General features: G+C 65.2%; 49 protein-coding genes, 1 pseudogene and 1 riboswitch (1 of these 51 cut by a window edge). Of the genes and pseudogenes, 21 read left to right on the forward strand and 29 right to left on the reverse strand.

The features are described from left to right. The 3 genes and pseudogenes from F1735_RS36380 to F1735_RS06590 form a co-directional block, all read left to right on the forward strand. Nucleotides 1-149, forward strand: a pseudogene (locus tag F1735_RS36380) (reverse transcriptase domain-containing protein); the annotation flags it as partial. Nucleotides 150-547: 398 nt separating this feature from the next. Then, the gene (locus F1735_RS06585) at nucleotides 548-847 is read left to right on the forward strand and encodes a type II toxin-antitoxin system Phd/YefM family antitoxin (protein WP_167236190.1); all 300 of its coding nucleotides are present in this window, start codon (nucleotides 548-550) and stop codon (nucleotides 845-847) included. After that, nucleotides 822-1079: a Txe/YoeB family addiction module toxin gene (locus F1735_RS06590; RefSeq protein ID WP_167236191.1), complete on the forward strand. Its 258-nt coding sequence runs from the start codon at nucleotides 822-824 to the stop codon at nucleotides 1077-1079. The genes F1735_RS06585 and F1735_RS06590 overlap by 26 nt, the downstream gene beginning before the upstream one ends. 45 nt (nucleotides 1080-1124) lie before the next feature. On the opposite strand, the gene F1735_RS06595 is transcribed toward F1735_RS06590, so the two are convergent. Together F1735_RS06595 and F1735_RS06600 are read right to left on the reverse strand one after the other, a co-directional pair. Continuing rightward, nucleotides 1125-2885, reverse strand: coding sequence for a M14 family metallopeptidase (locus tag F1735_RS06595; RefSeq protein ID WP_167236192.1), 1761 nt, complete (start codon nucleotides 2883-2885; stop codon nucleotides 1125-1127). Between the two features lie 22 nt (nucleotides 2886-2907). After that, nucleotides 2908-6852 carry a M48 family metallopeptidase gene (locus tag F1735_RS06600; protein ID WP_167236193.1) on the reverse strand — a complete coding sequence of 1315 codons (3945 nt, stop codon included), beginning with the start codon at nucleotides 6850-6852 and terminating at the stop codon, nucleotides 2908-2910. Nucleotides 6853-6998: 146 nt separating this feature from the next. On the opposite strand from F1735_RS06600, the gene F1735_RS06605 reads away from it, so the two are divergent. Continuing rightward, a complete protein-coding gene (locus F1735_RS06605; RefSeq protein WP_167236194.1) occupies nucleotides 6999-7394 on the forward strand; it encodes an MAPEG family protein in 396 nt (131 codons plus the stop codon). Nucleotides 7395-7536: 142 nt separating this feature from the next. Here F1735_RS06605 and F1735_RS06610 read toward each other — a convergent pair whose 3' ends face one another. The 3 genes from F1735_RS06610 to hppD form a co-directional block, all read right to left on the reverse strand. Beyond that, nucleotides 7537-7938 carry a DUF3224 domain-containing protein gene (locus F1735_RS06610; RefSeq protein ID WP_167236195.1) on the reverse strand — a complete coding sequence of 134 codons (402 nt, stop codon included), beginning with the start codon at nucleotides 7936-7938 and terminating at the stop codon, nucleotides 7537-7539. A gap of 110 nt (nucleotides 7939-8048) precedes the next feature. Then, entirely contained in the window at nucleotides 8049-11621 is a 3573-nt protein-coding gene (locus tag F1735_RS06615; RefSeq protein ID WP_167236196.1) for an indolepyruvate ferredoxin oxidoreductase family protein, read from the reverse strand. Nucleotides 11622-11689: 68 nt separating this feature from the next. Continuing rightward, a complete protein-coding gene (gene hppD, locus F1735_RS06620; RefSeq protein ID WP_167236197.1) occupies nucleotides 11690-12811 on the reverse strand; it encodes a 4-hydroxyphenylpyruvate dioxygenase in 1122 nt (373 codons plus the stop codon). Between the two features lie 125 nt (nucleotides 12812-12936). Between hppD and F1735_RS06625 the strand changes: the two genes are divergently transcribed. Next, a complete protein-coding gene (locus tag F1735_RS06625) occupies nucleotides 12937-13446 on the forward strand; it encodes an Lrp/AsnC family transcriptional regulator (protein WP_099873715.1) in 510 nt (169 codons plus the stop codon). Nucleotides 13447-13464: 18 nt separating this feature from the next. Here the strand turns inward: F1735_RS06625 and F1735_RS06630 are convergent, their stop codons facing one another. Further along, nucleotides 13465-14127, reverse strand: coding sequence for a GNAT family N-acetyltransferase (locus F1735_RS06630; RefSeq protein ID WP_167236198.1), 663 nt, complete (start codon nucleotides 14125-14127; stop codon nucleotides 13465-13467). Between the two features lie 247 nt (nucleotides 14128-14374). Here F1735_RS06630 and F1735_RS06635 point away from each other — a divergent pair, with 247 nt between their 5' ends. After that, nucleotides 14375-14875 (forward strand): hypothetical protein, encoded by a 501-nt coding sequence (locus tag F1735_RS06635; protein ID WP_167236199.1) that lies wholly within the window; start codon nucleotides 14375-14377, stop codon nucleotides 14873-14875. A gap of 27 nt (nucleotides 14876-14902) precedes the next feature. On the opposite strand, the gene F1735_RS06640 is transcribed toward F1735_RS06635, so the two are convergent. Genes F1735_RS06640 through F1735_RS06665 form a run of 6 tightly spaced genes read right to left on the reverse strand, consistent with a single transcriptional unit; the run spans nucleotide 14903 to nucleotide 22469 of the window. After that, a complete protein-coding gene (locus F1735_RS06640) occupies nucleotides 14903-16432 on the reverse strand; it encodes a DAHL domain-containing protein (protein ID WP_167236272.1) in 1530 nt (509 codons plus the stop codon). Between the two features lie 5 nt (nucleotides 16433-16437). Continuing rightward, nucleotides 16438-17409, reverse strand: coding sequence for a cytochrome-c peroxidase (locus F1735_RS06645; RefSeq protein ID WP_167236200.1), 972 nt, complete (start codon nucleotides 17407-17409; stop codon nucleotides 16438-16440). A 31-nt stretch (nucleotides 17410-17440) separates the two neighbouring features. Next, entirely contained in the window at nucleotides 17441-18724 is a 1284-nt protein-coding gene (locus F1735_RS06650; protein WP_167236201.1) for a multifunctional CCA addition/repair protein, read from the reverse strand. Between the two features lie 28 nt (nucleotides 18725-18752). Beyond that, entirely contained in the window at nucleotides 18753-19475 is a 723-nt protein-coding gene (locus tag F1735_RS06655; protein ID WP_167236202.1) for a glutathione S-transferase family protein, read from the reverse strand. A 52-nt stretch (nucleotides 19476-19527) separates the two neighbouring features. Further along, entirely contained in the window at nucleotides 19528-20490 is a 963-nt protein-coding gene (locus F1735_RS06660; protein ID WP_167236203.1) for a complex I NDUFA9 subunit family protein, read from the reverse strand. Between the two features lie 32 nt (nucleotides 20491-20522). Beyond that, the gene (locus F1735_RS06665) at nucleotides 20523-22469 is read right to left on the reverse strand and encodes a lytic transglycosylase domain-containing protein (RefSeq protein WP_167236204.1); all 1947 of its coding nucleotides are present in this window, start codon (nucleotides 22467-22469) and stop codon (nucleotides 20523-20525) included. A gap of 132 nt (nucleotides 22470-22601) precedes the next feature. Here F1735_RS06665 and F1735_RS06670 point away from each other — a divergent pair, with 132 nt between their 5' ends. Beyond that, nucleotides 22602-23159: a 5-formyltetrahydrofolate cyclo-ligase gene (locus F1735_RS06670; protein WP_229505658.1), complete on the forward strand. Its 558-nt coding sequence runs from the start codon at nucleotides 22602-22604 to the stop codon at nucleotides 23157-23159. Between the two features lie 86 nt (nucleotides 23160-23245). Here the strand turns inward: F1735_RS06670 and metF are convergent, their stop codons facing one another. From metF to metK, 4 genes are all read right to left on the reverse strand, one after another. After that, nucleotides 23246-24079 carry a methylenetetrahydrofolate reductase [NAD(P)H] gene (gene metF, locus F1735_RS06675; RefSeq protein ID WP_167236206.1) on the reverse strand — a complete coding sequence of 278 codons (834 nt, stop codon included), beginning with the start codon at nucleotides 24077-24079 and terminating at the stop codon, nucleotides 23246-23248. Then, a complete protein-coding gene (locus F1735_RS06680) occupies nucleotides 24066-24419 on the reverse strand; it encodes a phage holin family protein (protein WP_166891962.1) in 354 nt (117 codons plus the stop codon). Before F1735_RS06680 ends, metF begins: the two co-directional genes overlap by 14 nt. 91 nt (nucleotides 24420-24510) lie before the next feature. After that, entirely contained in the window at nucleotides 24511-25935 is a 1425-nt protein-coding gene (ahcY, locus tag F1735_RS06685) for an adenosylhomocysteinase (RefSeq protein WP_167236207.1), read from the reverse strand. A 26-nt stretch (nucleotides 25936-25961) separates the two neighbouring features. Then, a riboswitch (S-adenosyl-L-homocysteine riboswitch) is annotated at nucleotides 25962-26037 on the reverse strand. A 322-nt stretch (nucleotides 26038-26359) separates the two neighbouring features. Continuing rightward, the gene (metK, locus tag F1735_RS06690) at nucleotides 26360-27526 is read right to left on the reverse strand and encodes a methionine adenosyltransferase (protein WP_167236208.1); all 1167 of its coding nucleotides are present in this window, start codon (nucleotides 27524-27526) and stop codon (nucleotides 26360-26362) included. Nucleotides 27527-27714: 188 nt separating this feature from the next. Here metK and F1735_RS06695 point away from each other — a divergent pair, with 188 nt between their 5' ends. Genes F1735_RS06695 through dapF form a run of 3 tightly spaced genes read left to right on the forward strand, consistent with a single transcriptional unit; the run spans nucleotide 27715 to nucleotide 30332 of the window. Beyond that, complete coding sequence (locus tag F1735_RS06695) at nucleotides 27715-28566, forward strand: lysophospholipid acyltransferase family protein (RefSeq protein WP_167236209.1); 852 nt, start codon at nucleotides 27715-27717, stop codon at nucleotides 28564-28566. Beyond that, on the forward strand, nucleotides 28563-29435 hold the full coding sequence (locus tag F1735_RS06700) for an LpxL/LpxP family acyltransferase (protein ID WP_167236210.1): 873 nt from the start codon (nucleotides 28563-28565) through the stop codon (nucleotides 29433-29435). Before F1735_RS06695 ends, F1735_RS06700 begins: the two co-directional genes overlap by 4 nt. 24 nt (nucleotides 29436-29459) lie before the next feature. Further along, nucleotides 29460-30332 carry a diaminopimelate epimerase gene (gene dapF / locus F1735_RS06705; RefSeq protein WP_167236211.1) on the forward strand — a complete coding sequence of 291 codons (873 nt, stop codon included), beginning with the start codon at nucleotides 29460-29462 and terminating at the stop codon, nucleotides 30330-30332. A gap of 63 nt (nucleotides 30333-30395) precedes the next feature. On the opposite strand, the gene F1735_RS06710 is transcribed toward dapF, so the two are convergent. Next, nucleotides 30396-32009, reverse strand: a complete 1614-nt coding sequence (locus tag F1735_RS06710; RefSeq protein ID WP_167236212.1) for a tetratricopeptide repeat protein — start codon at nucleotides 32007-32009, stop codon at nucleotides 30396-30398. 462 nt (nucleotides 32010-32471) lie between these two features. Here F1735_RS06710 and F1735_RS06715 point away from each other — a divergent pair, with 462 nt between their 5' ends. The 10 genes from F1735_RS06715 to F1735_RS06760 all read left to right on the forward strand — a co-directional run bounded on the left by F1735_RS06715 (nucleotide 32472) and on the right by F1735_RS06760 (nucleotide 42774). Then, nucleotides 32472-33533, forward strand: a complete 1062-nt coding sequence (locus tag F1735_RS06715; RefSeq protein ID WP_167236213.1) for a porin — start codon at nucleotides 32472-32474, stop codon at nucleotides 33531-33533. 272 nt (nucleotides 33534-33805) lie between these two features. Next, the gene (locus F1735_RS06720) at nucleotides 33806-35089 is read left to right on the forward strand and encodes a porin (protein ID WP_167236214.1); all 1284 of its coding nucleotides are present in this window, start codon (nucleotides 33806-33808) and stop codon (nucleotides 35087-35089) included. A 146-nt stretch (nucleotides 35090-35235) separates the two neighbouring features. Next, nucleotides 35236-35898 (forward strand): DUF484 family protein, encoded by a 663-nt coding sequence (locus tag F1735_RS06725; RefSeq protein WP_167236215.1) that lies wholly within the window; start codon nucleotides 35236-35238, stop codon nucleotides 35896-35898. Between the two features lies 1 nt (nucleotide 35899). Then, nucleotides 35900-36859: a tyrosine recombinase XerC gene (locus F1735_RS06730; protein WP_167236216.1), complete on the forward strand. Its 960-nt coding sequence runs from the start codon at nucleotides 35900-35902 to the stop codon at nucleotides 36857-36859. A 139-nt stretch (nucleotides 36860-36998) separates the two neighbouring features. Then, nucleotides 36999-38069, forward strand: coding sequence for a CobW family GTP-binding protein (locus F1735_RS06735; RefSeq protein WP_167236217.1), 1071 nt, complete (start codon nucleotides 36999-37001; stop codon nucleotides 38067-38069). A 198-nt stretch (nucleotides 38070-38267) separates the two neighbouring features. Continuing rightward, the gene (dksA, locus tag F1735_RS06740; RefSeq protein ID WP_167236218.1) at nucleotides 38268-38720 is read left to right on the forward strand and encodes an RNA polymerase-binding protein DksA; all 453 of its coding nucleotides are present in this window, start codon (nucleotides 38268-38270) and stop codon (nucleotides 38718-38720) included. 299 nt (nucleotides 38721-39019) lie between these two features. Further along, on the forward strand, nucleotides 39020-40351 hold the full coding sequence (locus tag F1735_RS06745) for an STAS domain-containing protein (protein ID WP_167236219.1): 1332 nt from the start codon (nucleotides 39020-39022) through the stop codon (nucleotides 40349-40351). Between the two features lie 310 nt (nucleotides 40352-40661). Beyond that, nucleotides 40662-41198, forward strand: coding sequence for an ATP-dependent protease subunit HslV (gene hslV / locus F1735_RS06750; protein WP_099873691.1), 537 nt, complete (start codon nucleotides 40662-40664; stop codon nucleotides 41196-41198). Nucleotides 41199-41221: 23 nt separating this feature from the next. After that, nucleotides 41222-42562, forward strand: coding sequence for an ATP-dependent protease ATPase subunit HslU (gene hslU, locus F1735_RS06755; protein ID WP_187364175.1), 1341 nt, complete (start codon nucleotides 41222-41224; stop codon nucleotides 42560-42562). A gap of 11 nt (nucleotides 42563-42573) precedes the next feature. After that, entirely contained in the window at nucleotides 42574-42774 is a 201-nt protein-coding gene (locus F1735_RS06760) for a hypothetical protein (protein WP_167236220.1), read from the forward strand. A 206-nt stretch (nucleotides 42775-42980) separates the two neighbouring features. Here the strand turns inward: F1735_RS06760 and F1735_RS06765 are convergent, their stop codons facing one another. Further along, nucleotides 42981-43556 (reverse strand): outer membrane beta-barrel protein, encoded by a 576-nt coding sequence (locus F1735_RS06765; RefSeq protein WP_167236221.1) that lies wholly within the window; start codon nucleotides 43554-43556, stop codon nucleotides 42981-42983. Nucleotides 43557-43699: 143 nt separating this feature from the next. Between F1735_RS06765 and F1735_RS06770 the strand changes: the two genes are divergently transcribed. After that, nucleotides 43700-44434 carry a helix-turn-helix domain-containing protein gene (locus tag F1735_RS06770; RefSeq protein WP_167236222.1) on the forward strand — a complete coding sequence of 245 codons (735 nt, stop codon included), beginning with the start codon at nucleotides 43700-43702 and terminating at the stop codon, nucleotides 44432-44434. Between the two features lie 12 nt (nucleotides 44435-44446). On the opposite strand, the gene F1735_RS06775 is transcribed toward F1735_RS06770, so the two are convergent. The 11 genes in view from F1735_RS06775 to gspI are tightly spaced (at most 34 nt apart) and all read right to left on the reverse strand, a layout consistent with a single transcriptional unit that may run on beyond the window. Then, nucleotides 44447-46693, reverse strand: a complete 2247-nt coding sequence (locus tag F1735_RS06775) for a patatin-like phospholipase family protein (RefSeq protein WP_167236223.1) — start codon at nucleotides 46691-46693, stop codon at nucleotides 44447-44449. Nucleotides 46694-46700: 7 nt separating this feature from the next. Beyond that, nucleotides 46701-47294 carry a type II secretion system protein N gene (locus tag F1735_RS36385; RefSeq protein ID WP_167236224.1) on the reverse strand — a complete coding sequence of 198 codons (594 nt, stop codon included), beginning with the start codon at nucleotides 47292-47294 and terminating at the stop codon, nucleotides 46701-46703. An 11-nt stretch (nucleotides 47295-47305) separates the two neighbouring features. Continuing rightward, a complete protein-coding gene (gene gspF / locus F1735_RS06785; protein WP_166892023.1) occupies nucleotides 47306-48526 on the reverse strand; it encodes a type II secretion system inner membrane protein GspF in 1221 nt (406 codons plus the stop codon). A 10-nt stretch (nucleotides 48527-48536) separates the two neighbouring features. Then, nucleotides 48537-49982 (reverse strand): type II secretion system ATPase GspE, encoded by a 1446-nt coding sequence (gspE, locus tag F1735_RS06790; RefSeq protein WP_167236225.1) that lies wholly within the window; start codon nucleotides 49980-49982, stop codon nucleotides 48537-48539. A 34-nt stretch (nucleotides 49983-50016) separates the two neighbouring features. Then, nucleotides 50017-52263 (reverse strand): type II secretion system secretin GspD, encoded by a 2247-nt coding sequence (gene gspD, locus F1735_RS06795; protein WP_167236226.1) that lies wholly within the window; start codon nucleotides 52261-52263, stop codon nucleotides 50017-50019. Further along, nucleotides 52263-53042 carry a type II secretion system protein N gene (gspN, locus tag F1735_RS06800; RefSeq protein ID WP_167236227.1) on the reverse strand — a complete coding sequence of 260 codons (780 nt, stop codon included), beginning with the start codon at nucleotides 53040-53042 and terminating at the stop codon, nucleotides 52263-52265. Before gspN ends, gspD begins: the two co-directional genes overlap by 1 nt. After that, nucleotides 53039-53572, reverse strand: a complete 534-nt coding sequence (gspM, locus tag F1735_RS06805) for a type II secretion system protein GspM (RefSeq protein ID WP_167236228.1) — start codon at nucleotides 53570-53572, stop codon at nucleotides 53039-53041. The genes gspN and gspM overlap by 4 nt, the downstream gene beginning before the upstream one ends. Beyond that, nucleotides 53569-54786, reverse strand: a complete 1218-nt coding sequence (gene gspL / locus F1735_RS06810) for a type II secretion system protein GspL (protein ID WP_167236229.1) — start codon at nucleotides 54784-54786, stop codon at nucleotides 53569-53571. The genes gspM and gspL overlap by 4 nt, the downstream gene beginning before the upstream one ends. Before the next feature lie 18 nt (nucleotides 54787-54804). After that, nucleotides 54805-55806, reverse strand: coding sequence for a type II secretion system minor pseudopilin GspK (gene gspK, locus F1735_RS06815; protein WP_167236230.1), 1002 nt, complete (start codon nucleotides 55804-55806; stop codon nucleotides 54805-54807). Continuing rightward, nucleotides 55803-56480 carry a PulJ/GspJ family protein gene (locus F1735_RS06820; protein ID WP_167236231.1) on the reverse strand — a complete coding sequence of 226 codons (678 nt, stop codon included), beginning with the start codon at nucleotides 56478-56480 and terminating at the stop codon, nucleotides 55803-55805. The genes gspK and F1735_RS06820 overlap by 4 nt, the downstream gene beginning before the upstream one ends. Continuing rightward, nucleotides 56477-56860, reverse strand: partial view of a type II secretion system minor pseudopilin GspI gene (gene gspI, locus F1735_RS06825; RefSeq protein WP_167236232.1) — the 3' portion only. The gene runs 6 nt beyond the window's last position; only the last 384 of its 390 coding nucleotides appear in the window; its start codon lies off the right edge, out of view — the gene reads right to left on this strand; its stop codon occupies nucleotides 56477-56479. The genes F1735_RS06820 and gspI overlap by 4 nt, the downstream gene beginning before the upstream one ends.

A 56860-nucleotide genomic window follows, 5' to 3' on the forward strand; every position in this document is an offset into this window, starting at 1 on the left:
GTGAACTGCTGAAACTTGGGGCGCCCGCGAAAGTGGCGCGATTGGTAGCGGCGAACAGCCACCGTTGGTGGCATAACAGCGCCTTGGCGTTGAATAGCGTGTTGACAATCGCCTACTTTGATCGCCTCGGCATGCCTCGCCTCACATAACCTCAACTACTCGAACCGCCCGGTGCGGACCCGCATGCCGGGTGGTGTGGCAGGGGAGCAGCTATATTTAGCTGCCCCCTATGCCGATGCCGGCAGTTGACATGCGTGGTTCAGGCAAAAAGTGTTTCTATAAACCGAATTCACAAGCGTGCTTTTCGAAACCATGAACTGGAGCAATCGATGTTACGCCTGTTTTTGCCAGCATTTAGGCGCTGAGGAAAGTTTGACATGCCTCACATCGTGAACTGCTTGCGTTTATCGCTGATTGGGCTACAATACGACATGTACGACTTATTGTACATGTAATCCACTGGAAATATCGTCCAAGTCATACAAAGAATCACCATCAGATCAATCCAAAGGACACATCATCGCAAACGGGACGAGGAGTACAAAAGATGAGAATCATTAATTTTTCCGATGCACGCAACAGCCTGAGGACTGTGATCGATCAGGTTGTAGAGGATGCGGATGTCACGGTAATTTCACGCAGGGATGCGCCGGATGCCGTAGTCATGTCTTTCGACCACTACAGTAGCTTGATGGAGACTGTTTACCTGCTTAGTTCGCCGGCTAACGCTGCGCACCTGGCGAAATCCATCGAGCAAGCACGTGCTGGTAAAGCGACGCATCGGGAGCTAATCGAAGTATCCGACGCTGGGGAAATTTCACATGCGAGACCTGCAATTCACGGATGAATGCTGGAATGACTACGTCTATTGGCAGACTCAGGACAAAAAAACGTTAAAGCGCATCAATTTGTTAATCAAGGAAGCTCAGCGCAGTCCGTTTGAAGGACTGGGCAAACCGGAACCTCTCAAAGGGAACTTGTCGGGTTACTGGGCCAGACGGATCGACGATACGCATCGTCTGGTGTATGAAGCCAACGATGCACTTCTTACCCTTATTTCTTGCCGCTATCACTACTAAGCAAACAGGGCCTCCTTCGAGGCACTGTTTCCGTCTCCAAATTCCTTACGGCGCCACCGCCGTGCGCATCACCGGATACAGATTCAGGCGCTCGTCATACGAGGTATGCCGCCTGGCGAAAAACGCCAGCCGCGCTTCCGCATCCTTGGCAAAGGCCGGATCGCTGTCCACCTTCGCCTTGAACGCCGCCGCCAGCGCCGGATCGGCCGCCATCATCTCGCGCGCGACATCTTCGGCCACGTAATCCTCCATGTATTCCTTGCGCTCGAACGCGGTGTTGAACATCCCCCACTGCAGCAGCGAATCCGGGCCGGCCGGTTCGAACAGGGCGATCACCAAACGCGCCTTGGCCTGCGCCACCGGCACGAACAGGGCGCCCTTCCCGATCGCGCGCGGCTCCGCCTTCCACACCCCCTGCAAGCTCACGCGCTGGTGCGATTCGAGCGAGCCGGGTGCGTACGTCACCTTCTCGGCGCGGAAGGTCTCGACCTCGGCCCTGGCCTGCTCCGCGCCCAAGGTGCGGTAGCTGATGCCGTGCTGGCCCAGTTTGCGCGCCACCATGGCCGCATGCGCGGCCGGCACGATGTAGCCGGCCTTGGGGGCGCTCACCATCACGTCCGGCAGCACTTCGTCACGCAGCGGCACGGTCCAGATCTCTGGCTTGGTTTCGTCGTAACGCGTCATCAGGGCGCCCGACACATCCGACAGCGTGCGCGTGTAGGCGTAGCCGCGGAAGTCGATCATGCGCTTTTTGTCGGTCGGCTTGTAGGTCAGCGGCAGCTCGGTGCCGCCCAGGCGCGCCGCCCGCGCATCGGCTTCACGCGCGGCCGTTTGCCATGCCTTGCCGTGCTGCGCCACCTGGTCGAGCACCGACACCACCGAGTTGCGCGTGATGCGCACACGGGTCGGATAGTCCTTCCACGCATGGGTCTCGACCAGCACGCCAATGCGGTTGCGCAAGGCGAAATAGCCGGTCGAGAAACGCGGGTCCGACACGCCATCGGCAAAGCCCGACGCCGGATTGTCTTCTTCGGCAAACGACATGTAGAACGGCTGCGGCAGCGAACCGAGCCTGGTGATATCGGCCAGCACGCCGCTGCGCAGCGCCAGCCCGGCCTGGCGGAACGCCACATCGGCCGAATGCACCGGTTCGACCTGGATCGAGATATCGTGTTCGAACTTGGCGCCGTTGGTCACGTGCAGGTCGACGTAGACCAGCGGGTCCCACGCGTTCACCAGCGCCAGCATCGATTGCATCTCGATCGAGTCGGCCTTGGCGTAGTCGCGGTTCAGGTTGAAGTTCTGGGCGGTGGTGCGCCAGCCCATTTCGGCCGGGCCGCGCTGGTTCGGCCGGTTCCACGCCTTGAAGCGCTCATGCCCGTCGACGTTGAAGACCGGGACGAACAGCAGCACCTGCTTGTCGAGCGCACCGGGAGCGGCGCGTCCTTCGAGCACGTCGCGCAGCGCCAGGAAGCCGGCGTCCTTGCCGTCGATCTCGCCGGCGTGGATGCCGCCCTGGACCAGCACCACCGGCAGCGCGCGCGCCGCCGCCGCCTGCGGGCTCATGGCACCGGTGCGCGTGACCACCAGCGCCTGCATCGGCCGCCCTTCCGGCGTGCGTCCGAATTCGATGCACTTGACCTGCTTCGGGTACGCTTTCTGGAACGCGGCGCACAGGGCGATGACTTCGTCGTAGCGGCCGGTTTTCTGGAACTGCGAGCGCTCGGCGACGGTGGTCAGGTCGGGAGCGGCATGGGCGAAGGGAATGGCGGACAGCAGGGCAAGCAGCAGCGCAGAACGGATCATCGGTAAAGCTCCGGCAAAGTTGTCAATACAGGGCGCACGGTGTACGCGAACCGGAAATTATAGTCGGCTTTGCGCACCCCGGTATCTGCGATCTTGCTGTGCTTACGTCTCCTCGAAATACGGCCGCTCGGAGGCAAACAGCATGCGCGTGACCGCCTTGCGCCACTCGGCCGGCGCCTTCTGGCCCAGCAGCACCAGCGCGGCGCTCCAGGCGTGCAGGCGCATCTCGGGGTCGGCCGCGTCGAGCAGGCGGTCGGCCGCGAGCGGATCCTTGCCTGCGGCGATGCGGTCGAAGAAGGCCAGCATGCGCTCCTGGTCCGCGCCGGAGGCTACGCGCGTCGCGCCGCGCCAGGGCGCCGCGTCGTAGCCATGCCGGGTCGCCAGCGCCAGCCCGGTCCAGATGGTGGCGCTGTCCTGGCCTTGCGCGAACGGCAGCGTCATGGCGCGCTTGATCATGGCGGCATTGGCGCCGTCCGAGGCCCCCGCAAGCCGCAGCACGTGCGCGGCGCGCCCCGGTTCCGCTCCCGCCTCGCGGGTGGCGTCGTCGAGGTCCCCAATCGCCAGCGACCGGTAGATGCTCATCCGCCGTTGCGGCGTCGGGGCCTCCGCGATCGCCAGCAGGCGCTTCAAGCGGCGCGACTTCGCCGCCAGCGCGCCGAGCTCCTCGAGAGACGAATCCGGCGCCAGCATGCGCCGCACCCGCGCCAGGCTCATGCCGGCATCGTCGGCCATGGCGGGCGTGCCGCGCACCAGCTGCTCGAGCGCCGGCACCGCGGCGGCGTAATCGCCGGCCTGCATCTTGTCGTAGGCGATCCAGCGCGCCAGCCACAGCTTGTCCGGCCAGCGCGCGCGCCTCGGCCATCCGGGTCGCGACGCCGGCGTCGTCGCCACGGCAGCGCAACGCGAGGTAGGCCAGGTCGCCGTCCTCGGGCCGCGCCGCCGCCTGGGCGGCGAGTTCCCCGCACAGCGCCGGCTTGCGCGCGGCGCTGGCGCGATCCATCTCGACGCGGCGCAGCATCACGTCGCGCGGCGCGGCGCGCAGCCGCTCCTCGAGCACGGCGGCGAACTGCGGGAGCTGTCCGGCCATGCCAAGCCAGGTTTCGGCGTCCGCCGTGGCGGTGCTGTCCCAGCGCGCATGCACCAGGGCCAGGCTCATGGCCTGCGCCGCATCCGCCAGCGCCGACAACTGCACTTGCGGCGTGGCGTCGTCCATGCCGCTCAACACGCTGCGGTAGCCGCCCTCCCTGCCGGAGATGCCCATGGGCGGTTCCTCGAACAACAGATTGGCCTTGCTCTCGATCCAGCGCGGCGTGCCAAGCACCTTTTGCGGCACCGCGTCGACCGGGCCGTAGGCGACCGTCCACTCCACCAGCGGCGCGGCCGAGGCCACGTTGTAGACCGGATGCGCGCGCGGTCTTGAAACCGCGTCGAACGCTTCGATCAGGCGAGCGTCTTCGCTGCGCGCCTCCACATGGTGCTTGCCCAGCACCGGCACGCTGAAGGCCAGATGCGCATGGGCGGCCACGTTCTGCTGCCGGCCGTCGATGTTCACCCGCACCGGCAAGCCAAGGCCGTTGTAGACCATGATCACCGGATCGCTGGCGAATACCGACACGCCGCCGGCGCCGAACTTGCCGGCGCTGAGCGCGGCAATGACGATCGTCCCCGCCACCAGCAGGCGCGCGGCGGCCGGCGCCCGGCCGTCGGCCAGCTGGAAGCGCGCCCACCAGCCGAGCTGGCGCTGGCGCTGGCGTTCGCCGCCGGCCAGCAGCACCGGGTACGACGGCGGCACGCGCGAGCACTGCGGAGCGCTGCGCATCCCTTCGCCGATGCGCGAGCAGCGCGCGATCTTCGCTTCGGTGGCCAGCAACTCGTCGAGGGCGGCGCCGCGCAAGGCATCGAGCCGGCCGGCCAGGGACGTGACCAGCGGCGCGGCCTCGCGCATCCATGCGTTGATGTTGCCTTCATAAGCGAACTCCATGGAGAACTGGCCCAGCGCCGCGCGCCAGCCGGACGCCATGCCAAGCTGCTCGATGAGGCGGGGCGACAGATGCACCGAGCCGGCTTCGCGGTAAAGCTGGGCCATCACGTTATACAGTTCATTGGCCTCGCCGACCACGCGCGTGACGCCGTCGGCATTTACGCGGCGCAGCGCGGTGATGATCGCCACCGCGTTCTCGAGCATCCCTTGGGCGTCGCGCAGGGCGGCCAGGCGGTGTTCGGCGTAATGCACCAGCGCCAGCAGGCCGTCCAGATAAGCATCCCAGCCGCGCCCGAGCTGGTGCCCCATGTTCTGGTGCCAGCTGCGGCACAGCCAGTCGTGCTGGTGCAAGCGCGCGGCGATCCTGGCGCTGTCTTCCCGCACCCGCGCCAGCGCGGCCGGCAGTTGCGCCATGCCGAATTTTTCGCCGCGCACGTGCAGCACGCTGCCGGCCGCGGTCAAGGTGCCGGCGATCAGGGCCTCGAGCTGGGCGCGTTCGCTTTCCAGGGTGCGCAGCAGTTCGATATCGGCCGCCAGCGCGGCCGGGTACAGCGTCTCCAGCAGCTCCTGTTTGGCGTGGTAGTGGCCCGCGCGCAGTGCGCCCAGATCAGGCGCATGACGGGTCAGCGCGCGGCCAAAATAGATGCCGCGATAGCGCGCGTCGAACTGCTCGCGCTCGAAGGGCTGCGCCAGCGCCCGCAGCGACTGGTCCAGGTCGACCGCGACGCTGTCGCCCTCGCCGCGCAGGGAGGTGGTCACCGCCGTGCGCAGCGAGGCGGTGTGGTCGAAGACCGACCAGGCGCTGACCGGATCGGGCGGCGCGGCCACGTAAATGCGCTTGGCGTTGTCTTCGCGTTCGTGATTGAGCGGGTGGGTCAGCCACATCTTGGGGCGCTGGGCCAGGCCGGGCTTGAAAATGCGGTGCTGGTCGCGGCCTTGCCCGGGCAAGGGCGGGACGTCGGCGTAGGTGGGGTCGTTGAGAATGCCGCTCATCAGCCGCAGCATCTCGGTCTGGAGCGAGAACACGTCGCGCGTGGCGCGCCCCTGCGCATGTTCGCTGGCGAGGAAGGCGAGCGCGCGCGTCCACGCGTCGTCGGCCCTGCGGGTGCGGTGCAGCGCGTGGATCAGGGCATCGCTGCCGGTCAGCGACACGGCCACCAGGTCGGCCTGCATTTCCATCTCGCGCGAGAGGGCGCGCTGCATCATCAGCACCAGGCGGAACACCGATTCGACCAGCGAGCGGATCGACCAGATGATCAGCTGCAGCGGACCGACCAGAAAGACCAGGCGGGCATCGATCCTGCATACCCCCTCCAGGAAGGCATCGAGTTTGTCGCGCTGCGTGACCATGTGGCTGACAATCTGATGGGCCACATACACCCAGCTGCCGACCGCCATCGAGCGCTGCGCGAAATGGCCGAATTCGTGGGCCAGCACGGCGCGCAATTCGCCGCGCGCGAGCGCGTTCACCAGCGGCAGGCCGATCTCGAGGTTTTTCCGCGACGGGAAAAACAGCTTGTACAGCGACAGGTCGTAGAACACGGCGGCGTTCACGCGGGCCGACAGGAATACCTTGTGCGGACGCGGCGCGCGGGCGGCGTCGGCCAGCTCGAACAGATAGGCGAACAGGCGTGGCTGGTCCTGTTCGGTCACTTCGAGCAGGCCGTCGTTGCCGGCATGGCGTACCGAGAACATCGCCTTGATCATCAACGCGCCGATGAACAGCGAGCAGGCGGCCATGAAGTAGGAAAGGCTGCCAAGGTCGCTGCCGGCGCCGTCGACGAACACTTGCCAGGCGGTGTACACGAACCAGCCGGCCAGAGCGCAGTACAGGACGACGAACAGCAGCAGGCAGGCCAGCGCAAGGCGCACGCTGTTCTTGTAGGCGGCGCTGGGCGCGGTCAGGCGCGCGGCCAGGTCGGGCGGGATGGCGTTGATCGGGGCGTTAATGGGGGTTCTCCAGGCACTGAGGATGCTGCAAAACATGCAATTTTAAGGCACAAGCCGTGGTGAAAATTCTCCAACCGCAATATATATGCACAAAAAGCAACACCAAGCGTGCAGCGGCTTGGCGTTTTCTTTGTTAATCTGACCATATTGCCGGCGACCGCTGGCGTTCAAGGGAAAAAGCGATGACGACCGAACTGATGATCCTGGGCTGGACCCTGGTGCTGGCGCTGGTGCAGATCATGGCGACCGGGGCTTTCCGCAACAAGGAGACCGGGATGAAGTACAACATGAGCGCGCGCGATACGCCGGCGCCGGCGCCGGGCGTGGTGACGGCGCGCTTGCAGCGGGCGCAGGCCAATCTGTTCGAGACGCTGCCGCTGTTCGCGGCGGCCGTGCTGATCGCGCATGTGGGCGGGCGCGAGGGCGACCTGACCTTGTGGGGGGCGTGGATGTACCTGATCGCGCGCGTGGTGTATGTGCCGCTGTACGCGGCCGGCATTCCGGTGGTGCGCTCGATGGTGTGGTCGGTGTCGCTGGTGGGACTGGGGATGGTGCTGGCGGCGATCTTGCTGCCTTAAGGTGGCGTCGTTCGGGACGAACGCATCCGAAACCGTCATTCCCGCGTAGGCGGGGATCTAAGTTTTCGTCTCTGAGCGCTGATGCCTTGGGTTCCCGCCTGCGCGGGAACGACGGTCTTGGGGTGAGTGGCCTTTCACAGGCCTACACCAGATCCATCGTGTACTCAAGTTCGTAGTAATGCTTGCTGTCGACGATATCGAGCTTGAATTTGCCCTGGATGCCGGTCAGCCCCTCGGTCCCCGACCCCGGCACGATGCTGATCGACAGGTGGCTGGCGCCCTGGTGCATGGTGCCCGCGTGCTGCAAGGCGAAGCTGCCGCTCATGCCGTCCAGGGTGCCGGTGACGTGTTCGATCGCCACGTAGCCCGCCGACCCGGCCGCCGGATTGCCGGCCGAGAGCATCTCGCCCTGGCCGATGCCGATCAAGTCGCCGCTGTAGTATTTATCGATCAGCATGCGCCCGAGCGACACCCTCCCGGCGCCCTCCCCGGATGGCGGCGCCTGCATGGTGATCTCGAAAGTGCCTTTGGCGGTGATGAACATGGTGGTCTGCCCTGGTCGATTGCGATGCCTATATCATAACCTGAGACGAAAAAATGGCCCGCTTGAGAGCGGGCCATTCATCTGACACTGCGCGGTTGACGCGACGCGGTCTACGCGACCCGATGAATCTGGATCACGCCGTCCGGCGAGGCCGGCTTGCCGAAAGCCGCCAGCAGCGCGGCTTCCTTCTCCTTGGCCGCCTTCAGGTGACGTTCCTTCACATGCCCATACCCGCGAATATCTTCAGGGATGCTGGCAATGGCCACCGCTTGCGCCAGGGTCTCGGCGCTGAGCTTGGGCAGCAGCGAACCGACCGTATTGCGGTACTCGCCGATCAGCGCGCGTTCCATCTTGCGCTCGGCGGTGTAGCCGAAGATGTCGAGCGCGCCGCCACGCAGGCCCTTCATCTTCGCCATCAGGCCGAACGCCTTCATCATCCACGGACCGAATTCCTGCTTGATCAACTGGCCCTTGGAGTCGTGCTTGGCGAACAGCGGCGGCGCCAGGTGGAACTTGAGCTTGATGTCGCCCTCGAACATGCCCGCGATCTTTTCCTGGAAGGCGCCGTTGGTGTACAGGCGCGCGACTTCATACTCGTCCTTGTACGCCATCAGCTTGTAGAAGTAGCGCGCGACCGCTTCGGTCAGGCGCGTACTCTTGCCCAGCTTCGCTTCCTCGGCGCGCACCTGGTCCACGAACGCCTTGTACTGGTTGGCGTAGGCCACGTCCTGGTAAGCGGTCAGCAGATCGATGCGCTTGTTGATGATCTCGTCCAGGGTTTGCGTACGCTTGAACTCAATCACCTTGGCCGGCGTGGTCATCTTCACCAGCGACGGCAAATCGTGCGCCGCCGTGCGGCCCCACATAAAGGCGCTCTTGTTAAAGCCCACCGAGACGTTGTTCAGTTCAATGGCTTTGAGGATCGACGCTTCGGTCAAGGGTACCTGGCCTTTTTGCCACGCGTAGCCGAGCATGAACATATTGGTGGCGATCGAGTCGCCCATCAGCGCGGTGGCGATCTGGCCGGCGTCGACAAAGTCGACGCGCTCGGCGCCGCAGGCCTTGACGATTTCGGCCTGCGAGGACGCGCCCGGGAACTGCCAGTCAGGATTCTTGACGAATGCCGCCGTGGACGAACCGGTCGAATTGATCGCAGCGTAGGTACGGCCCTCGCCCATGCGCGAGAGGGCGTCGCGGCTGGCCGTGACGATCAGGTCGCAGCCGATCACCAGGTCGGCGCTGCCGGTGCCCACGCGGGTCGAATGCAGGTCGGCCTGCTTGTCGGCCAGGCGCACGTGCGACATCACCGGGCCGCCCTTCTGGGCCAGTCCGCTCATGTCGAGCACAATGGCGCCCTTGCCTTCGACGTGGGCCGCCATCGCCAGGATCTGGCCGACGGTGACCACGCCGGTGCCGCCGATCCCGGTGATCAGGATGCCGTACGGCGCGGCCGTGTTCTTGAGCACAGGCGTCGGCAGCTGCGGCGGGGCCGCGTCGCCGCTGGCGGCTTTCTTCGGCTTCTTGAGCGAGCCGCCTTCGACCGTGACAAAACTCGGGCAGAAACCCGTCACGCACGAGAAGTCCTTGTTGCACGACGACTGGTTGATCTGGCGCTTGCGCCCCAGTTCCGTTTCCAGCGGTTCGACCGACAGGCAGTTCGACTGCACCGAGCAGTCGCCACAGCCTTCGCACACCGCCTCGTTGATGACGGCGCGCTTGGCTGGATCGGGATACTCGTTGCGTTTCCGGCGGCGCCGTTTTTCGGACGCACAGGTCTGGTCGTAGATCATGGCCGACACGCCTGGTTTTTCGCGCAGTTCGCGCTGCACGTCCATCAACTCGCTGCGGTGGCGCACGGTCACGCCTTCGGCCCACTTGTAGTCGGACGGGTATTTTTCGGGTTCGTCGGTGACGACGATGATCGGGCCGACGCCTTCGGCCGCGATCTGGCGGCTGATCATGCCCGGATCGAGCGGGCCGTCGAATTCCTGGCCGCCGGTCATGGCGACGGCGTCGTTGAACAGGATCTTGTAGGTGATGTTGACCTTGGCCGACACCGCCGCGCGGATCGCCAGGATCCCCGAGTGGAAGTAGGTGCCGTCACCGAGGTTGGTGAAGACGTGCTTCTCGTTGGTGAACGGCGCCTGGCCGACCCAGGTCACGCCTTCGGCGCCCATGTGGGTGAAGGTCGAGGTTTCGCGGTCCATCCACAACACCATGTAGTGGCAGCCGATGCCGGCCAGCGCGCGCGAGCCTTCCGGCACCTTGGTCGACGAATTGTGCGGGCAACCGGAGCAGAAGTACGGGGTGCGGTCGGTGTCGGGATTGGGCTTGGTGCTGACGTTTTTCAGGACCAGCTCTTTCGCTTCCAGGTAGGCGATGCGCTCTTTCACGCGCTGCAGGGCCGGATGGCCGGCGCAGTAGTGCGAGATGCGGCTGGCGATCGCGCGCGCGATCTGGGCCGGGTTGAGCTCATAGGTGGCCGGCAGCAGCCAGTCGCCGTGACCGGTGCCGCCCTTGTTCGACCATTCGCCGGTGTCGTCGAATTTGCCGACCACGCGCGGGCGCTGGCCGTCCGGCAGGTTGTACAGTTCTTCCTTGAGCGCGTACTCCAGGATCTGGCGCTTTTCCTCGACCACCAGGATTTCGTCGAGGCCCTTGGCGAATTCGTGTACGCCTTCCGCTTCGAGCGGCCAGGTCATGCCGATCTTGTACAGGCGGATGCCGATGTCGGCGGCGGCCTGCTCGTCGATGCCCAGGTCGGCCAGCGCCTGGCGCGTGTCCAGATACGATTTACCGGCGGTGATGATGCCGATCTTCGGTTTTGGGCTGTCCCAGATGATCTTGTTGAGCTTGTTGGCGCGCGCGTAAGCCAGGGCCGCGTACCACTTAAAGCTGTTCATCCGCACTTCCATATCGAGCACGGTGTCGGGCCAGCGGATATTCAGGCCGCCTTCCGGCAGCACGAAGTCGGTCGGCAGTTCGATCTGCACGCGGTCCGGGTCGAAGTCGACCACGGCGCCCGATTCGATGATGTCGGTGACGCACTTCATCGACACCCACAAGCCCGTGTAGCGGCTCATGGCCCAGGCGTGCAGGCCGTAGTCGATGTATTCCTGCACCGAGGCCGGGTACAGCACCGGAATGCCGCAGGCGTTCAGGATATGGTCGGACTGGTGCGCGGTCGACGAGGACTTGGCCGCGTGGTCGTCGCCGGCCAGCACCAGCACGCCGCCATGGCGGGCAGAGCCGGCGTTGTTGGCGTGCTTGAAAACGTCGCCGCAGCGGTCCACGCCGGGGCCTTTGCCGTACCACATCGAGAACACGCCGTCGTACTTGGCGTCCTTGAACAGGTTCGTTTGCTGGGTGCCCCAGACGGCGGTGGCGGCCAGGTCTTCGTTCATCCCCGGATGGAACTTGACGTGGTGGGCGTCGAGGTGCTTCTTGGCCTTGACCGCGGTCATGTCGACCGAGGTGACCGGCGAGCCGCGGTAGCCGGTGATGTAGCCGGCGGTGTTCAGCCCGGCCTTGAGGTCGCGTTCGCGCTGCATCATCGGCAGGCGGATCAGCGCCTGGGTGCCGGTCATGAAGGCGCGGCCGCGCTCGAGCGTCCATTTGTCGTCGAGCGAAATCTCGTGCGACGGCTCGGCATCGAGCTGGGCCCGGTCTAGTGGTGCGTTCATTGTCTTTGTCTCCGTATGTTCTTGTGCGTTGCTGCGCGCACCGTCTTGGCGGTGCGCTTGTACCGTGCTTAGGCCACGGTCGTATCCTGCAGCACGCCGCGCTTGATCTGGTCGAGTTCAATCGACTCGAACAGTGCGCGGAAATTGCCTTCGCCGAAACCCTGGTCGCCCTTGCGCTGGATGATTTCGAAGAAGATCGGGCCGATCACGGTCTGCGTGAAAATCTGCAGCAGCAGTTCGCGTTCGGTCTCGCTGCTGTGGCCATCGACCAGGATGCGCAGGCGGCGCAGTTCATCGAGGTTCTCGCCATGGCCCGGCAGGCGGCGGTTGATCAGCTCATAGTAGGTTTCGATCGTGTCCTGGAACACGATGCCGGTGTCGCGCATGCCCTGGATCGACTGATAGATATTGTCGGTGCCGAGCGCAATGTGCTGGATGCCTTCGCCGTGGTAGGCGTCGAGGTATTCGGCGATCTGCGACTTGTCGTCCGACGATTCGTTGATCGGAATGCGGATTTTGCCGCACGGGGACGTCATCGCCTTCGATTTGAGGCCGGTCAGCTTGCCTTCGATGTCGAAGTAGCGTACTTCGCGGAAGTTGAACAGGTTCTCGTAGAACTCGGCCCATTCCTTCATGCGGCCACGGTGTACATTGTGGGTCAGGTGATCGATGTAGGTCAGGCCGTTGCCGACCGGGTTGGCCACGGCCCCCGGAATGGCGACGAAGTCGACGTCATAGATGCTGATGTCGCCGATGGTGCCGGGCGCCGAGCCGGCGTTGGCGCCCTTGCCGCGCCAGCGGTCGACGAAATACAGGAGCGAATCGCCCACGCCCTTGATGGCGGGGATGTTCAGTTCCATCGGGCCGGTCTTGTTGTCGAAACCCCAGGCGCCCAGTTCGAGCGCGCGGCGGTAGGCCATGGCGGCGTCGTCGACGCGGATCGCGATGGCGCACACCGACGGGCCGTGGGTGCGCGCAAAACGTTGGGCGAACGAGTCTTTTTCGGCGTTGATGATGAAGTTGATGTCGCCCTGGCGGTACAAGGTCACGTCCTTGTGGCGGTGGCGTGCGATGGCGGTGAAGCCCATCTGCTCGAACAGCGCGCCGAGCGCTTTCGGATCCGGCGCCGCGTACTCGACAAATTCGAATCCATCGGTCCCCATCGGGTTTTCCCAAGGCGTAAATTGCATGACAGTCTCCTATTTTAATAGGGCACAGTATAGTCCCGCGACACCGGCATTAAATTTCAAACACTGCCCCACGCCCGGCAATTTGAGCAATAATATTGCGTTGAAATGCGGCTTTCGGAGAAAATATGCCAAAAATTGTGCTCGATAAAACAGATCGGAAGATTCTGGCGATCTTGCAGGCGGACGGACGCCTGTCGAACCAGGACGTGGCCGACCGGGTCAGCCTGTCGCCCTCTCCCTGCCTGCGCCGCATCAAGCGGCTCGAAGAAGCGGGCGTGATCCGCCAGTATGTGGCGCTGCTCGATCCGGCCCAGATCGGGCTCGGTTTGCTGGCGTATGTGAACGTGCGCCTGGAAAAGCATAGCGAGGCGTCCAGCAACGCGGCCGGGGCGCGCCGCGCCACCAGTTCGCCGCACGCGGACTTTGCGCTGTCGGTCGAGCACTGGCCGGAAGTGGTGGCCTGCTATGCGATGACGGGGGAGATGGATTACCTGCTGCGCGTACACGTGGAAGACATGGACCACTTTTCGCGCTTCATGATGCAGACCTTGCTCAGCCACCCGGCGGTGGCCGACGTCAAGTCGAGCTTCGCGCTGCAGCGGATCAAGGATACGACCGCGCTGCCGCTGGTGTAAGCGCTTCTCTGTGAACGACTACTTTTTCGGCACGAAGAACTTGACGGCGGCGCGGGTGTTGGCCTTGAGCGTGTAGTCGATGGTGGCGAACTGCTCGTCGATGGCTTCGCGCAGCATGCTGGCCGGGTCGGGCGGCAACAGGCGCAGGTAGGCGTCGGCTTCGCCGTAATCGCGCTGAATCTCCATGCCGGCCTTTTTGGCGATGTGCATCATGGTCTGGTTGGACGAGAGGCAGTGCATATACAAGGTGTCGACATCGAGGTTGCGGCAGCGGATGGCGGCGCGCTCGAACAGTTTGGAGCCGATCCCCAGGCCGCGCGCGGAGGCCGACACCGAGACCCCGAATTCGGCCACGACGTCCTTGGTGGTGCTGCTCAGCGCGTGGGTCGAGGCTTGCTTGGGCGCGAACGCGAGATGGCCGACCGCGACCAGCTTGAACACCGGGTTGTAGACGCCGTACACGGTGTCGTGCGAAAAGTCGATCTTGGCGACGTAGGTTTCGACCAGCTCATCCGGCAGCCTGGTGCCGAAGCGCAGCAAGCGGTCACTATCGTCGAGCGCGAGGAAATGCTTGTGTACGCGGCGCCGGTCGCGTTCGTGGAGCTGCTTGACCAGCACCTTGCGCCGGGTTTTGCTGCTCTTGCGGTTGCCGAGCCAGCTGCTGAAGGGGTTTGTGAACATGAGCCGGACTCCGTGACGTCTATTGTGCAGCGCACCAATTTACCCATTGTAGCGCATGCACAGGAGCCCCTGCTCGCCCGCCGCCATTTTTGACGTCGCGAATGCATGCATGAGGCATGACTACAAGCGATTCTACGCGTAACGCGTTCCGAACATGTTCAGGCCGACTCATTTGAGACAATTGCTCATGGAAAGGCTATCAAGTTGATATGATTCAAGCTCTAATCAGACAGGATGTCGCATCGCAATGGACAAATCACAACACACGCTGCTCGATACTATCCGCGCCAACCTTTCGGAGCGGCATCAACTGGCGGGCATCGACGCCGATAGCCTGAAAACCACCATTCTCGGCGAAATGCAGACCGACATTTCAAGCGATGAAGATAACTGGATGTCACTTGACGGCATGATTGGCTGCATTGCGGATGAGCATGTCAAAGCGGACATTCTGAACAATTTGCTGATGATGCCGGGGCACTATCATCATCAAGAAATCACCAGAAAGATCCAGAATCTCGGCCATCCATCGAGCATTCCTTGCATACGAACGATGCTTGAAAGCGGCTTCGACACACTCCAGTACACGTGTTCGGACGATGACGTCATCGCTAAATGGTTCAGCCACGCGCTGGCCGACATTGGCACGCCCGCATCGATCGCCCTGATCCGCGAATTTGCATCGTCGCCCAATGAAGGCATCGCCTCCGAAATGCGCTATCGCCTGGAGCAGCTGGGCATTTCCTGAGGCGTGGTGGAGGTCCGCGCCGGCCGTTCACACCGCGCTGGTGAAGTCGACCGGCGCCAGCGGCGCCTCGTTCCACTGCGCCTGCGGGCTGAATGAAATGCCGTTCTTGCCGCCCTGCTTGGCCTGGTACATGGCCTGGTCGGCGTCGGCCAGCAAGGCTGGCGCGCCGCGCATGAAGCCTTCCCTGCCCTTGGCGCTGGCCACGCCGATGCTGGCCGAAATGCGCACCGGGAAGCCGCCCGCTTCGGTGATCGAGCGGATCGCGTCGAGCGTTTGCTGGGCCACCCGCAGCGCGCCATCGCGCCCGCTCACTTCTTCCAGCAAGATCACGAATTCGTCCCCGCCCAGGCGCGCCAGCGCGTCTTCCTTGCGCAGCTTGTCCTGCACCCGCCTGGCCACTTCGCACAGCACCAGGTCGCCGGTGGCGTGCCCGTATGTGTCGTTGACCGCCTTGAAGCCATCGAGGTCGATGAACATGGCCACCACCACGTCGCCGCGCCGCCCGGCCCGCACCAGCGCGTGCGCCAGCAGGCGGGTCAGCTCGCCGTAGTTGATCAAGCCGGTCAGGCTGTCGTGCTGCGCCAGTTGCTTCAAGCGCTCCGACTGCGCTTCCAGCTCGGCGGTGCGCTCGGCCACGCGGTGCTCGAGCGTCTCGTTGGCCGCCTGCAAACTGCGGTTGACCTCGCCGATGATGCTGTAGCTGCGCAGCAGGCGCCGCGCCACGTACATCAGCAGCAGCAGCAGCAAGCCCGAATAGGCGAACAAATAGGTCCGGTAGCGCTGTTTTTCGATCAGCACCTGGTCGAACGAGGTGTCGAACAGGCCGCCCAGCTTTTCCATCGCCTCGGCCGTGCGGCTGTTCGCGATCTGCATTTCGAGTTCGTTTTCCAGCTGGCGGTAACGCAGGATGGCGTGCGCGTGGCGTCCCAGTTCGTCGATGGTGTCGCTCACGCTGTCCGAAAAATCGCCGCGCAAGGGCTGCATCGAGGCGATCGTGCGTTCGATCTGCGCCGCCAGCGCCGGCGACGGCGCCAGATTGTAGCGCAGGATGTCGCTCAGCAGGCTGTTCAAGGCGGTATCGAGCGCCAGCACCACGCGCCCGGGCACGATCGCCCCTTCGATGCCGTTCAACTCGGTCTTCAGGTCGGTGATCGCGGGCGGGAAGAAGATCAGCGAATTGCGCAGGATCGCATTCTGGGTCTTGAACTGCTCGACCAGTTCTTCCTTCTTCACCAGCGTGCGCTTGACTTCCTCGAGCGCGTCGCCGGCCCTGGGGTTGCCGGTCATCGGCAAGGCGGCGGCCAGGCGCAGCTGCAGCTCGCGCATGCGCGGCAGCGGCGTCGAGAGCGGATCGTAGTTGCTGTTCAAGCCGATGTGCGAGCGCAGGATGTTGACGTTCCACTCCGAATCGAGCTTTTCCAGCTCGCGCAGGTTGAGCATGACCCGGTTCTGCGCTTCGAGGTCGACGGCCTGGGTGCGGTTGAACAGCACGCCCAGCACTACCATCAGCGAGATCAGCAACAGCAGCGAGGCGATGCGGCGCCAGGAACTGAGCATCCCTCTCACGGCGACGCTCCGGGCGCCGCGGCCGGCACCAGCTTTTCGCCGCTCAGGGTGTGCAAGAAGCGCACGATCAGTTCCTTGTCCTGCTGCGAGGCGGTGCGCCCGAGCTGGTATGTGAACATCAGTTCCACCGCCTGGTCGAGGGTAGCGACCGAGCCGTCGTGGAAGTACGGCGCCGTCAGCGCCACATTGCGCAGGCCCGGCACGCGAAACACGTGGCGGTCGATATTGCGGCCGGTCTCGCGGTAGCGGCCCAGGTCCGCGCCGCTGGTTTCCTGGGCCGGCATTTCGCGCATGGCGCCCAGTTTCTGGAACAGGTTGCCGCCCAGGTTGATGCCCTGGTGGCAGGCCGCGCAACCGTAGCTCTTGAAGCGCAGGTAGCCGCGTTCTTCCTCGGGCGTGATGGCGCCGGCCTCGCCGCGCAGGTAGCGGTCGAAGCGCGAGGGCGTCACCAGCGAGCGCAGATACTGGTCGAGCGCATCGCGCACGTAGGCCGGGCGCAGGGCGTCGCCGTAGACATCCTTGAACTGGGCCGCCAGCGCCTCGTCGCGGGTCAGGCGCGCGGCCACCACGTCCCAGCTGCCGGCAAACACCGCCGGCTTGGCGATGACGTGCTCGAGCAACTGCTCGACGCCGCTGTAACGCCCGGTCCAGGTCTGGCGGAAGTTGAAACTGCTGTTATAGACGGTGGGCGTGTTAAAGCGCGCCGCTTTGCCGTCCGCGCCAAGGGAGATGGCCTTGCCGTCGGCGCCGCCGCGCCGCAACTGGTGGCAGCTGGCGCAGCTGTGGGTGTTCTCGCGCGAAAAACGCGGGTCCTGGAACAAGCGCTCGCCCAGGGCGATGCGCGCGGGGTCGCCCACCGCCTTCACCGGCAGCGGCCGGATTGGCTCATTGACCAGCGCCTGGGCCGCGGCGACGCCTGCCACGCAGCAAGCGAGCGCGCCAAGGGACCGGCGCAAGGTGGACAGCATCCCGTTTCTCCGTGTCAATGCCAATATCGGATCAAAGAATAGCAGGATTCGGCGTTTCCCTGTCGTCCGCCTGAGCAGGGTCGTCGCCCAGGCGCAGCGCCGCCTTGACGGCGGAAACGCGCGCGCTATGCACGGCGTGGGCGATCTGCTGCTTGTTCTCGCCGCAGCGCAGCGCCACTTCGCCGGCATTGACGCCACGCGCCGCGTCCAGGGCGCGCAACAGGTACGGCCCTTGCGGATAGGGCCGGGTGCGGAAATCGTCGCCCGCGCCGCCGCGCCCGCGCGAATCGCTCTCGGCGGCCAGCAGCATCTGCCCGAAGCGGGCCGGTTTGCGGAACGCGTCGCAGCGTTCGAACAGGGTGACCAGGGTGTTGGCGCGCAGTTCTTGCGCGCGGCTGACGTTGCCGTGCTCGCGCGCGGTCATCACGGCCAGGTCGCGGCACTCGCCCGGCACCTTCAGGCGCGCGCAGACGGCGTCGATCAGCGCCAGGCCGAGCTGCTCGTGGCCGTGGTGGCGCGGCCAGTGCTCGGCGGGCGTGGCGCCCTTGCCCAGGTCGTGCATCAGGGCGGCGAAGCGCACCGGCAAGTCGAAACCGCGTTCGGCCGCGTAATCGATCACCAGCATCATGTGTAGGCCGGTGTCGATTTCGGGGTGGTGCAGCGGCGGTTGCGGCACGCCCCACAGGGCGTCCAGTTCCGGCATGATGCGCCCAAGAGCGCCGCACTCGCGCAGCACGGCCAGCATGCGCGACGGGGTTTGCTCCATCAGCGCGCGCGCCACTTCCTGCCACACCCGCTCGGCCACCAGGGCGTCGACTTCGCCGGCCGCCACCATGCTGCGCATCAGCGCCATGGTCTCGGGCGCCACCGTAAAGTCGGGAAACCGCGCCGCGAAGCGCGCCAGGCGCAGGATGCGCACCGGGTCTTCGGCAAAGGCGTCGGACACATGACGGAAAATTTTCGCTTCCAGGTCGCGCCGGCCGCCGAACGGGTCGGTGATGCTGCCGTCGTCGGCGCGCGCGATTGCATTGATGGTCAGGTCGCGCCGCACCAGGTCTTCTTCGAGCGTGACGTCGGGCGAGGTGTGGAACACGAAGCCGCGGTAGCCGGGCGCGGTCTTGCGCTCGGTGCGGGCGAGCGCGTATTCTTCCTGCGTGGCGGGATGCAGGAAGACCGGGAAGTCCTTGCCGACCGGGCGAAAGCCGGCGGCCAGCATGTCTTCGGGCGTGGCGCCGACCACGATCCAGTCGCGGTCTTGCACCGGCAGGCCCAGCAGGCCGTCGCGCACCGCGCCGCCAACGATGTATGTTTTCATGCTCAAGTCAATATTGCCTAAACCGCTATTATGGCTTGCTGCGGATTTCTTCGTCGTGATGGGCTGCCGTTTCGGTTTCGGCCAGCGCTTCGCGCACCCAGCGCGCCACCGCCGGGTGGGCCTGGACCCGCTCGCAATAGGCTTGCAGGGCCGGGGCCAGCGCCACGCCGTAAATCTTAAAGCGCATCACCACTGGCGCGAAAAAGGCGTCGGCGATCGAAAACTCGCCGAACAAGAACTGGTGGTGGCCGAAGCGCGACAGGCACTCTTCCCAGATCTCGCTGATGCGGCCGATGTCGCCCTGCGCGCCCGGGGTGCGTCCGCGTCCGGGAAGGCTCATGCGGATATTCATCGGCATCGCGTGGCGCAAATCGGCAAAGCCGCTGTGCATTTCGGCGCTGACCGAACGCGCCATGGCGCGCGCCGCCACGTCGCGCGGCCACAGATGCTTTTCCGGGAACTGCTCGGCCAGGTATTCGCAGATGGACAGGCTGTCCCAGATGGTCATCTCGCCGGCGATCAGCACCGGCACCCGGCCGGCGCCCGAATACTCGGCGATGCGCGCCGACGTATCGGGCTGGTCGAGCAGCACCCGCACTTCGTTGAACGCAATGCCGAACGCGGTGGCCGCCACCCACGGCCGCATCGACCAGGTCGAATAATTCTTGTTGCCGATGATGAGCGTCAGGCCGGCCTGTTTGGCGTCGTCCAGCGTTTGCGAAAGGGTCGGATCGAGTTCGGTGGTTTGCATTGTGTCGCTTCCGATGAAAAGTGAGAAATCAGGGCCCGGCGCGAGCGCCTCGTCAGCGCCCGGCGCGGGCGCGGTAGTCGTCAAAGCGCTCGTGCGGCGCCAGGTAGTGCGGCGCCACCGCTTCGAGCGCGCGCAGTTGCAGGCCGAGGGCGGCGGCGGTGGTGGCCTGGATGGCCGGATCGACGACGTTATCGACCCGCATCGAGTCGAGGTTGTCGCGGCTGATCACCGGCTCGCCCGGCAGCAGTGCGAACAGCGCCGCCTGCAGGCGCGCCAGCGGCGCGGGAATGCCGAACACCGGGCGCGGATGGCCGGCATAGCGGCCCGCCAGGCGCACCAGTTCGGCCAGCGACCAGATCTGCGGCCCGCCCAGCGAATACACCTGGTGGCGCGTTTTCAGGTCGCCCAGCGCATGCACGAAAGCGTCGGCCACGTCGCCCACGTAGATCGGCTGGAAATCGGTGGCGGCGCCGGCTAACGGAATGAACGGCAGCCACTTCTGCATGCGCGCAAAGGTATTGAGAAAACTGTCGCCGGGACCGAACACCACCGATGGCCGGAAAATCGTGGCCGCCACCGAGGGCTCGGCGCGCGCGGCCACTTCACCGTCGGCCTTGGAGCGCTGGTACATCGACGGGCCGCCGGCGGCCGCGCCCAGGGCGCTCATGTGCAGGTAGCGCGTCACGCCGGTGGCGGCGCAGGCGGCCACGATGCGGCGCGGCAGCTCGACATGGGCGCGCTTGAAGTCGGGCCCGTACGGCTGGCCGCGGCGCGAATGCAGCACGCCCACCAGGTTGATGGCGGCGTCGGCGCCGGCCAGCAGGCGGCGCACGGTGGCGTCGTCAGCGATGTTGGCGCCGACGACATCGACGCGCGGCAAAAAGATCAGGTGCCGGGCGCGTTCGGCGCGCCGGGTCGGCACGATGACCCGTGCCCCCTCCTGCGACAGGCGCGCCACCAGGTGGCTGCCGATGAAGCCGGAGCCGCCAAACACCACTACAGTCATGTCTTTCATCGTGTACGCTCCGACATGTGCCCGCAGGCGCATCAGGGCAAGTCGTTGCCCTGGGCGCTGCGCGGCGTGATTTTGCCAAGGCGCGCCTTGAGCGACTGCGGCTTGTTCTCGAACAGCGCGGCGTAGTTGGTCGCGTTGGACATCACATTCTTCACATAGATCCGGGTTTCCATGTAGGGGATCGTCTCGGCGAAGATGGCCCCTTCCATCGGCTCGTCGAGCTTGGAGCGCCAGTTGCGCATGCGTCCCGGTCCGGCGTTGTAGGCGGCCGTGGCCAGGGTCTGCGAGCCGTCGGCGTTGGCCAGCACCATGCTCATGTAATTGGCGCCGAGCAGGATGTTCGTGCGCACGTCGGTCAGCTTGTTCTTGACGTAGTCGCCCAGGCCGATCTTGCGCGCCACGTAGGCGCCGGTGGCGGGCATGACCTGCATCAGGCCGGACGCGCCGACGTTCGACTGCGCATCCATGATGAAGCGCGATTCCTGGCGGATCAGGCCATACACCCAGGCCCGGTCCAGGCCCAGTTGCTGCGCGGTCGGATGCAGGATGTCGTTGTGCGGCGCCGGGAAGCGCTGGGTGTAGTCGAACTGGGTGCGGGTGCGGTCCGAGGTATTGACCATGCGGTCGAGGATCTGGTTCTGGCGTGCGAATTCGGCCGCGGCCAGCAGTTCGCGTTCGCTGAACTTGCGCAGTTCCCAGTTCCACTCGCGCGTGCCTTCGGGACGCAGGCGCAGGCTGAAGAACTTGAGCGCGCGGCGCAGGCCGGGGTTGCTGGCCATGGGCGCCATTTCCTCGGGCGTGAGGGCCGGGCCCGGCGGCGGGATCGAAATGAGCTGGCCCAGTTCTTCCAGCGCCAGCTGGCCATAGAAGCTGTTCTGGTCGGCGATGCGCTGGTACAGGACCACGGCCGCTTCATGCGCGCCGTGTTCGGCCTGCAGCGCGCGGCCCAGCCAGTAGGTCCAGCCGGGTTGCGCGCGCAGCGGGGCCGGCATCGCTTCGATGGTGGCCTTGACGGTTTTCCAGTCGCCGCGGCGCAGGGCGATGCGGGTTTTCCACTGGATCTGTTCGGCCGTGAGCGGCGCGCCGGCGCTCTTGCGCCAGTAATCGTAGGCTTCGGGGGCGAGCGTGAGCGAGGCGGCGTGCGCGATGCCGGCCCAGCCGATGGCTTGTTCCTGGGGCGACAGGCGAGCAGCGTTCTTGTTCAGGGCGACCACGGCCAGGTTCTGGCTGGTGCGCGCCATGCGCGCCACCGCCACCAGATAGACTTCGTGGTCGGCGCGGGTCTCGCCAAGGCCGCGCGCCATGGCCAGCGCCGGCAGGTCGACCGCCTGCGAGGCGTGCAGTTCGGATACGCCGAGCAGCGCGGCGATGCGCTTGGCCGGGCCGGTGGCGCGGGTTTCGCCGGCCAGGCGCAGCTGGGCCAGCAAGTCGTTGGCGTCGAACTGGCCCGCTTGGGCCAGGGTGGAGATGAGCGAGCCGCAAGCGTCGCCATAGCCGGCCGGATTGGCCAGCAGCGCACGGGCGTCGTCGGCCACTTTTTCGCCGCGCGCCACGCGCGCCATGAGGGCGTAGCACTTGACCTGGGTATCGTCGTTGAGCACGAACAGGGGATACTGCTGGTCGAAATTGGCCCAGTCGCGCGCGCGGCCCAGTTCCAGCAGCCAGTCGTTGCGCAAGCGGTCGGCGATGGCCAGGCCCTGGTAGCGCTTGAGGAAATCGCGCAATTCATCGGCGGATGCCACCCGCATCCGGGTTTTGAGCCGATAATAATCGACATACGACGGCACCGCATAGTTCTGCAGGCGCGAGGCGTAGGCATTGGCCTTGGCGGCATCGTCCTGGCGCGCGGCTTCGCGCAGCAGCAGGAAGGTATCGTCGTCGGCGCGCGGGTCGTACGGGGGCGCGGGCGCTTGGGCGTACGCTGGAATCAGGCAGGCTCCGGCGGCAATCGCGAAGGCAAACAATTTCGGCAGGAACATCTGAGTGCAACTCTCCATTGATACTTCAATTAACACATGACGGGCGAACCTAGAATACCATGCGGGCATGCCGCGCAGCCAGCATCGGCGCACGCAAATGATGCAATTGCACATAGTGCCAACAAGGCAAGTTTGCGCGCCACCCTAAAAGCGGCCCGGCGCGCGCTCGATCCCCTGGACAAGGCGCGCCGGGACGCGCTGATCGGGGCCCGCGTGCTGGCGTGGTGGCGCGCCCACAGTACGCGCGAAGCGGACCAGGTGCTGGGGGTGTACTGGCCGCTGCGCGGCGAGCCCGATTTGCAGCCGCTGTATCTTGAGCTGGCAAGGGCGGGCGTGCCGCTGGCGCTGCCGCTGGTGGTGGCACCGGACTCGGCGCTGGCGTTCGTGGCGTGGGTGCCGGGCGAGGCGATGGTCAGCGACCGGATGGGGGTGGCGGTGCCGGCTGAGCAAAGGATGGTGGACCGGCCGGGGCTGCTGCTGGTGCCTTGCCTGGGGTTTACGGCGGAGCGCTACCGGCTGGGGTATGGCGGGGGGTATTACGACCGCACGCTGGAAGATGCGCCGAGGCCGGTCACGGTGGGCGTGGCGTATCAGGCGGACCAGGTGGCGTTTGCCGAAGGCCAGCATGATGTGGCGCTGGATGTGGTACTGACGGAGGGGTCATCGCTCCCTCCGGGCACTGACCGATGAATCGTCTTCCCCGCGCAGGCGGGGAAGACGGTTTTTAAGGTAGCGGTCGAATAAGTTCGAGGAAGTAAGCCGCTGTCACGCACCCATCAAGCAGCCTTCAAGCGCTCGCACAACGCGGTCGTCGCCAGCGCCTGGTTCATGCTGTAAAAATGCAAGCCTGGCGCGCCGCCGGCCAGCAATCTCTCGCACAGCTGCGTCACCACATCGAGCCCGAACGCCTTGATCGATGCCGTGTCATCCCCGAAACTGGCCAGCTTCAAGCGCACCCAGCGCGGAATTTCCGCTCCGCACATATCCGAAAACCGCATCAACTGCGTGTAATTGGTAATCGGCATGATCCCCGCCACGACGGGAATATCGATCCCCAGCTTGCGGGTCTGGTCCATGAACGCAAAGTAGGCGTCGGCGTTGTAAAAATACTGGGTGATGGCCGCATTCGCGCCGGCCTGCACCTTGCGTGCGAAGTTTTGCAAGTCATCTTGCGGCGACCTGGCCTGGGGATGCACTTCCGGATAGGCCGCCACTTCGATGTGAAACCAGTCGCCCGTCTCGGCCCGGATGAACTCGACCAGCTCGCTGGCATAGCGCAACTCGCCCGCACCGCCGTAGCCGCTTGGCAAGTCGCCGCGCAAGGCCACCACGCGCCTGATCCCATGCGACTGGAACTGTGTCAGGATCGTACGGATCGATGCGCGCGTGGCGCCCACGCACGACAAGTGGGGAGCGGCGTCGTGGCCCTCGCCGAGGATCTCGACGACCGTGTCGAGCGTGCCCTGCTGGGTGCTGCCGCCGGCGCCGAAAGTGACCGAGAAGTATTTAGGTTGCAGCAGCGCCAGTTTGGCGCGCGCCACGCGCAGCTTGTCCGCCCCGTCGGGAGTCTTGGGCGGATAGAATTCAATGCTGAAGTCAGGAGTTGCCATCTTTTTTGAGGAGTAAGGTAGACAGCGCCCACGAGATGATGCTGTACAGGATGGCGGCGATAAAGGCCGACCAGAAACCTGAGACTTGGAATCCGTCGATCAAGTTGGCGACTGCCCAAAACAGCAGTGCATTGATCACCAGGATAAACAAGCCCATGGATAGCAGGGTTACGGGCAGGGTCAGCAGTACCAGCACCGGACGAATCAGGGTATTGACCAGGCCGAGCACCAGCGCGGCAATCAAGGCCGACACCAGGTTCGTGACTTGAACCGAACTCATCAGGAATGGCAGCGCGCATAGCGCCACTGCGTTAATCAACCACGTCAAAAGTAAGCGCATAAGGGAAGCGGGAGTCCGGTTGATATGAAAACGATATTGTGTAGAACAAAAAAACGGCGCGCTCTTTGCAGATGCGCGCCGTCGTTACCGATTAATAACGGTAGTGGTCAGGCTTGTAAGGGCCTTCTTTGCTGACGGTGATGTAGGCGGCTTGCTCGTCGGTCAGCACGGTCAGTTGCGCGTTAAGCTTTTTGAGCTGCAGGCGCGCGACTTTCTCGTCCAGGTGCTTCGGCAGCACATACACGCCGACCGGGTACTTGGCGGTGTTGGCGAACAGCTCGATCTGGGCGATGGTCTGGTTCGCGAACGAGGAGCTCATCACGTACGACGGGTGACCGGTACCGCAACCGAGGTTGACCAGGCGGCCTTCGGCCAGCAGGATGATGCGCTTGCCGCTCGGGAAGATCACATGATCGACCTGGGGCTTGATGTTATCCCACTGATATTTCTTCAGCGAAGCGACATCGATCTCGTTGTCGAAGTGACCGATGTTGCAGACGATGGCCTGGTCTTTCATGGCCAGCATGTGCTGTTCGGTCAGGATGTGATAGTTACCGGTGCAGGTAACGAAGATGTCGCCATGTTCGGCGGCGTAATCCATGGTCACGACGCGGTAGCCTTCCATCGCCGCCTGCAGGGCGCAGATCGGATCGATTTCGGTGACCCACACTTGCGCCGACAGCGCGCGCATGGCCTGGGCCGAGCCCTTGCCGACGTCGCCGTAGCCGGCGATGACGGCGACTTTGCCGGCGATCATCACATCGGTGGCGCGCTTGATGCCGTCGACCAGCGACTCGCGGCAACCGTACAGATTGTCGAATTTCGACTTGGTGACCGAATCGTTGACGTTAATGGCCGGGAAGGCCAGCTTGCCTTCCTTGTGCATCTGGTACAGGCGATGCACGCCGGTGGTGGTTTCCTCGGTCACGCCCAGGATGTGCGGCAGGCGCTTGGAATACCAGGTGGCATCTTTCGCCAGGTGGGTCTTGATCGAGTTGAACAGGCAGATTTCCTCTTCCGAACCCGGCTTGGCCAGCACCGACGGATCGGTTTCGGCGCGCGTGCCCAGGTGCAGCAGCAGGGTGGCGTCGCCGCCATCGTCGAGGATCATGTTCGAATACACCGGCTGGCCGGCATCGCTTGGCCATTCGAAGATGCGGTGGGTGTAATCCCAGTATTCGTCGAGGGTTTCGCCCTTGACGGCGAACACAGGCGTGCCAGCGGCGGCGATGGCGGCGGCGGCGTGGTCCTGGGTCGAATAGATATTGCACGATGCCCAACGGACCTTGGCGCCGAGGGCTTCCAGGGTCTGGATCAGCACGGCGGTCTGGATCGTCATATGCAGCGAACCGGTGATGCGCGCGCCTTTGAGGGGCTGGGCCGCGGCGAATTCCTCGCGGATAGCCATCAGGCCGGGCATTTCGGTTTCAGCGATCTTGATTTCCTTGTCGCCCCAGGCGGCCAGGGAAATGTCGGCGATATGGAAGTCTTGCGAAGATTTGAGTACGGCGTTCATCACGCCCTCCTTTCAGTTAGAAAAAAGTAACGTGAGCGCAGTTGCGGTGGACTTTCCGAGCCTGGCGAAATGGGGCATTTCGTCGCAACGCTCCTCGGAACTAAGAAGTGTAGCCGCTAACGCCAAGTTGCGCCAGCCAAATTTCTCGGGTGCGGCAAAAGCGCCTACGCGTGGCTGCAGAGCGCCTACAACCGGGGTCAGAGCTTTAACTCGAAACATTTCTAATTAAAGCTCTGACCCCGGTGCAGGATTTCGGGTAAATCGAAACAGCGGACGCCATTTCGTCAGATTCTTGCGCTTTTAGCAGGAACAGCCCCGAAACGAACACCGGGGTCAGCGCTTTAACTAGAAATGTTTCGAGTTAAAGCTCTGACCCCGGTTGGGGGTGCAAACCGCGTTGCTTGGCGGTTTGCGACCGTGTTGCTTAGGACAGGCCGGCTTCGGCGCGCAGCAAGGCGACTTTGTCGGTGCGCTCCCACGTGAATTCCGGCTCTTCGCGGCCGAAGTGGCCGTAGGCCGCCGTCTTCTGGTAAATCGGACGCAGCAGGTCGAGCATCTGGACGATGCCTTTCGGACGCAAATCGAAGTGTTCCATCACCAGGGCGGCGATTTTTTCGTCGGAAATCACGCCCGTGCCTTCGGTGTACACAGTAATGTTGATCGGCTTGGCCACGCCGATCGCGTAGCTGACCTGCACCTGGCACTGGCGCGCCAGCCCGGCCGCCACCACGTTCTTGGCCACGTAGCGGGCCGCGTACGCCGCCGAACGGTCGACTTTGGATGGGTCCTTGCCCGAAAACGCGCCGCCACCGTGCGGCGCCGCGCCGCCGTAGGTGTCGACAATGATCTTGCGACCGGTCAGGCCGCAATCGCCTTGTGGTCCGCCAATGACGAAGCGACCGGTCGGGTTGACCAGGTAGCGCGTGTTGTGCAGCCATTCGGCCGGCAACACTTTCTTGATGATTTCTTCAATGACCGCTTCTTCGATCTGCGCGTGCGTCACGTCCGGCGCGTGCTGGGTCGACAGCACCACAGTGTCGACGCCGACCGGACGCCCGTCCACGTAGCGCAGGGTCACTTGCGACTTGGCATCCGGACGCAGCCACGGCAGGCGGCCATCCTTGCGCAGTTGCGACTGGCGTTCGACCAGGCGGTGCGCATAGTGAATGGCGGCTGGCATCAGCTCGGCCGTTTCGTCGCAGGCGTAGCCGAACATCAGGCCCTGGTCGCCGGCGCCCTGGTCCAGGTCGATCCCGGCGCCTTCGTCGACGCCCTGGGCGATGTCGGGCGACTGCTTGTCGTAGCAGACCATCACGGCGCAGCCGCGGTAATCGATGCCGTAGTCGGTGTTGTCGTAGCCGATGCGCTTGATGGTTTCGCGCGCGACCTGAATATAATCGACGTTGGCGTGGGTGGTGATTTCACCAGCCAGCACCACCAGGCCGGTGTTGCATAAGGTTTCGGCGGCAACGCGCGCTGTCGGGTCTTGCTCGAGAATGGCGTCGAGGATGGCGTCCGAAATCTGGTCGGCAACTTTGTCGGGGTGGCCTTCGGACACGGATTCGGACGTGAAGAGATAGTCGTTTGACATGCAATGCTCCTGTTACTGTGTGATGTTGATGTCGCAGTAACCGGGTTGCCTGCGACGCTTTAGCGACATTTATATTCCGCTTCGCAAGTTGTCTATTAACTCGGCGGATACTGCATACGTGGTATTTTACGCTCCTTGAGAAATTTTGGCTAAGCAACTAGCCGTTTGTTGAACCACAGTCAAAAACCATGTTAGTTCCTCTTTTCCGTACCTTATCGAAGTTGCCATTGCCGGCCCTGCATGTCATGGGCGCCGCGCTGGGCTGGTTCGTGTATCTCGCCTCTCCTTCTTACCGCAAGCTGATGCGCACCAACATGCGCGCGGCCGGCTTCGGCCAGCATTTGTCGGCCGCCATCGCCGAGTCCGGCAAGTCGATCATCGAACTGGCCTTCGTGTGGTGCGCGCCGCCCGGGAAAGTGGCGGGCATGGCCACCGACGAGAACTGGGATTACGTGCAGTCGGTCATCGACAGCGGGCGCGGCATCATGTTCCTGACCCCGCACCTGGGCTGCTTCGAAATCACCGCCCAGCAGATCGCGCTGCGCACCAAGCTGACCGTGATGTACCGCCCGCCCAAGCAGGCGGCCCTGAAACCGCTGATCGAGGGCGCTAGAGCGCGCCACAACCTGCACCTGGCGCCGGCCAACCTGTCGGGCGTGCGCATCCTGGCCAAGTGCCTCAAGCGCGGCGAGCCGATCGGGGTGCTGCCGGACCAGGTGCCGCAGCAGGGCGAAGGCGTGTGGGCGCCGTTTTTCGGACGCCCGGCCTACAGCATGACCCTGCCGGCCAAGCTGGCGCAACTGGGCAATGCCGAGATCATCCTGGTGTACGCCGAGCGGCGTCCTGCCGGGCGCGGGTTTATCGTGCGCTTCGTGCCCTTCGGCCAGGAACTGGAGGGCAGCCCCGCCGAGCGGGCGGGCATGATCAATCGCGCCATGGAGCAGTTGATCGCGCGCTGCCCGGCCCAGTATTTCTGGAGTTATAACCGCTACAAGCAGCCCGGCGGCGTGCCCGCGCCTGACGCCCGGGTGGACGCATGAAGGTCTTGCTCGGCCTGGTGTGGCTGATGCACTGGTTGCCGCTGCCGGTGCTGGGACGGGTCGGCACGGGCGTGGGCAGCCTGCTGTTCCTGGTGTTGCGCAAACGCCGCCATATCGCCCTGACCAATCTGCGCCTGTGCATGCCGGAATTGTCGGAAGCGCAGCGGGTGGTGCTGGCGCGCCAGCATTTCCAGTCGTATTCGCGCAGCGTGTGGGAGCGCGGCATTTTGTGGTGGGCGCCGCAAGCGCGCTTGCGCCGCTTGATCAAGGTCGAGCCGGGCGTGCCGCTGGCGCAGATCGCGGCCCAGCCGACCATCCTGCTGTGCCCGCACTTCGTGAGCCTGGACGTGGCCGGCGTGGCGGTGATGCTGGAAACGAGTTTGTGCTCGATTTACGTACCGCAAAAAAATGCCGTGTTCGACGAGGTGCTGCGCAAGGGGCGTTCCCGTTTTCGTCCGGTGCAATTGTTTTCGCGCAAGGAGGGGGTCAAGCCGATCCTGCGCGCCATGCGCGAGCACTTGCCCTACTTTATGCTGCCGGATATGGATTTCGGCGACAAGGATGCCGAGTTCGTGCCGTTTTTCGGCATTCCGGCCGCCACGCTCACCGCGCCGGGGCGCATTGCGGCGGCCACCGGGGCGCAGGTGATTCCGGTGGTGGCGACATTCTTGCCCAATTACACTGGCTGGAAGGTGACGTTTTATCCGGCCTGGGAACATTATCCGGGCGATGACATGGCCGAGTCGGCCCGCCGGATGAATGCCTTCATCGAGGAGCGGGTGCGCGAGGCGCCGGCCGAGTATTTCTGGACGCACAAGCGCTTCAAGACCCGTCCGCCCGGCGAACCGTCGCCGTACCTGAAACAATAGTTATCACGCACACTACTGAGACGCATGAAACTCAAATTTACCAAGATGCACGGCGCCGGCAATGATTTCATCGTCATCGATGCCATCAGCCAGCAAGTCGATTTCACCCCCGCCCAGTGGCAGCGCCTGGCGGACCGGCGCTTCGGCATCGGCGCCGACCAGATCCTGGTGGTGGAAAAAGCCCAGGGCGCCGGTTGCGACTTCCGTTACCGCATCTTCAATCACGATGGCGGCGAAGTCGAGCAGTGCGGCAACGGCGCGCGCGCCTTCGTCAAGTTTGTCACCGACAAGGGTTTGACGGCGCAATCCAGTATCCGGGTGGAAACCATGAAGGGCGTCATCACGCCGCGCCTCGAGGCCGATGGCAGCATCACGGTGGACATGGGTGCGCCGGTGCTGGCGCCGGCCGGGGTGCCGTTCGATGCGTCCGGGCTGGGCGGCTGGGCCGAGGGACAGGATACCTTGTGGCCTTTGCCGATCAAGTATCAGGGCGGCAAGACGGTGTTCGTGTCGGTGGTCTCGATGGGCAATCCGCACGCGGTGCAGGTGGTCGATGATGTCGAGCTCGCGCCGGTGGCAGAGACCGGGCCGCTGATCGAAGCGCATGCGCGTTTTCCGAACAAGGTCAATGCGGGCTTCATGCAGGTGCTGGACCGGCATCACGTCAAGCTGCGCGTGTACGAGCGCGGCGCCGGGGAAACGCTGGCCTGCGGCACTGGCGCCTGCGCGGCCGTGGTGGCCGGGATCCGGCGCGGATTGCTCGATTCGCCCGTGCGCGTGACTGCGCGCGGTGGAGAGTTATCGATTGCATGGGCCGGCGATGGGCAGGCGGTGATGCTCAGCGGACCGGCCGTGACGGTGTTCGAGGGCGAGATCGAGGTCAGTTCCAACCGCTAGATTGAAGACCGTCGTTCCCGGCCTCGGCCGGGAATGACGGTCTTGAGGTTCCCGGCCCTGCCCTCACGCCGCCATCTCGTACGCCTCCACCTCCCCCAGCTCGGCATGCTCGGACTCCGGCACCAGGGTCTTGAGCCGGTACAGCCGCTGCCGGTAATTGCCCTCCGGCCCGCCCGGCCCGCAGTCGATGCCGTCGAACAGGCGCACGATGCGGTCCAGCGCGTGCCGTTCGTGCATCGAATCGATCACCACCAGGCGCCGCTTGCTGCGCCCGTAACTGCCGCGGATATCGATCACCAGGCAATGCCCCTGGTCGGCCGCCGTCACATCGAGCAACAAGGCTTCGGCGCGCGTCAGCCCGAACAGGGCGGCCAGCTCGAGACGCGCGGCCAGCAGCGGATGCGCGCCGCCCAGCTCGTACGCCGCCAAGGTCCCGGTTTCGGTGTAAGCCGCACCGTCGCAGCGCGGGGCGATCTTGTGCAGCGCCGTGGCCGCCAGCGGACAGCCTTGCAGCGCCGCCTTCTGTAACCAGTACACCGCCCGCACATCATTGTTTTCATTCTCGCGGCGCGCGCGCCAGGCGCTGTTGCCGCACTCGAGCTGGGCGTCGCGGTAACCCATTTCGGCGGCGCGCTCCAGATAGCGCTGGGCGTCCAGCACGTTGCGTTGGGAGAACTCGGGCTTGACGTAGATGCGCGACAGCGCGTACCAGGCTTCGGCCAGCCCCTGGTTGCCGGCCAGGGTCAGCCAGCGGATGGCTTTCTTGAAGTTGGCCGAGCCTTCACCCACGGCGATGCGCTTGCCGTCGACCTGCATGCGCGCGCACCACAGCCCCACGGCGAACTGGGCATGCGCATCGTGCTCGGCGGCGGCCAGCTCGAAGAAATGGCGCATCTCGGCGTCCAGCGTATCGGAACGGCCGCCATCGGCATCGCCGGCAGCGGCCGCCAGCGCGCGCGCGCAACGCGACAGCAAGGTGATGTCCGCCGCGCCGAGCCCGCTGGCGGCGCGCGGCGTCGTGCCCAGCTGGCGCACCAGGGCCCGCGCCAGCGGCAGTGCGCGCTGCGCGTAGGCGGCCAGGCGCCCTTCTTCCCAGTCGGTGTCGAGTTGCGACAGCTGGGCCTGCGGCAAGCCGCTCTCGGCGGCGCGCTGCAGCCAGCGCGCATCGGCCGTGCGCTGCGGCGCCGGCGCGGCCGCCGCACGCGCCGGCGACGCCACCGGCGCCTCGGAGGCCACCGTCAGCGCGCCCGCCAGGCGCCGGTGCTGCGACAGCAGCCACTGGGCTTCGGCCAGGCCGGCCGCCGCGCCCACTTCGAGCGCGCGCAAGGCTTTTTCGCGCCGCTCGGGGCCGGGCGTGGCGCCGCCATGCCCGCCTAAAATCAGCTGGGCCAGCACCAGCCCGGCGCGCAGGTTGCCGTCGTCGCAGGCTTGCTCGAACCAGCACGCCACCGGACGCTGGCTCTGCAGCGCCACCTCGAAGGGAATATGGGTGCCGATCAGCTGGCAGGCGCCAGCGCTGCCTTGCTGCGCGGCACGGTCAAGCCAGTGCAGGGCCGTCGGCAAGCTTTTGGGCAAGCCGGCGCTGCCGAACAGATAAAGGGTTCCCAGATCGAGCTGGGCTTGGGCGCGGCCTGCGCGCGCGCCCCGGATGAGCGCTAGTTCTTCGCGGTTTGCCATGATTGTTGCCATCACCTTGTTGGAGAAGCCCCGGGAGGAGATTGCGTCCTTGAGCCTGCTACGCCGCATGGTGCCGGTCGAGTTGCCAATATACAACAGTTGCCTGGCTGATGCGGGTGCAGCCGACGTTTTGAAGTCTACGTCAGGCGCGCGACGCGATGGCCGCTGATGGCGACTTCCTTGATTTCGCACAAAGCTTGTTAGTCAGAATATCCCGGATACCGCATGAAACGATTTCATAAAAATGACGATGCGCTTGCCTGTATCAATACGCACTGCCGTTTCATAAATACAACAACACTGCCGGAATGATTGGCTTTCAACCAATTCTACCCCTCATAATCGACCAGGACAGCCACGCTGGACATGGCCAAGCAATAAGGTTTCTTAATCCGGGTGTTCAGTAGATTGAAAACTCAAGGCACTTGCGGATTCGACTGTTTCACTTTTAGGGACGTGTACATGAAAAAATCACTGGTCGCTCTGGCAGTTCTGGGCGCAAGCGCCGGCTTTGCACAAGCACAATCTTCTGTGGTCATCTACGGCACCGTTGATGCCGGCATGATCAAACGTACTGACCAATCGCTGGCCATCGGCAAGCGCGCGAATAACACCCTCGGTTTCAAAGGCGTGGAAGACATCGGCAGCGGCCTGAAAGCCTTGTTCCAGCTCGAAATTCGCTATGAACCGGACTCGGGCACGATCGAGCAGGGCGGGGGTGGCGTCCAGCGTCCGCTGTTCCAGGGCCAGAGCCGGGTCGGCCTGCAAGGCGCCTTCGGCATGGTGCGCCTGGGACGCGGCCTGACCGCCTTCCAGGAAAGCAGCACCCAGTTCGAGCCGTTCCACGGCGTGCCGAGCCCGGCCGGTTTCCAGACCGACCTGATGGTCGCCGGCTACACCTCGGACCCGCTCGGCTCGGTGGGCAATTCGACCAACCGCTTCAACAACGCCCTGTTCTACAACTCGAACGTGTACAACGGCTTCCAGATCAATGCCACGGTCGGCACCAAGGAAGCGAGCGCGGGTTCGGCAGCGATCCTCGGGCGCGGCACCCTGGCCAACCCGCAATACCGTGCTGGCGCGGAAGCGTCGGCCAATCCTTACTCGGTCTCGGCCACCTATACCGGCGCGGCCGGCTCGCTGATGCTGGCCGCCGAACGCAACGCGGTCGAAACGCGCCTGCTCTCGATCGCCGGCTATGTGATGGCCACGCCGGAACTGAAACTGATGGCCACGCGCGTGCAGCAAGACCGCGGCCATACCTTGTTTAACAGCGAAGAAGCGCGTTCGTGGGTGGTGGGCGCCAATTACAAAATGGGCCAGGGCAAAATCCTGGCCGGTTATGGCCAGAAGAACCAGGGTGCTTTGAACCAGGGCATGCAAAAGACCAAGCAAATGTCGATCGGCTACGAATACAGCCTGTCGCCGCGCACTTATGTGTATGCTGATGCGTCCAACAAGAAAGGCCCGACCATTCCATCGAGCATGAATATCTATGCATTGGGCGTGAATCACGCGTTTTGATGCAGTGCGATATAAATCGCATGCAACATAAGTCGGTCGGATAAAACAAAGGGCGGCGATGGCGACATCGCCGCCCTTTGTCGTTGACGGCGCAGGCTGTGGTGTTTCAGATAAGACGGTATTGACGTTTTTGCTTCGTCTGTGTCTTTTTCGCAACCAGCACTTGCGTGTGCGATCGGCTTTCTGTACAAGGCTAAAAAACGATGGCATATTGGTTAAAACGAATTAGTACGCACGTTCGTTTTTAAATATAAAAATCTCCTGGAGACACAATGAAAACAAAATTAATCGCTGGTGTAATCGCTACCTGTTTCGCAGCCCCGGTCCTGGCCCAGTCCAGTGTGACCATTTACGGTATTGCCGATGCTGGTTTCATGAAAACCAAAGGTGAATCGGCCAAACTCGTCAGTGGTATCGCGGACGGTTCGCGCATCGGTCTCAAAGGTACCGAAGACATCGGCGGTGGTTACAAGGCCATCTTCAATCTGGAAGCGCGCGTCGAACTCGACACCGGCACCCAGAGCCCCGGCCTGGTGAACCCGAATCAAGGCTTTTACCTGACCAAGGGCATGGATGCCTTCAAGACCCCGGCCCTGGCGCCGACCCTGGCGACCCTGCGCGGCGGCCTGCAGCCGGCGATCGCCGTCAACGCCGAGAAAGCCCTGTTCGACCGCACCGCCATGGTGGGCCTGGTCACGCCGTTCGGCGCCATCCTGGTCGGGCGCATGTACACCCCTGGCTACGAAGTGTTCGCCGCGGCTGACGCCTTCGAAACCGGCACCGGCGGCACCTGGGGCGGCATCACCGGCGGCACCGCCGGCTTTACCGCGCTGGGCGCGGACATCCGCTCGCAGAAATCGATCCAGTACCGCATCGCCACCCCGTCCGGCTTCGGCGGCTCGCTCATGTACGGCACCAAGAACTCCGGCTACCTGGGCCGCTACAACAAGTTCATGGGCGGCGCGCTCACCTACAAGACCGGCATGTTCGACATCGGCGTCGGCCACAACCAGGGTGAAGACCTGCAAGGCCGCAAGAGCCTGACCACCACCACCGTGGGCGGTTCGGTCAAGGTCGGCGACTTCAAGTTCTTCGCCGGCTACCACGACCAGGTCAACCGCAATTCGGCCCTGCTGGCCGATTACCTCGCCGTGTTCAACGGCCAGGTGGCGCCGGGCCTGCGCGCCGCCGGCGTGGCGGCGCCGACCGTCGCCGCCCTGACCAATATCTACACCACCAACATCACCCGCAACAGCCAGGTCGATGCCAGCAGCTACCAGCTCGGCCTGCACTACCGCCTGGGCCAGGGCCGCCTGATGGCCTCGGCGGCGCGCCAGAACGACCGCACCGTGTCGAACAGCGATGCGACCCTGGTGGCAGTCGGTTACGACTACAACCTCTCGGCCCGCACCGATGTCTACACCGTGCTGTCGCATATCAAGAACCAGAACGATGGCCAGTACACGCCGGGCGGCGCCGGTTCGCCGGGCGGCTTCACCAAAGTCGCTGGCGAAGACAGCCACGCCATCCAGGTCGGCGTGCGTCACCGCTTCTAAGCACGGCGCGCGACGAGCGCGCACTGCAAAAAAGACGCCTGCGGGCGTCTTTTTGCGTGTGAGCGCAAGCTGTCGGTTAGAATTGCGGGACGTTTTTTCGCATGCAACACGATTCCCCGCACCAAGACTTCACGTAAAGACTTTCAATGACCGCCACTCTGGACTCTACCGCCGTCGCCGACTACCTGGCCGGCCATCCGACCTTTTTCCAGGAACACGCCAATCTGCTGGGCGAGGTCAAGCTGTCCAGCCCGCTGACCGGCAAGGCCGTCTCGCTCCAGGAGCGCCAGATGGAAGTGATGCGCGACAAATACAAGGCGCTCGAACTGCGCATGTCGGACCTGGTCCGCCTGGCCGAAGCGAACGCCGCCATCGCCAACAAGTTCCACGGCTGGACCCAGACCTTGCTCAAGACGCGCCACGACGGCGACATGCCGCGCGCCCTGGTCGATGGCCTGGCCACCCATTTCGGCGTGCCCCAGGCCACCCTGCGCCTGTGGAACCTGGCGCCGGCGCATGCCGGCAACTGGTACGTCAACGGCGTGTCGGAAGATGCGCGACTGTTCGCCAACAGCTTGCTGGCGCCCTACTGCGGCAGCAACCACGACTTCGAAGCGGTGCGCTGGCTGGCCGACGCGGGCGCGGTGCAGTCGACCGTCATTTTGCCGCTGCGCAGCAACGGCAGCGCCTTCGGCCTGCTGATCCTCGGCTCGCCCGATCCGCAACGCTTTACCGCCAGCATGGGCACCGATTTCCTGGTGCACATCGGCGAAACCGCCAGCGCCGCGCTGGCGGCCTTGCGGGCCTGACATGGACCATCCGGCCGCGCCCGATGCCACCGATGCCACCGACTGGGTCGGGCGCTACCTCGAGCAGCTGGCCACCTTGCGCCAGCTCTCGCCGCACACCATCGACGCCTACCGGCGCGACCTGCAACAATTGCATACGCTGGCCAAGGGCATGCCCTGGCAGCAGGTGCGCCAGGCCGACATCCGGCGCCTGACCTCCATTTTGCACAGCCAGCAACTGGGACCGCGCTCGATCGCCCGCAAGCTGTCGAGCTGGCGCGGCTTTTTCGGCTGGCTGTCGGAGCACATCACCCTGGCGGCCAACCCCACCGACGGGGTGCGCGCCCCCAAGCGCCCGGCCCCGCTGCCGAAAGCGCTGGCGGTGGACGACGCCGTGCAGCTGGTGTCAAGCGCGCCGCCCGGGCGCAGCCCGACCAGCGCCGAGCTGTGCAACCGCGCCATGTTCGAGCTGCTCTATTCGAGCGGCTTGCGGGTGGCCGAGCTGGCCGGGCTCGACGTGACGTACACCAAGGGCGGCGAGGGCCAGTCCGCCTCGCTCGGCTGGATCGACCTGGACTCGGGCGACGTGCTGGTCACCGGCAAGGGCAACAAGATGCGCACGGTGCCGGTGGGCAGCCACGCGCGCAGCGCGCTGGCGGCCTGGCTGGCGGTGCGCCCGCCGCCGGCCGACGGCAGCGCCGCCCTGTTCCTGTCCGAGCGCGGCACGCGCGTGTCGCCGCGGGTGGTGCAGCTGCGCCTGAAACAGCACGCGATCGACGCCGGCACCCCGGTGCATGTGCATCCGCACATGCTGCGCCACTCGTTCGCCTCGCATGTGCTGCAATCGTCGGGCGACCTGCGCGCCGTGCAGGACATGCTCGGCCACGCCAGCATCACCTCGACCCAGGTCTACACCGCGCTCGACTTCCAGCACCTGGCCGCCGTGTACGACCAGGCCCATCCGCGCGCCAAGGCGAAATAGGCCTGCAACAGGGCCGCAAGCGCGTTGGCGGCATGATCCGCGTCAAGCGATCCGGCGGTAGTTGGAAGCAATTGGCGAAATCCGGCATAATCGCTCGATTATTCGCCCGCTCCCGGGCGCCACACTGATTGACGACAACATGGCCTTGATACCCAGCACCATCCTGACCGGCTTCCTCGGCGCCGGCAAAACCACGCTCCTGAACCGCATCCTGCAAGAGGATCACGGGCTGAAGATTGCCGTCATCGAGAACGAGTTCGGCCAGGAAAACATCGACAATGACATCCTGGTGCAGGACAGCAGCGAGCAGATCGTCGAGATGAACAACGGCTGCATCTGCTGCACCGTGCGCGGCGACCTGATCGTGGCGTTGACCAGCCTGGCGCAAAAGCTCGAGGCGGGCGAGCTGCACTTCGACCGCATCATCATCGAAACGACCGGTCTCGCCAATCCGGGGCCGGTGGCGCAAACCTTCTTCATGGACGAGGAAGTGGGCGTACATTACATGCTCGACGCCGTGCTGACCGTGGTCGATGCGCGCCACGCCATGACCCAGCTCGACGAGTACGAGGAAGCCCAGCGCCAGGTCGGGTTTGCCGACAAGCTGCTGATCTCCAAGACCGACCTGGTCGATACGGCCCAGCTCGATGCGCTGAAGGCGCGCCTGATGCGCATCAACCCGCGCGCGCCGATCAGCACGGTCGACTTCGGGCGCGCGCCGCTGGCCGAGGTGCTCGACATCCGCGGCTTCAACCTGAACGACAAGCTGGAAATCGACCCGGACTTCCTCAAGGCCGAAGAAGCGCACGATCACGATCACGATCACGAGCACGTGCATACCGACGCCTGCGCTCACGAACACGGCGAGCACGAGCACCATGATCACAACGATCACCATCGCGGCCACCACAGCGACGACATCGCCGCCTTCGTCTTCAAGAGCGGCCGTCCCTTCGATCCGGCCAAGCTCGACGAGTTCCTGGCCAGCCTGGTCAATGTCTTCGGTCCGCGCATGCTGCGTTACAAGGGCGTGCTGCTGATGCAGGGCGCCGAACGCAAGGTGGTATTCCAGGGCGTACACCAGATGATGGGCAGCGATCTGGGCGCAAAATGGGGCGAAAACGAGGAACGTGGCAGTAAAATGGTTTTTATTGGCAAAAATTTACCGAAAGATGTCTTTGTCAGCGGTTTGGAACAATGTTTGGTATAAACTATCCGGGTTTTAAGATGCCCGCTTTAGCGCACCTGCAGTAAATCGGTATCCGGGTGCGGAAAGTTACGAACAAGGCGGCAGTTCAGCAAGCCGTCAAGGTAGGCGCTTCGGGCGCAGGCACCGCTGCTTTACCGGTGCCGCGACCGGGTTAGCTGATAAAATGAAACCACTGTCGTATCGAAGGTAAGTGAAGTCATGACTAAAACAACTAAATCGACCCCCGCCGTCAATACAGAAGGCCATCTCATCTCCGAGGACGACATCCGTGCCATGGGTGAGAAGGACTATATGAATCCGGCGCAGCTGGCGTTTTTCAAGGCCCGTTTGCAGCAGCTCGAGAAAGACTTGCTCAAGAACGCGGGCGAGACCACCGAGCATCTGCGCGAAACCGTGCTCGTGCCCGATCCGGCCGACCGCGCCACCATCGAGGAAGAGCACGCGCTCGAACTGCGCACGCGCGACCGCGAGCGCAAGCTGCTCAAAAAGGTGCAGCAATCGATCGCCGCCATCGACGGTGGCGACTACGGCTGGTGCGAAGAGACGGGCGAGCCGATCGGCATTCCACGCCTGATCGCGCGCCCGACCGCGACGCTCTCGCTCGAAGCGCAGCAGCGCCGCGAGCTGAAACAAAAGCTGTACGGCGATTGAGCCGCGCCGCGCGCCACCTCCGAAGAAGCATGCGGGTTCGCCCCCGCATGCTTTTTTGTTTTGCCGCTCCCGCCAATCCGGCTCGAAGCTTGCCTATCGGCTACACTATGGTGGATTGTCCAGGCAAGTGGACAGGACGGGTGGCTGGCGTGGCGCCGGCCGGCATGCTACCGTGCGGCTTGGCGCTGCGCTTGGTTCCGCAGACAGAACCGCAGTCAGATCAATCAGGGCGCTTGCTGCGCTCGATGCGCCCGGTGCGGTTGGCGCAGTACGCAGCGTAGAACGAGACAGGGAACGACGTGGGTATCTTCTCCATCTTCAACAAGAAGAAAACTGAGCAGCCCGGCGCCAAGAATGCGCCGGACTCGCGCCTGCGCGTCGGTGAACCGTCGCGCCTGGCCGCCGACACCGACGCCGACCGCGCGCGCCAGCGCGAAATCGCGCGCGCCACCGCGGCCAAGATCGACGCGATCGAATCGGCCATGTCGAACGACATTTTCAACACGCCCGAGCCGGCCTGGGGCAGCGGCCCGCGCAAGGCCAAGCCCGCGGCCGCCGATGGCGCCACCACCGACACCCTGCCGATGCTGGAACTGGCCACCACCGAACTGCTGGCCGACGAAGACTTGCCGGACGCGCTGGTCGCGCCCCAGACCGCGCCCGTCATCGAAGAAATCGCCATCATGTTCGCCAACGACCAGATGGCCGTGACCGAACACATGCTGCTCGACAGTCTGGCCGAGCTGGGCAAGGACGACCGCACCATCTGGTGGATGCTGTTCGACCTGTACCAGGTGGGCGGACGCCAAGAGGATTTTGACAACATTGCAATCGATTACGCCAGCCAGTTCGAAACCTCGCCGCCCTCGTGGTCGCCGCCGCTGATGCCTCCTGGCATGGAAGAGCGCACCTTTGCCGGGGTCACCCCGACCGAAGTGTTCAGCGGCGTGCTCGACGGCGAAGTGGCCCCGCGCCTGGAACGCCTGTTGCAGCGCGCCAGCGAAAACCCGGTGCTGCGCCTCGAATTTGCGCGCATCCAGAGCGTCACGCCGGACGGCTGCGCCCTGCTGCTCGAAACCATGAACCGCCTGCGCGCCAGCGACCGCGAACTGATCGTGGCCGGCGCCGCCGAACTGGCCGAGCTGGTCCACTCGACCATCGAGATCGGCCAGCGCGACGCCAGCGAAGCGCCCTGGCTGCTGCTGCTGGCCCTGTTCCAGTTGCTCGACCGCGAAAAAGACTTCGAAGAAACGGCGATGGATTACTGCGTCACCTACGAGGTGTCGCCGCCGTCGTTCGAACCGTCCCTGAGCACCGCCACCTCGGTCAGCATCCTGCACACGCCGCCGGCCACCGATGGCTTCATGTTGCCGTCGGTGATCGAAGGGGCCGGCACGGCCCTGTTCGACGCCATCGACGCCTACGCCGCCGACAGCGCCGAAACGGTGCTGTTCGACTGCTCGCGCCTGGCGCGGGTCGACTATTCGGCCGCCGCCGCCCTGCTCAACCGCTTGCGCCCGATCGCGGCCGAGAAAAAAATCGAGCTGCGCGAATTGAACCATTTGGTCGCCGCACTGTTCAAACTACTGGGCTTCACGGAAGTGGCCAAGCTGTTCCCGCACAAGTACTGACCATTGCCCGCCGGCGAAATGGCGTTGATTTAAGCGATTTAGCGAAGTCGATAAACTTAAAACCGTCCTTCCCGCGCAGGCGGGAATCCATAGCACCTTTGAGCATAGGTGCTATGGACCCCCGCCTGCGCGGGGGCGACGGCGCTAGAGTCAACGGCGCCTGAGTCGATGGCACGATCGTCCGGCGCGGATACGGGTATCCGGCCAGTAGCTGTCTTGCAATTTCCGTGAGCATCCCCATTTCTGGGAGGCATGCAGCCGCGCGGGAGCCATCTCCGGCCGGCCGCTCCATCACTGAGAGGCAACGATAATGGAACAATTTCACGGCACCACCATCCTGTGCGTACGGCGCGGCAAGCAAGTCGCGATCGGCGGCGATGGCCAGGTCACGCTCGGCAACATCGTCATGAAGGGCACGGCCCGCAAGGTGCGCAAGCTCTACCAGGGCAAGGTCCTGTGCGGCTTCGCCGGCGGCACCGCCGACGCCTTCACTTTGCTCGACCGCTTCGAAGGCAAGCTCGAAAAGCACCAGGGCAACCTGCTGCGCGCCTCGGTGGAACTGGCCAAGGACTGGCGCACCGACCGCGTGCTGCGCCGCCTGGAAGCCATGCTGCTGGTGGCCGACCATGAATCGACCCTGGTCATCACCGGCAACGGCGACGTGCTCGAACCCGAAGACGGGGTCGGCGCCATCGGTTCGGGCGGCACCTACGCCCAGTCGGCCGCCAAGGCCCTGCAGGAAAACACCGATTTGTCGCCGGCCGAGATCGTGAAAAAATCGCTGACCATCGCCGGCCAGCTGTGCATCTATACGAATATGTCGCACATCATCGAAACACTGGATTAAGGGGAAGCACCATGCCAAACTCCATGAACATGACGCCGCGCGACATCGTTTCCGAACTCGACAAGCACGTGGTCGGCCAGGGCAAGGCCAAGCGCGCCGTCGCCATCGCCCTGCGCAACCGCTGGCGCCGCCAGCAGGTGGCCGAGCCGCTGCGCCATGAAATCACGCCCAAGAACATCCTCATGATCGGCCCCACCGGGGTCGGCAAGACCGAGATCGCACGGCGCCTGGCCAAGCTGGCCGACGCCCCCTTCATCAAGATCGAAGCGACCAAGTTCACCGAAGTCGGTTATGTCGGGCGCGACGTCGACACCATCATCCGCGACCTGATCGACATCGGCATCAAGCAGACCCGCTCCAGCGAAATGAAAAAAGTGCGCCAGCGCGCCGAAGACGCGGCCGAAGACCGCATCATCGACATCCTGGTGCCGCCGGCGCGCGACTTCGGCTTTAACGTCACGCCGGCGCCGCTTGAAACCAAGGAAGGCGACGGCACGCGCCAGACCTTCCGCAAGCGCCTGCGTGAAGGCGAGCTGGACGACCGCGAAATCGAGCTCGAAGTGGCCGAGCCCGGTCCCCAGATGGAAATCATGGCCCCGCCCGGCATGGAAGAAATGACCGAGCAGATCAAGTCCATGTTTTCCGGTATCGGCGCGGCGCGCAAGAAGCCGCGCAAGATCAAGATCGGCGAAGCGATGAAGATCCTGATCGATGAAGAAGCGGCCAAGCTGGTCAACGATGACGAGTTGAAGCAAAAGGCGATCGCCAACGTCGAGCAGAACGGCATCGTCTTCCTGGACGAGATCGACAAGATCGCGTCGCGCTCCGAAATGGGCGGGGCCGATGTGTCGCGCGCCGGCGTGCAGCGCGACCTGTTGCCGCTGGTCGAGGGCACCACGGTCAACACCAAGTACGGCATGATCCGCACCGACCATATCCTGTTCATCGCCTCGGGCGCGTTCCACCTGGCCAAGCCGTCGGACCTGATTCCCGAGTTGCAGGGACGCTTTCCGATCCGGGTCGAGCTCGAATCGCTGTCGATTGCCGATTTCGAGTGCATTCTCACCAGCACCGACGCCTGTTTGACCAAGCAGTACGAGGCCTTGCTGGCGACCGAGGATGTGACAATCGAATTCGCGCCGGACGGCATCACGCGGCTGGCCGAGATTGCGTTTTCGGTCAACGAGCGCACCGAGAACATCGGCGCGCGGCGCTTGTACACGGTGATGGAAAAGCTGCTCGAAGAAGTATCGTTTACCGCCAGCGAGACCGGCGGCAGCGTGGTGGCGATCAGCGCCGCGTACGTGAACGAGCGCCTGGACAAGCTGGCCGACAACGAAGACTTGTCGCGCTACGTGCTGTAAGGAGGCGCGCGATGGCAAACAAGGCACTGGCGACGCGGCAAAAAATGCGCATCACGGTCAAGCCGACCCAGCAGGTTGCCAAGGTGCGCAATCCGGTGGCCGTGGCAGCCAAGCTGCGCGCCGCCGGTCCGCACGCCAAGGGCCCGGCGCAGGAGCGCCAGGCGGCCAAGCGCGCGCTCAAGAAAGCCAGGCTGGAACCGGAACCGGATTAGGAACGACGCGCCGGCCTGAAACCATCGCCCCGGCAAACGTTCATGTGCGCTGACGTTACAACCGTCGTTCCCGCGAAGGCGGGAATGACGGTTGTAAGGTTATCGGTGTTCGGTGTTCGATGTCGGAAGAATCGGGGCGGGATACCAAGGGCCGCCAGCGGGCGCCCCGGTGGGCGCCCGCGATCAGGCCATCTGGTGTGCGCCGCCTAGAACTTCCAGGCCGCGCCGAAGGTCATCAAATGCACTTGCGTGCGTGCCAGCGCGCCGAAACCGGCCCTGAGCACATCGTAATCGGCCGTCAGCGACAGATGCTTGTCGAGCGCATACGCGATCCCCAAGCCACCCGTCAGGCCGGTCGATCCGCTTGACTGGCCATCGAACTTGCCCGACAAGCGGGTCAGCCCCGCCCTGGCATGCACCGACAGCGCATCGGTCTCGCGTGAACTGATCCGGTACGACAGCCCCGCTCCCCGCAGCGACGCCGCGCCACGCTCGCGCGCCAGGTTCATCTTGCCGCTGCGGTAAGCCACCAATTCAAGCGAACTGGTCAACTCCGAACCCTGCCAGGCGCTGAACGGCGCAAAATTGAAACCGGCGAACAACTTGCCGCTGCCGTTATCCTGTCCCTGGCAGGCATCCCCGCCGCCGCATGGGGCGCGCAACTGCATCCGCCCCGCCCCGCCGCCCGCATAGATCGGACTGGTGTCGCCGTAACTGGCGCCGCTGGCGGCGCCGCTGAACACGGTCAGCAGGAGGACGGCAAGCAGCGGGAGTTTCTGCATCGGTTCACTTTCGGTCAGGAACGTTTCTGGGCTGAACACAGTGTCCTGCTTTTCCGCAAAAAGTACTATCTTCTTGTGCGAAGCACTGAAATTCGGTACATTCAGTATCGGATAACACTACATTTTGCCTTTAAAGGAATCGCATGAGCTCACCTGAGCTGGTCATACAAGTGCTGCGCGCCGAGTTGCGCGCGGCGGGCATCACCTACAAGGCGCTGGCCGGGCGCATCGGCATGAGCGAGTCGAGCGTCAAGCGCATGTTCGGGCAGAAAGATATGGCCCTGTCGCGCCTGGCGCAAATCTGCAAGGCGGCCGGGGTCCCGCTCGAAGACGTGCTGCGCCGCGCCGCCGACGCCCGTCCCCAGGCCGACACCCTGACGCCAACCCAGGAAAAGTCGCTGATGGCCAATCCGCGCCTGCTGCTGGTCGCCATCTGTTGCCTGGGCAACTGGACGCTCGACCAGATCATCGACACCTACCAGCTGAGCGAGCCGGAATGCATCGGCCTGATGGTCGAACTCGACCGCCTCGGCCTGATCGAACTCAAACCCCTGAACCGCTACAGCATGCGCGTCTCGACCACTTTCCGCTGGCTGCCGGACGGGCCGGTGCAGCAGTATTTCCGCGAGCATGTGGTGGAGGATTACTTCAGCGGGCGCTTCGACGGCGCCGGCGAAACCTTGCTGTGCCTGCCCGCGCGCCTGTCGCTGGGCAGCTCGCGCGAATTGCTGCTGAAAATCCAGCAGTTGGCGGCCGAGCTGGCGCGCCTGCACCAAGCCGACCGCCGCCTGGCCCGCGACGAGCGCGACGGCGTGACCTTGCTGCTCGGCTTTCAATCGTGGGAATCGAGCGCGTTTACCGCGCTGCGCCGCGCGTAACCTCGCTGTCGGCTACCAGATCGGCCCGAGGAACAAATAGGCGGTGCCGCCGCCGTGGATGGTCTTGCCGGCGCCCACGTACACCGGGCCAAAGCGCGTGTCGACCGACAAAAACCCGCTGACGGCCTGCTTGAAGGCGTCGCCCTGCTTGAAGGCGTCGCCCTGCACGATCTGGCGGCGGTCGAACGCGCCGCCCGCTTCCAGCGAAAAGCCGGCGCGCAGGGTGCCGCCCAGGGTCACCGGCAAGGCGCCGATGCGGCGCGCCATCACCAGCCGCCAGAAGGCGATGCGGTTGCCTTCGACCGATTCCGGCATCGAGCCCGACAAACGCAAGAATCCACCCAGGCTGAGCGGCGCGGCGCCGCTGCTGGCGACCGCGTATTCGCCGTACACATGGCCGGCCCAGTCGCGCGTGCGGAAAGCGCTCAGGCCGAGCAGGGAAAACTGCGCCAGCGGCGTGGCCCCATCGGCGCCGATACCGGTGCCGGACAATTTGGCGTCGACCAGGTAGCCGCGGCTGGGAAAGCCGAGCGAGTCGAGCGTGTCGACCCGGTAACGGAAGTATTGATAGCTGTTCGATGCATGCTCGCCCGCCGCATCCTCGGGAATGAGGGCGCGCGCACCCAGGCGCTGCTTGACGGTGCCGAACTGCACATCGCCCCAGGTCCCCAGTTCGCGCCCCACCACGAAACGCATGGAACGCTGCGAGTAGGCATAGCGCACCTTGCGCCGCCCTTCGCTGAAGAAGTCGAGCGAGGTCGAGCCGTACTGGAGCGCCGGCGCCACATACCAGGGCGAACCGGGGCCGAGCGGCTGGTGGAACTGGACGCCGATGCCGCGCTCGTCGCCGATCTGGGCCGTGGTGCGCAGCTCGCCGCCCCACGGGTTCATCGAGGAGCGCACGTGCATCACCTTGAGCGCGAAGCGGTTGGCGTCGTCGAAGTCGCTGGCCAGTTCCAGCCCCACGCGCAGGCGGCTGTTGGTCCAGCTGGCCTCAGTGGCGCGGATGGCGACCGCGCGCTGGCCGCCTTCGTCGTCGATGTCGGTCTCGACCCGCTCCAGGTCGCCGCGTCCGTACAGGCTGTTGGCGGCGCGCCGCACCTGGTCGCGCGTGCGGGTCTGGCCCTGCGCCAGGCCGGACTGCACCTGCAGGATTTTCGGGTTGATGCGCCCGCTGCTCTCGACCTTGACCTCGGTCAACAGCATCGGCGTGTCCGACAGCGGCGGCGTGGCCAGGCGGTTGTTTTCGAACAGCGCGTACTCGGCCGCGGGCAGCGCCAGCGCCGCCAGGCGCGGCGCCAGCGCGCGCGTGGCCGCCTCGCCGCCCTTGATGGCGCTGTCGATATTGCGAAAGTCCAGAAAACTCGTGCCGCTCAATTCCGGCGAGATCAACACATCGCCCGGGCCGAGCTCCCTGATCGAGCGCTGCACGTTCTGCTCGGTCAGGATGTTGATCATCTGCTGCGCCACGCCGAGCGCGCTGCCGAGGTTTTTCTCGGGCGCCAGCGGGGTACCGACGTTGACCGCGATGATGATGTCGGCGCCCATCTTGCGCGCCAGGTCGATCGGCAGGTTGCGCACCAGGCCGCCGTCGACCACCAGGCGCTGGTTGACCCGCACCGGCGCGAACACGCCCGGCACCGCGAGCGAGGCGCGCATGGTCAAAAACAGCGGGGTGTCGATCAGGTCGACCAGGTCGCCCGTGACCAGGTCCGAGGCGACCGAGCGAAACGGCAGGCTCAGTTGATTGACCGGGCGGTCGCGCGTGCCGGCCGGCAGCAGGCGCGCCAGCGCCAGTTCCAGCGCGGCGTTGCCGGCCGCCGCCGGCGGCAGCGAGATGCCGTCGCGGTGCAGGCCGAACTCGATGCGCGACGGCAGCAGCACGTCTTCTTCGCGCCGCCGGAATTCGAGGTCTTCGCGCGCCGGCCGGTCGGCCACCACGCGGTCCCAGTCGGTGTGGCGCGCCATCTGTTCCAGGTCGGCCACCGAGGAGCCGGCCGCGTAGGCGCCGCCGATCACGCTGCCCATGCTGGTGCCGACCACGATGTCCACCGGCACCCGCATGTCGCGCAACACGCGCAGCACGCCGATGTGGGCAAAGCCGCGCGCGCCGCCGCCGGAGAGCACCAGCGCCACGCGCGGACGCGCCGCCACCGTCACGCCGGCCTCACGCTGCGGCGCGGCGGCCGGCTGCGCCAGGGCGGCGCCCGCGGGCAAGCCCAGGGCGCAGGCCGCGGCCAGCACGCGCAATCGCTTCATGGCGGCCTTATTGGGTCGGTGCTTGGTTGCCGGGGCTGACCACGGTGCGGGTCGGCCCCGGCATCTGCGGCGGCGGCACGGTGGTCACCGGCGGCGTTGGCGAGAGCGCTTGCGCCGGTTCCGGCGGCGCGCCCGGCGCCGGGTTGGCGTTCTCGCCCTGCGGCGGCGGCGGCGGGGCCGCCATCGGCGGCGCCATCTCGGGGCCGGCCTTGGCGTCGGTGGCCAGTTCGATGCGTTTCTCGACGCCGCCTTCGGACAGGATCACATAACGCGGGAACACCGCGCTGACCGTCACGCCGGGGGCCACCTCGCGTCCGACCTTGAGCGCGCGCGGCGGCTGGCCGTCGGCCACCAGGATGGCGGCGCTGTCGCGCCCGGCCGAGATCACGCCGGTCAGCTGGTAATTGCTGACCACCACGGCGGCGGCCTGGCCGCCGAACAAGGTGGCGGCGGCGTCCGGCGCCGGCACCGGATCGGGCGCGCTGGCGGCGGCCACGATCGGGCGCTGCTCGCCCTTGATGAACTGCATGGCCCAGTACGCGATCGAGGCCGACAGGAGAACCACGGCGAGCAGGCTGAAAACTATTGGCAAACGCTTCATTACATTCCTTTTTACCGCACCAGCTGATTGATTTCAATGATAGGCATCAGCACCGCGAGCACGATCAGCAGCACCACCACGCCCATGGCCAGGATCAGCACCGGTTCGAGCAGGCCGGCGATGGTGAGCGTGCGCCGCTCCAGGTCCTGCTGCTGCGAATTGGCGGCCCGTTCCAGCATGGCCGGCAGTTCGCCGGTGATCTCGCCGGCGCGGATCATGTGGATCAGCATCGGCGGAAAGTGCTTTTGCGCCGACAGCGCGCGCGCCAGGCTGACCCCCTCGCGCACGCTGGCGCTGGCCTGTTCGACCAGCTCCTTCATGGCCAGGTTCGACAAGGTGTCGCGGCTGGTGTCGAGCGCGCGCAGGATCGGCACGCCCGAGCCGGTGGTGATGGCCAGGGTGCTGGCGAAGCGCGCCGTGTTCAGGCTGCGTTCGAACTTGCCGTAGATGGGGGCGGTGAGCAGCCAGGTATGCCAGCGCCTTTTCAGCACCGGGTTGCGCAGCGCGCGCCGCCACATCCAGAACGCGCCGACCATCAGGATGCCGACGATGATGCCCCAGGCGCGCACGAAATTCGATACGCCCAGCATCATGACCGTCAGCAGCGGCAGCTTTTGCTTGGTGTTGGCGAACACCGAGACGATCTGCGGCACCACGTAGGTGAGCAGGAAGATCACGATCGCGAACGCCACCACGGTGACGATGGCCGGATAGGTGAACGCCAGGCGCACCTTCTGCACCAGCGCGTTGCGCCGTTCGATGTAGTCGGCCAGGCGCGAGAGCACGCGCGCCAGGTGGCCGATCTGCTCGCCCGAGGCGACCAGCGCGCGGTAAATCTCGGCAAAGTCGCGCGGGTGGCGCGAGAGCGCGTCGGAAAACGGCGCGCCGCCCATCACTTCCGAGCGGATCGAGGCCACCAGGTCGCGCACATACGGACGCTCGGCCTGTTCCAGCAGGGCCGTGAAGGCTTGTTCGAGCGGCAGGCCGGCCTCGAGCAAACTGGCCAGCTGGCGCGTGAACAGGGCCAGTTCGACCTGCGACAGGCGCTCGCCGAAGCCGCGGCTTTTCTCGGCGCCGGAGGCGTCGAGCTGGGCCGCGATGGCTTCGACCATCAAGGGCGTGAGGCCCTGCAGGCGCAGGTCGGCGCGCGCCGAACGGGCGCTGTCGGCGTTGACCACGCCCTTGCGGGTGCTGCCGTCGCCATCGACGGCTTCATAACGGAATGCGGGCATCGTTCTCGGCCTAGTCCTTGGTCACGCGCAGCAATTCGGCCTGCGTGGTGGTGCCGTTGTCGAGCCAGCGCTGGCCATCCTCGCGCATGGTTTTCATGCCGCTGGCCTGGGCCGCGCTGCGGATCTCGGCTTCGGACGCGCGGTTGTGGATCTGGGCGCTGATCTTGTCGTTCGTCTCTAACAGTTCGTACACGCCGACCCGGCCGTGATAACCGGTCTGGCCGCACTTGTCGCAGCCGACCGCTTTCCACTGGACCGAACGGCCCTGCGGGGTGTCGACGTCGTCGCGCACCTTGCAGTGCTCGCACAGTTTGCGCACCAGGCGCTGCGCCATCACGCCCAGCAGGGACGAGGACAGCAGGAACGGTTCGATCCCCATGTCGAGCAGGCGCGTGACGGCCGCCGCCGCATCGTTGGTGTGCAGGGTGGCCAGCACCAGGTGGCCGGTGAGCGAGGCCTGGACCGCGATCTGCGCCGTTTCCAGGTCGCGGATCTCGCCGATCATGATCACGTCCGGGTCCTGGCGCAGGATCGCGCGCAGGGCCTTGGAAAAGCTCATGTCGATGCGGGCGTTGACCTGGGTCTGGCCGACCCCGATCAGGTCGTACTCGATCGGGTCTTCCACGGTCAGGATGTTGGTGGTCGAGGCGTTCAGGCGCGAGAGTGCCGCGTACAGGGTGGTGGTCTTGCCGGAGCCGGTCGGCCCGGTGACCAGCACGATCCCGTGCGGCTGGTTGATCAGCTCATCGAACTGCGGCAGCAGGGCCGCGTTCATGCCCAGGTGCGACAGGTCGAGGCGGCCGGCTTCCTTGTCGAGCAAACGCAGCACGGCGCGCTCGCCGTGGCCGGTCGGCAGGGTCGAGACGCGCACGTCGACCGGCTTGCCGCCCACGCGCAGGGTGATGCGGCCATCCTGCGGCAAGCGCTTTTCGGCGATGTCGAGCTGGGCCATGATCTTGATGCGCGAGATCAGCGAGGCGTGGATGGCCTTGCGCGGACGGACCACGTCGCGCAAGGAGCCGTCGATGCGAAAGCGCACCACCGAGGTTTGCTCGAACGGCTCGATGTGGATGTCGGACGCGCCTTCGCGCAGCGACTGGGTCAGCAGCGCGTTGATCATGCGGATCACCGGCGCGTCGTCGGACGATTCGAGCAAGTCTTCGATGGCCGGCACGTCCTGCAGCAGCTTGGTCAGGTCGAGGTCGGCGTCGAATTCATCGGCCACCTGCGAGGCGTCGCCGCCGGCGCCGGCGTAGGCGCTGGCAATCGCCGCTTCCAGCTCGCTGCGCTCCATCGAGCGCAGCGCAATGCGCCCGAAGCGGCGCGAGACTTCCGCAATCGCCGCCGGCGCGGTGGCGCCCGAGACCCACACTTCGATCGGATGCTCGCCATTGTCGGGCGAGCGCGCCAGCACGCCGAAGTCGCGCGCGAAGGCGTAAGGTAAGAGGTTGCTCATCGCTGGATAGTCCGCTGTGTTGTCCGCTTCTGCATCATTTTGTCGCCGGACGATACATGTTCACATCGGCCGGGTTGATCGTGGCCGGGGCGCTCAAGGGACGCTCGGTGGTGCTGCCCGGCGCCGGGGCCGGCGTGGCGGGGGCTTGGGCCGGGCGTTGCAGCATCGGCGCCATGGTGCCGCCCGGCGGCGGCTGGCCGTTGGTCAAGGGCGGCAGCACCGGGGTGCCGTAGTCGGGCATGACGATATTGTCTTTCGGTCCGCCCACGGCCTGGCCGGCCGAGCGCATGAAGTCGTAGCGGTCGGCGGCGATGACGTTGCTGTCTTCCTTGCTGCGCACGATCACCGGGCGCAGGAACACCATCAGGTTGGTCTTGGTGCGGCCGCGCTTGCGGTACTTGAACAGGTTGCCGAGCACGGGAATGTCGGCCAGGCCGCGCACGCGCTCTTCATTGTCGCTGGTGTCGTCCTTGATCAGGCCGCCCAACACGATGATCTGGCCATCGTCGGCGATCACATTGTTTTCGATGATGCGCACGTTGGTGGTCACGCCCGAGGGCGCCGTCAGCGTGGACTGGTCCACGTTCGAGGTCTCGTGGTAGATCGCCATCTTGATGGTGCCGCCTTCGGAAATCTGCGGACGCACCTTCAGGGTCAGGCCCACATCCTTGCGCTCGATGGTCTGGAACGGGTTGCCGCCGGCGGCGCCGCCGGTGTTGGTGGTGAAGCTGCCGGTAATGATCGGCACGTTCTGGCCGACCTTGATGGTCGACAGTTCGTTGTCCAGGGTCAGCATGTTCGGGGTCGACAGGATGTTGGCGTTGCCGGTCGTTTGCAGGGCGTGGGCGATCGCGCCCAGGCCCAGTTCGCCCGCGATCTGCTTGAACACGCCGATCGACAGGCCCGCGCCGGGCGTGGCCGCGCGCCCGGCCGCGGCCAGCTTGAGCAAGGCGTTGCTGCCGGCCACCGTGGTCGAATTTTGCAGCGCGCCGACCCGGTACTTGCTGTTTTCGGTGCCGGTGATGCCGAGCCACTGGACCCCGAATTCGGCCGCGTTTTCGGCGTTCACTTCGACGATCAGCGATTCGATGTACACCTGGGCGCGGCGCACGTCGAGCTGGTCGATGACGGCGCGCAGGTTGCGGTACACCGCGTCCGGGGCGGTGATGATCAGGGTGTTGGTGGAAGCGTCGGCCTGGATGAAGCCGGCCCCGCTGCCGCCGCTGCCGCCGCCGGTCTGGCTCTGCTGCGCCATGCTGTTGCCGGCGCCGCTGTTCTGGTTATTGTTACCGCCGGTCATGCTGTTGCCGGCGCCGCCGCCGCTGGCCACGCTGCCGCCGGTGGTGCCCTGCTGTTGCTGGGGCAAGGCCGATGAGTCGGACGAGACCACCGCGCGCAGGGTTTGCGCGAGCTTGGTGGCGTCGGCGTTTTTCAGGTACACCACGTGGACATTGCCCGCTTCCGAGGTCGGCTGGTCGAGCTTGGCGATCAGCGACTTGGCCAGGTTGGCGCGCGCCGCCGACGGCGCGCGCAGCACCACCGCGTTGGTGCGCGGATCGGCCACCACCGAGATGCGGCCCGAATCGCCGCCGGCGCTCGGCTCCATCAGCTTGTTGACCATGGTGGCCAGGTCGGAAGCGATCGCGTGGCGCACCGGGATGACGTCGAGGTCGGCCGCCACCGGGGCGTCGAGCGCGGCGACGATCTTGGCCAGGCGGCGCAGGTTGTCGGCGTAATCGGTGATGACCAGGCTGTTATTGCCCGGATTGGCCATGATCGAATTGTTCGGCGAAATGAGCGGGCGCAAGACCGCGGTCAGGTTGGCCGCCGATTCGTGGCTCAGGTGGAAAATCTGGGTGGCGATCTGGTCGCCCTTGATCCTGGCGCCGCCCACCCCGACCTGGGTCGGCGACGATTGCAGCTTCGCTTCGGCTTCCGGCACCACCTTGGCGTAGCCGTCGCCGGTGACCACGGCGTAGCCTTGCAGGCGCAGCGCCGAGGTCAACAGGCCAAAGGCCTGGGCCTTGGTGACCGGTTTTTCCGAGGTCACGGTCAGGGTGCCCTTGACGCGCGGATCGATGATGAAGGTCATGCCGGTGTAATGGCCGACCGCCTTGATGACCGATTCGATGTCGGCGCCGACGAAATTGAGGGCGGCCGACTCGTCCGGGGCCGCCAGCGCGGGCGCCGGGGCTCCCGCGACCGCGCAGCACAACAGGACGCCGGCGGCGATGCGGCGCAACGCCGGGGAAGGGAAAGTGCTCAGTGACTGTTTTTTCATCATTTAAACTCTAAGGCGATAGTTTTCTTGCCGTCCACCATTCGGCGCTGGCCCAGTAAATTCAGGAGATTGCCCAGCGTTTCTTCATATCCATCGGCGGCCTGTGCCGTGCCGGAAAACTGGAAGCGGCCCTGGTTCAGGCTGCCCTTTCCCGCCAACAACAAGGCGCCGCGTTCGGTCTTCAAATTCAGTTGTGCCTGCTGACCCTGCCAATCCATGGTCATCTTGTAGCTGCCCAGCACCTTGATCGGAGCCATGCGCGAGCCCATCCCGTTCAGTTCCAGGGTGGTCACCCCGTCCACCGCGACCGCCTTGCCGCCACCCACCGTGGCCAGGCCGAGGGTGGTCCAGGACAGGCGCATGTCGCCCGACAGCGCCAGGGTGTTGAGCGGCGCGCCCAGGCCGGCCAGGCCTTCGGCCGGCAGCAGCAGCGCGGCCGGGCTGACCTGCCACTGCGACCAGCTGCCGGTCAGGCGCACCGGCTGCGTCAGGGCCAGCGGGTTTTCCAGGGTCATGTCGACCTGGCCGAGCAGGGCCAGGGGCGACAGGGTCCAGGCGAAGCGCCCCGGCAGCAGCGGCGTGACCGAGCCGCCCGGACCGGGCGCGCCGCCGAGAAAGGCCGAACCGCGCCAAAGCGTACCCTGCGCATCCCCCAGAGTCAAACGCGCGCCGGTCTGGCGCTCGACGACGTCGCCCAGCCAGGTGGCCGGCGCGAACGCCAGCACGGTGAGGACGACGGCCAGCACGATCGCGCCCAACCATAGCACGGCGCGCATCATCGCGAACCCGCATCCGCGTTCTGGCGCAAGGTCATGCTGGCATCGACCTGGCCGGCCGGGGGCGAGGCCGTGGTCGGGACGGTAATGGCCGCTTCCAGCACGCTGATACGGTGTTCGAGGCGCTGCGCGTCGAGCCAGGCGACCAGGTTGGAAAACGCCACGCCGCTGACCTGGACCTTGGCGTACTCGCCCGTGATGCTGACCGACTCGGGCTTGATGCCGCGCGCCGTCAAGCTGGCGTTGATCGTCTCGCGCGACATGGGCGTCACTTGCGGCGGCGTCTGGCCGGCCAGTTCGGCGGCGGTCTTGGCCATCGCTTCGAGCTGGGCCTTCTGCTGCTTGAGCAGGGGCAATTCCTTGCGCAGGCGCGCGCTGCCTTCCAGCGCGGGCGCCAGCAACACGCCGTACACCAGCGCCAGCAGCGCGATGGCGCCGCCGATGCCGAGGAACTTGCGCTCCTGCTCGGTGCGCGCCATCCAGTACAGCGCCAGCTTGTCCTTGAAACCGCCAACCGCGCTCAGGGCGCTCATGGTTTCGCTCCCGGCGTGCGCACCAGGATGGTGTTGGCGGCCACGTCACTGACGTCGAGCTTGTACTTCTGCAAGCCCGGCTTGAGGTTGGCGGCCAGGGCCGGATCGGCGCCCTCGGGCTTGACCTTGACCGTCATGCTGCGCTCGCGGAAAGTGATCGAGGCCAGCTCGGGCGGCTTGCCCAGGGTGCGCATGGCTTCGCCCAGGGCGGCGGCCTGGAACGTGAATTCATCGGGGCCGACCTGGCCCGAGGCGCCCCGGGCCTGGGCGATTTTCTGCTGCATCTGACGCTCCAGGTTATTGCTGAGGACGGTTTCTTTCGGATAGGCGGCGCGGAATACCTGCACCATGCCGGTGCGCGTGTTGTCGGCTTCGCGCTTGAGGCGCAGCCACTGGTAATTGAGGCCGGCCAGGTTGACCGCCACCGCCAGCAGGGCCAGGCGCACCGGCCACTTCCAGCGCTGCCAGTCGCGCGTGCGGGCGCCGGCCGCGCCCAGGCCGGGGACCAGGTCGAGCACCGTGCTTTTCGAACCGGCGATCCAGTGCGCCCAGTGGTCGGCTTCGAGCGTGACGGCCGGTCCCGCTTCGGCCAGCAGGGCCTGGTATTCGCCCAGTTGCTGCTCGTGTACGTACAAGGTCAGGGGCGTGTCGCCGGCCAGTGCGCGCACCGTTTGCAGGGCCAGCGCCGGTTCGCCGGCCAGCGCCAGCCCCAGGCCGTGATACTGGCCGTGACGGATGGTGATACCGCCGCCATCGATGGCGGCCGAGGCATTGCCCGGCGCCAGCGGCAGGCACAGCTGGCCGGGAAAGGCGGCCACCGAGCGCGCGCCCATGGCCAGCAGCGAGCGCACCAGCGCTTCGAGCCAGGCGCGCTGGGCCACGGCGATGGCGCGCAAGCCGTCCGGGGCGGCGGCGGGCGCGGCCACCAGCACGCATTCTTCCGGGTCGCCCAGCACTTGTTCTTCGACCAGGTTGGGCAGCGCGGTGCGCAGGCGCGCGGCCGACAGCGGCGGCACTTTGATGTGCAGCAAGGTCACGTCGGCCGCGGCCAGCAGCAACACCACGCGCCGGCTCGACGCGACCAGGTCGCCCATGCCTTTCAGGACACCCTCGCCCTGCTGCATCAGGGCGCCACCGTCGGCAACCAGCGCGAAGCGGGCCAAGGTCCCTTCGCTGTCCGCCCTGGCCGGATGCCGGATATATAAAGTAGTCAAACTATCTCGCTTTCGTTCTCAATTTTGCCGTACCCAGACGGTCGTGGTGGTCACACGATCGTCCAGCCTGCGCTGGACCAGCGCTTCCGCGTCGAGCGCGGCCCGGTCCAGGCGGATCCGGCTTTTTACCAGGAAAAATTCGCTCTTGAAACTATAGGTTTTCTTGATCAGGTCATCGGCGTGGCCGTACAACTGTTCCCTGAAACCGTCGTCATGGCGAAACGACGCGGTCTTGCGGCGCGCCACCAGGGCGGTCGCTTCCGATACCGAATAGCCGACCACGATCGCGGCCAGCACTTCGGCCGGAGCGGTGTTGGCGTTGATACTGGTTTTTTCGGGCAGCACGATGGCGAACGGACGCAGGCGGTTGACCGTCTCGATGGTGTAGCCGGGAATGGCGAGCAGGTCGTCGAGCTGGGTCAGGGCCAGCGGCGCCGTGCCGCTCGACACCGGCACCGTCACCACGTCGGGGTCCTTCGGCAACGGCTGGCCGTTCGCGTCGAGGCCTTGCGCGACCGGCGCCGCGCCCGCAGCCATCGCCAGCGCGGTGCGCTGGGCCAGGGCCGGATCGAGCTGCAGGTTTTGCAGCAAGCGCTGGTAGATCCCGACGTGGATCTTGTCGACATCGCGCCCGTTGGCCAGGTTGAGCAGGTTGTAGCGCGCGGTGGCGTCCGCAATCTGGCCCGACAGGGTGGCGTCGAACACCTCGCCCTCGATCCGTTCGCGCTCGATGTACTGGTCGAGCCGGGTTTCGGCCAGCGGCGTGTTCCATACCGCGTTCAGGGTGGTCAGGCTGCGGTTGTCGATGCCGTCCTGGCGCAGCACCAGGCGCGCCCAGTCGAGCGCGCCGCGCAGGATCCACTTGGTCTGCAAGTGCAGGCGCTGGTTTTCCATCGAGCGCACCTGGACCTGTTGCTGCCAGAACAGGCTGGCGACGATGGTCACCGACAGCATGGTCAGCAGCAGGGCCGTGATGATGGCCACCCCCTGCTGGCGGCGCGGATACGGGCGGCGCGTCACATGCCCCCCAACAGGAACGATTTGGTCATCACGGCGGCCACATTGTCGATCTGGAGCTGCACCTGCAGCCCGGTCGGCGCCACGGTCGGCGCCACATTGCTCGCTCCGGCGGGCGCTTGCTGGGACGGGTCGGGAAGCGCCTGCGCCACCGGCTGCGTGTTCTGGCGCCAGCCATTGTTTTCCCAGGTCATGACCTGCATCGCGCTCACGCCCGACTGCAGGGTGACCGAGGCGCTGGTGTCGGCATTGCTGATAGCGGCCTGCCACATCACGTCGAGCTGGACCAGGTCGCGCGTGCCATTGCTTTCGCGCCGCGTGAGCATGCGCTCGACGACGCGGTAAGTGACCACTTGCAACCGGGCCGCGTCGTTTTCGTTGTACACATTGCGCACCAGGGTCAGGCGGTTGGGCGCGGACAGCAGGTAGGGACGGCCTTGCAGCAGGCCCGGCGTGGCCAGGTGTTCGCAGTCGCTCTGCATCTGGGCAAAGGCGAGCTGCATGCCGCGCGCCGATTCGAGCTGGGCGGTGAGCGCTTCGCGCGCGCGCACGATGCTGTCCAGGCCGCGGTAACCGAGCACCGCCACGATGGCCAGGATGCTGATCGCCACCAGCAGTTCAATCAGGGTGAAACCACGCTGCCGCTGCCGTTTGCCGTACTGCCGGAGCCGACTCATTCGTTGAGCACCAGTTGGACCAGCTTGATGATGCGGCGTTCCGGACTGGCGCTGTCGAACACGCTGACCTCGACCCGGCGCAGGCGCGGATTCGGGCTGGCCAGCACTTCTTCCTGGCACAGCAGCTTGAGGTCGCCCTGCGGGCATTCGTAACTGTTCTTGCCGATGGCCGGATATTCCTTGGCCAGGCGGATCTGCACCAGCCGGTTTTCGGCCGACCAGGTGGCCATCATGGCGGCGCGCAAGCCGGCGCTGTTGGACGTGAGGCTGCCCACCGCGCGCAGCGAGGCGCCCAGCGCGGTGCCGATGATGACGAGCGCCACCAGCACTTCGAGCAGGGTGAAGCCGGACTGGCGGGAGGATGGACAAGGTTCGGGTGG

Origin of the sequence: Massilia genomosp. 1, from assembly GCF_011682185.1 — a bacterium.
Classification (GTDB): Bacteria; Pseudomonadota; Gammaproteobacteria; order Burkholderiales; family Burkholderiaceae_D; genus Telluria_A; species Telluria_A rubra.

Coding starts and splice junctions, on each gene's coding strand:
- F1735_RS06585 (WP_167236190.1), top strand. CDS start 548: ATGAGAATCATTAATTTTTCCGATGCACGCAACAGCCTGAGGACTGTG.
- F1735_RS06590 (WP_167236191.1), top strand. CDS start 822: ATGCGAGACCTGCAATTCACGGATGAATGCTGGAATGACTACGTCTAT.
- F1735_RS06595 (WP_167236192.1), bottom strand. CDS start 2,885: ATGATCCGTTCTGCGCTGCTGCTTGCCCTGCTGTCCGCCATTCCCTTC.
- F1735_RS06600 (WP_167236193.1), bottom strand. CDS start 6,852: ATGTTTTGCAGCATCCTCAGTGCCTGGAGAACCCCCATTAACGCCCCG.
- F1735_RS06605 (WP_167236194.1), top strand. CDS start 6,999: ATGACGACCGAACTGATGATCCTGGGCTGGACCCTGGTGCTGGCGCTG.
- F1735_RS06610 (WP_167236195.1), bottom strand. CDS start 7,938: ATGTTCATCACCGCCAAAGGCACTTTCGAGATCACCATGCAGGCGCCG.
- F1735_RS06615 (WP_167236196.1), bottom strand. CDS start 11,621: ATGAACGCACCACTAGACCGGGCCCAGCTCGATGCCGAGCCGTCGCAC.
- hppD (WP_167236197.1), bottom strand. CDS start 12,811: ATGCAATTTACGCCTTGGGAAAACCCGATGGGGACCGATGGATTCGAA.
- F1735_RS06625 (WP_099873715.1), top strand. CDS start 12,937: ATGCCAAAAATTGTGCTCGATAAAACAGATCGGAAGATTCTGGCGATC.
- F1735_RS06630 (WP_167236198.1), bottom strand. CDS start 14,127: ATGTTCACAAACCCCTTCAGCAGCTGGCTCGGCAACCGCAAGAGCAGC.
- F1735_RS06635 (WP_167236199.1), top strand. CDS start 14,375: ATGGACAAATCACAACACACGCTGCTCGATACTATCCGCGCCAACCTT.
- F1735_RS06640 (WP_167236272.1), bottom strand. CDS start 16,432: ATGCTCAGTTCCTGGCGCCGCATCGCCTCGCTGCTGTTGCTGATCTCG.
- F1735_RS06645 (WP_167236200.1), bottom strand. CDS start 17,409: ATGCTGTCCACCTTGCGCCGGTCCCTTGGCGCGCTCGCTTGCTGCGTG.
- F1735_RS06650 (WP_167236201.1), bottom strand. CDS start 18,724: ATGAAAACATACATCGTTGGCGGCGCGGTGCGCGACGGCCTGCTGGGC.
- F1735_RS06655 (WP_167236202.1), bottom strand. CDS start 19,475: ATGCAAACCACCGAACTCGATCCGACCCTTTCGCAAACGCTGGACGAC.
- F1735_RS06660 (WP_167236203.1), bottom strand. CDS start 20,490: ATGAAAGACATGACTGTAGTGGTGTTTGGCGGCTCCGGCTTCATCGGC.
- F1735_RS06665 (WP_167236204.1), bottom strand. CDS start 22,469: ATGTTCCTGCCGAAATTGTTTGCCTTCGCGATTGCCGCCGGAGCCTGC.
- metF (WP_167236206.1), bottom strand. CDS start 24,079: ATGGCAACTCCTGACTTCAGCATTGAATTCTATCCGCCCAAGACTCCC.
- F1735_RS06680 (WP_166891962.1), bottom strand. CDS start 24,419: ATGCGCTTACTTTTGACGTGGTTGATTAACGCAGTGGCGCTATGCGCG.
- ahcY (WP_167236207.1), bottom strand. CDS start 25,935: ATGAACGCCGTACTCAAATCTTCGCAAGACTTCCATATCGCCGACATT.
- metK (WP_167236208.1), bottom strand. CDS start 27,526: ATGTCAAACGACTATCTCTTCACGTCCGAATCCGTGTCCGAAGGCCAC.
- F1735_RS06695 (WP_167236209.1), top strand. CDS start 27,715: ATGTTAGTTCCTCTTTTCCGTACCTTATCGAAGTTGCCATTGCCGGCC.
- F1735_RS06700 (WP_167236210.1), top strand. CDS start 28,563: ATGAAGGTCTTGCTCGGCCTGGTGTGGCTGATGCACTGGTTGCCGCTG.
- dapF (WP_167236211.1), top strand. CDS start 29,460: ATGAAACTCAAATTTACCAAGATGCACGGCGCCGGCAATGATTTCATC.
- F1735_RS06710 (WP_167236212.1), bottom strand. CDS start 32,009: ATGGCAAACCGCGAAGAACTAGCGCTCATCCGGGGCGCGCGCGCAGGC.
- F1735_RS06715 (WP_167236213.1), top strand. CDS start 32,472: ATGAAAAAATCACTGGTCGCTCTGGCAGTTCTGGGCGCAAGCGCCGGC.
- F1735_RS06720 (WP_167236214.1), top strand. CDS start 33,806: ATGAAAACAAAATTAATCGCTGGTGTAATCGCTACCTGTTTCGCAGCC.
- F1735_RS06725 (WP_167236215.1), top strand. CDS start 35,236: ATGACCGCCACTCTGGACTCTACCGCCGTCGCCGACTACCTGGCCGGC.
- F1735_RS06730 (WP_167236216.1), top strand. CDS start 35,900: ATGGACCATCCGGCCGCGCCCGATGCCACCGATGCCACCGACTGGGTC.
- F1735_RS06735 (WP_167236217.1), top strand. CDS start 36,999: ATGGCCTTGATACCCAGCACCATCCTGACCGGCTTCCTCGGCGCCGGC.
- dksA (WP_167236218.1), top strand. CDS start 38,268: ATGACTAAAACAACTAAATCGACCCCCGCCGTCAATACAGAAGGCCAT.
- hslV (WP_099873691.1), top strand. CDS start 40,662: ATGGAACAATTTCACGGCACCACCATCCTGTGCGTACGGCGCGGCAAG.
- hslU (WP_187364175.1), top strand. CDS start 41,222: ATGAACATGACGCCGCGCGACATCGTTTCCGAACTCGACAAGCACGTG.
- F1735_RS06760 (WP_167236220.1), top strand. CDS start 42,574: ATGGCAAACAAGGCACTGGCGACGCGGCAAAAAATGCGCATCACGGTC.
- F1735_RS06765 (WP_167236221.1), bottom strand. CDS start 43,556: ATGCAGAAACTCCCGCTGCTTGCCGTCCTCCTGCTGACCGTGTTCAGC.
- F1735_RS06770 (WP_167236222.1), top strand. CDS start 43,700: ATGAGCTCACCTGAGCTGGTCATACAAGTGCTGCGCGCCGAGTTGCGC.
- F1735_RS06775 (WP_167236223.1), bottom strand. CDS start 46,693: ATGAAGCGATTGCGCGTGCTGGCCGCGGCCTGCGCCCTGGGCTTGCCC.
- F1735_RS36385 (WP_167236224.1), bottom strand. CDS start 47,294: ATGAAGCGTTTGCCAATAGTTTTCAGCCTGCTCGCCGTGGTTCTCCTG.
- gspF (WP_166892023.1), bottom strand. CDS start 48,526: ATGCCCGCATTCCGTTATGAAGCCGTCGATGGCGACGGCAGCACCCGC.
- gspE (WP_167236225.1), bottom strand. CDS start 49,982: ATGAGCAACCTCTTACCTTACGCCTTCGCGCGCGACTTCGGCGTGCTG.
- gspD (WP_167236226.1), bottom strand. CDS start 52,263: ATGAAAAAACAGTCACTGAGCACTTTCCCTTCCCCGGCGTTGCGCCGC.
- gspN (WP_167236227.1), bottom strand. CDS start 53,042: ATGATGCGCGCCGTGCTATGGTTGGGCGCGATCGTGCTGGCCGTCGTC.
- gspM (WP_167236228.1), bottom strand. CDS start 53,572: ATGAGCGCCCTGAGCGCGGTTGGCGGTTTCAAGGACAAGCTGGCGCTG.
- F1735_RS06820 (WP_167236231.1), bottom strand. CDS start 56,480: ATGAGTCGGCTCCGGCAGTACGGCAAACGGCAGCGGCAGCGTGGTTTC.